Source organism: Ruoffia halotolerans (assembly GCF_014049385.1).
In the GTDB taxonomy this organism is placed as follows: domain Bacteria; phylum Bacillota; class Bacilli; order Lactobacillales; family Aerococcaceae; genus Ruoffia; species Ruoffia halotolerans.
The window spans coordinates 57,672-115,342 of the sequence record NZ_JACAOA010000004.1 but is presented as its reverse complement, the minus strand read 5'-3'; the positions used below and the strand labels follow the sequence as shown (position 1 = coordinate 115,342).

Below are 57,671 nucleotides of genomic sequence, written 5' to 3'. Positions count from 1 at the left end.
TCAACCAGCCGTTGAGCGACTCTCTCAAACAGAGAAAGAAGCGATAAAACAGCAATTATTAGAAGAAGAGCGTAATAAACAACGCTACTTCAAACAAAATATTAGTAAAGAGAAAACTGAAAAAATCGTTGCTCAGCGATTAAATAACTATATTCAAACTTTAATCACTGAAGATAAAGATATTTCAAAAAGTGTCTCTCTTTCAGATATTTATTCTCAATGGGTTTCAACCCCAATCGGCTTTATTTCGAGTATTATGTTAGCTTTACCGATGTATCTATTAATGACAATTTACCGTTTTCCAATTATTAGATATATTGCTGAAAGACTATTCTTAATGGTCTTTGTTATCTTTGGGGTGACTTGGATTGTCTTTACTTTACTTTATTTTTCACCCTCAGATCCAGCCCAAAATATATTAGGTATTCAAGCAACACCAGAGCAAATTGATAATTTCAATGCGCTTCATGGCTTAGATGATTCTTATTGGGTTCAGCTCCTGAGAACAATTAAAGGGGTTGTAACCTTTGATTTAGGCTTCACATATGTAGGGAATGATATGGTTATTGACGCTTTAATACGCCGTTTCCCTATTACACTGCAAGTGACATTCTTCTCTCTAGCTATTTCATTAGTTATTGCGATTCCAGCTGGTATTTATTCGGCGGTGAAAGTGAATTCTTTATTTGACCAATTCTTTATGTTCATTGCTTTAATTGGTCTATCTATTCCAACATTTTGGTTAGGTTTAATCTTTATCTTAAACTTTTCAATTCGTAACCGTTGGTTGCCTGCAACCTTTAATCCGGACAATCCGTGGTCACTGCTGATGCCTGCGATTGTCCTAGGAACAAGCTTAGCTGCTTCTGTTGCACGAATGACCCGGGCTTCGACTTTAGAAGTGATTCATGAAGATTACCTTCTAACAGCCAGATCAAAAGGAATGTCGAATTGGCGCATCATTTGGCGTCACATTATTCCTAATGCGCTGATTCCAGTTATTACAGTGATTGGTCTGCAATTTGGTGGGATGTTAGGTGGATCAGCAGTCACCGAACAAGTTTTTAATATTAATGGGGTTGGTAGTTATATTGTAGAGAAACAATTTGTGCCGGATATTCCAGCTGTTTTAGGCGGGGTTATCTATATCGCGATTATTGTCTCTTTAGTCAATTTAGTCGTTGACCTACTGTATGCACTTATTGATCCACGAATTCGAACAACGTTAAAAAATTAAACTTAGATAGAAAGGAGTTTGGCTTTGGTTCAATCATATTCACCGGTAGCAAAACGCTATTTACGTTTTGCTTCGACACTTTCGATCGTCTTCTCATTAGCGGTCATTTTATTTACATATTTAAGACAAGGAACAGATTGGAGTTTAGTGACTATCGGCTTCGCCCTTATTCACCTGATACTCAGCTTCATAAACTTCTTTATAGCCAGACACATTCAAAACAATGGAAAAGTTCATCCTGTGCACCGCGTATGGGGTTTTGTCCTTATGTTATCCGTCTTATTAGGGAATCCATTTAACTTTATAACGGGGATGTTCTTAATATTACGTAAACTCATGTCGTATCAAATTTATTTTATTTTTGCGGTCCTCGTTGACTTAACGATTATTGCGACAACGAGCTTAAACTTTTTCAAACCTACTATGAGCCCGACGTTTACTATCGGTTTATTTCTATTGGGCGTCAGTTTACTCTTTCATTGGGGACTTGCGCTATTTAGTCCTCATTTGAAAAATGTATCTAAGACTCAGTTATATATTATTATCGTCTTACTTGTAGTCACTTCATTCAGTGGAAATTTATTAAGTTTGATTGCTGCTTGGTTAATCTGGCGAGAACATCATAATCAAGTAGATGTACGTCGCCGCAGTGTCTTTTCAAACATTTCTCGTCATGAAGTCGCAATCTTTGGGCTTTATATTATTACCTTTATATTTGCGATGGCTATTACAAGTTACTTAACCTTTGAATATAGTTACGCCGTTGAAAATAATTATACGGCGATTTTACAAGCACCAAGTATGACGTACCCTTTAGGAACTGATAATTTCGGGCGCGATGTCTTTTCACGCATGGTCTTTGGCGGTCGGATTTCTTTACTAGTTGGGGTCCTAGCTACTTTAGCGCCTCTACTTATTGGTGGTTTCCTGGGTGCTATCTCAGGTTATTACTCACACCGTGTTGACCAAACAATTATGCGTTCCTTGGATGTATTGTACGCGATTCCCGGTATTTTATTGGCAATTACGATTGTGACGGCTTTTGGGACCTCAACTCAAAACTTAATTCTCGCTTTGAGTATTGGTGGCATTCCTGGTTACGCCAGAACAATGCGGGCCAACGTACTTCAAGTGAAGCAATTAGAATATGTTGAAGCTGCCCACGCTGTTGGGGTGAGTGATGTAAAAATCATTTTAAAACATGTTATTCCTAATGCGAGTGCCCCTATGATTATTCGATCATCGCTTACAGTCGCGACGGCAGTTATTTCAACAAGTAGTTTAAGTTATTTAGGTTTAGGGGTTGAAAGTCATATTCCTGAGTGGGGTAACATCTTACGTATCGGAAGTGACTATCTAGAAACACAACCTTACTTAGCTATCTATCCAGGTTTGGCTATTATTGCCTTAGTTTTATCATTTAACTTCTTAGGAGACGGCTTACGTGATGCTTTAGATCCTAAGATGACTCAATGACACGTAAGCATTTTATGAAGAAAGTTGGTGAGCTGTATCGATGAACACAGATGAAGATTGTTGTAAGTGCCGTAAACATTCAAAGCAAAATAAAAGGAGATTTTTCATGAATAAAATTTTAAACAAATTATTTTTAACAGCCTTAGTATTAGTTGGGGTAGTCGCTCCAGTCGCAACTACTGTACAAACTGCCAGTGCTCAAGAAGCTATTCCCATTACTATCTTAGCTCAATCAGCATCTGAACAAGATGTTAATATTGTCCGTGACCAATTAACTCGTGCTGGCTTCCAAGTTGAGACAAGTTTACAACCGGATTATGCAAGTTTTAATGCTCAAAAAGAAGCAGGAAATTATGACTTAGCTATCTCAAGTTGGACAACCGTTACAGGGAACCCTGATTATGCTGTTCGCTCGTTATTTAAATCCGATGGGGATAACAGCATTATGAGTAACCCGGAAGTGGATGAACTAATTGAACAAGCAGCAACGGAAACACCGGAAGAATATGTGAATACGTATACTGAATTCGAAAATCAATTAGTGACTGAAAATGCGTATATCGTGCCATTATATACATCGTTAAAAGCACAAGCCTTTAATCAAGAAGTATTAAACCCAGATTCAATTCGTTTGTCTAAATCAAGAGCCTTTGCTTGGGAACCCGTTTCTTATGTTGATGACAGTCAACATGCTGAACGTCCACTACTTTTAACACAAACCTCATCACAATTGACTTCATTAGACCCAATTAAAGGGAACGACGGAAGTATCAACCAATTGAATACGAATATGTATGTACGTTTAATCAACCTAACGGATGATGACCAAATTACTTCAGAGAATTCATTAAGTTATAATCATGCGATTGCAGACGGAAACTCAGAGTATTACTTCATCTTACGTGATGATATTAACTTTGCTAAAATCGAAGACGGTGCAGCAATTGATACAGGTGATTTAGTATCGGCTGAAGATGTTATTTACTCACTCAACCGTGCAAAAGACCCTAATTCAGTTCCTGATCACCGTACGTATAGTTTACATGAGCATATTGACGAAGTTTCAATTGTGGAAGATGTAACTGAATTAGAAGAAGCGACACTTTCTGGGAGTGACTCATCTGTGAAAGAAGCTTTAGAAGAAGGATTAGAAACACCTATCACAGCTGTTGTTGCTTCTGAAGATGAGGTCGATAATGCAAATGGTAATTATCAAGTCGTTAAATTAACAACAACACAACCATTTCCACAAGTATTAAATTACTTAGGTCACCAATCAGCAGGTATCGTGTCAGAACAACAAGTTGAAGCAATAAATACTTATGATATCGAGTCTTATGATGTAAACTCAGACATTGCTTATGGAGACCAACGTGCTGTCACTGAAGGTGGCTCTTATGATAACCACCTATGGGCAAGTGGTCCTTACATCATGGTAGATAAAAATGATTACCAAGCAAATTTTGTTAAAAACCCAGCATACCGTCCTGATACAGATGCAGATGCAAACATTGAGCAAGTCACAGTCCGCTTTATCGCTGATTCAAGTAGTGCCTTATCTGCCTTACGCTCGAACGAAGTTGATCTGTACTATGGTTTAGGTGAAGTTGATTACCCAATTGTTGAGAACGAGCCAAGTTTAGCACTCCAATCAATTCCAAGTAATGCGGTAACTTACATGTTATTCAACGTCAATACACCCGGTCGCCCAGTATCAGACAGTCCTGACTTAAGAAAATCAGTTCTTTATGCTATCAACCAAGAAGAAATTAATGCTGCTTACCAAGGATTAAAATTACCAGCTTACTCAACATTATCGCCACTTGTTGAAACTGGGAATACTTTAGTCGCTGACCAAGCAAAAGTAGAAGAGTTTAGAAACAATTACTTAAATTCAGCTACTGAATAAAATGTTTAAGCCCTCAACTACCGTGTAAATAAGGTGGTGAGGGCTTTTTCTGTGGAATAATTTCGTAGTTATCTCGGAATCGATTTAGAACCGAATGCGGGTTTACAGTTTTTCTCAAGCTTTTCATTAAAACTTTATATAGCCATTTAACATTTACAGCAAATTGCGGTATGATAATTAACATTGAAAGATTTATTACGGTATATTTAAATATCGTATCCAAATCCAACTTAGAGAGCATTTCTATAGTTTCAGAAAGGAACGAATGTATTTGAATATACAGCAATTAAAGTATTTAGACTATATTGAAAAAACCGGATCGATTAACCGCGCAGCTGAGTTGTTATTTGTATCCCCTTCGACCATATCAGTCTCTCTTAAAGAACTCGAGGTTGAAGTCGGTCAACAATTATTTACCCGTTCAAGTAGCGGAATGACCACAACACATGAAGGGCATGAATTTATAACTCAAGCTCGACAAGTCTTAAGCCAACTTGATGTCATGCGCGATTTGTTTGTTAATAATGAGTCGGAACGTCAATTCTTTTCTGTCTCAAGTCAGCATTATGACTTCGCTTCAGAAGCTTTCAGTAAATTCATTAATAAACATCCAGGTGAACGCTTTGTCTACCGCTTCTTTGAAGTAGATACCTATTCAGTCATTAAAAATGTTTCGCAAAATGTTAGTGAAATTGGCTTCGTATACTTAAGTGAATTTAACCGCCGAATGTTAACTCGCTTATTCGAACAAGAAAATCTACAATTCCATGTGATGTGGGAATTCCAGCCTCATGTCTTTATTCGAAAAGACCATCCTTTAACTGAATTTGAAAGTATAAAATATAAGGACTTAATGGATTATCCTGCAATCACATTCGAACAAACAGAGCATCAAAACGACTTCTTAACTGAACATCCCTTAGAAGTTCAAGCAAATGATCAAAAGGTTGTTGTAAGTGACCGGATGAGTGCAATTAATATCATTACGGGGTCAAATGCTTATTTAACAGGCTCGGGCATTATGACAAACCGCATTACTGATGATTATGTTACGTCAATTCCTTTAGAAAGCTCAGAAAGTCACCATATTTGCTGGATTGCTCCGAAAAATCAGGAATTATCAACGAATGCGCAAAATTATTTGAAGATAGCTGATCAAATACTATGTGAACGGGTTAAAAACTTGGAAAGTGTTCATTCACCAGATAATTATACAATTTAATCGGTTAAACTAACCATTCACACAAATTAACCACCTCCATTAAACGGTTTAAACACGTCTAGTGAAGGTGGTTATTTCTATTTAATCAGTTTCATCGACGGTTCCAAAAGTATCTAATGGCCAAAATCTGAATAATATTTCAGCATTAATTGATTCTTCAGAAATCGGTCCAAACTCTGTACTATCGAATGAATGATTTCGGTTATCTCCCATAACAAAGTATTCCCCTTCAGGAATTGTTAATGGAGCAAAATCAATGGTGTTCGTATTATTCTGAAGAGTTTCTTCCGATAAGTAAGTTTCTGATAATGGTTCGTCGTTAATATAAATCACATCATCTTGAGATGAAATTGTATCACCAGGTAAGCCAATTACACGTTTAATGTATTGCTTTCCTTCCTCAGTCGGCGAGTCAAGTATCACGATATCAAATCGATCCACATTGAAGATATTCGCACCGAATAATCGATCGCCGTGTGCTAAAGTATAATTCATCGAAGGTCCATCGACTTCAAAGGGTGTAAACACAAATAATCTTAGTAAAACCATTCCAACGATGAGTAATAAAAATAAGCCATTCTCTTTAAAAAAACGTTTAATACTGTTCATGATAATCTCCTAGCAAATAACATAATAAGAATATTATACATCCCATATAAATACTTAACAACCTTTGGGCCTAAAGCTAAAGATTTCTTAAAAAATATGGAGGCGGCACGCTGAATCATCAGTGTGTCGCCTCCATTTATAATGTTATGATGCTGTTGGTTCGCCCACACGTTTAATTTTTCCTTGTTGGATATAAACAGAAAGGATCGCAATATCTGCTGGGTTTACCCCACTCACACGACTTGCTTGTCCTAAAGTGCTTGGATTGATTAGTTTTAATCGTTCTCTTGCTTCATTTGCTAAGTTCCCAATTGCATCCCAATCAATGTCTTCAGGAATTTGTTTTTCTTCCATAGCACTCATTTTTTCTACTTTTCGAACAGCTTTATTAATATAACCTTCGTATTTAATTTGAATTTCAACTTGTTCACCGACTTGGCGGTTCAATGGTCCTTCTTCGCGAGGAATTAATGTCACTAAGTCAATGTAACGAATTTCTGGTCGTTTTAATAAGTCGCTTGCTAAGATACCATCTTTTAATAAGGCTGATCCAACGCGTTCGAATAAATCAACTAAACCTTCTGTATGTGGTGTTAGGCGGATTTTGCTTAGGCGTTCTAACTCTTGATCAACAAGTGCTTGTTTCGCTTTGAAAGCTTCATAATGGTCTTCAGATACTAAACCAATCTCGTGTCCAATCTCAGTTAAACGCATATCAGCATTATCATGACGTAATAATAACCGATATTCCGCACGTGAGGTAAGTAAACGGTATGGCTCTGTTGTCCCTTTTGTTACTAAGTCATCAATCATCACACCGATATAAGCTTCGTTACGTTTTAAGATGAGTGGGTCCTTCCCTTGGACTTTACGTGCTGCGTTAATGCCAGCCATAATTCCTTGACCTGCTGCTTCTTCATAACCACTTGTTCCGTTCATTTGACCTGCAGTAAATAAACCCGGTAATGATTTTACTTCAAGTGATAAATCTAATTGATGCGGTATAACGACATCATATTCAATCGCATAGCCTGGACGCATCAGTTTCGCATTTTCCATACCTTTTACCGTACGTAACATCTCAACTTGAACTTCCTCTGGCAAGGAAGTTGAAAGGCCTTGAACGTACATTTCTTTCGTGTTTGCGCCTTCTGGTTCAATGAAGATTTGGTGACGTGGTTTGTCACTGAATCGAACGATTTTATCTTCGATAGATGGACAATATCGAGCACCAACACCTTCTACCATTCCACTAAACATTGGGGCACGGTGTAAGTTTGCTTGAATAATTTCGTGTGTTTGAGCATTCGTATGCGTTAACCAGCACGAAACACTTTCTTCTTTAAAGTCTTCATCGGGAGTTAAAAATGAGAAATGATTCGGCATTGTATCACCAGGTTGCTCAACTGTATCTTCAAACGTTACTGAATCAGCGTGAATTCTTGGCGGTGTTCCTGTTTTGAATCTAGCTAATTCAACACCTAATTCCAGTAAGTTCTCAGATAATTTGATCGAAGGTAATGTATTATTTGGACCGGATGAATAATCTAAATCACCAATAATAATTTTACCACGTGAAGATGTTCCAGCTGTTAATACAACAGCGTCAGCTAAATACTTAGCACCTGAGTTTGTAATAACACCTTTTACTTGGCCATCTTCGACATATAATTCTTCAACCATTCCTTGTTTAAGTGTTAGGTTTTCTTCTTCTTCAAGAACTTGACGCATATTTTTTGCATAGGTTTCTTTATCTGCTTGGGCACGTAAAGCTTGTACTGCTGGTCCTTTACTTGTATTTAATAAACGCATTTGAATGTAGTTTCTATCGATATTACGTCCCATTTCGCCACCAAGTGCGTCGATTTCTCGAACAACTACCCCTTTGGCTGGCCCACCAATGGATGGATTACACGGCATAAACGCGATCATTTCTAAGCTTAATGTTAATAAAAGTGTTTTTGATCCCATACGGGCTGCTGCTAAAGCAGCTTCTGATCCAGCATGTCCTGCTCCAACAACAATAACATCATATTGTCCTGCTTCATATATTTGCATAAATAACTCCTTTCTAGTCTTTCTTCTCTTCTTTAAATTCAACGGTATGTTCGGTTAATTCGCCATTTGTATCATAAGTAAATTTTGCTGAGAAATAGGGTGTATGTTTCACTAACCAATCTAAGTAAATGTAATCCCCTTCCCAAGTCGGTTTTGCCATGACTTGGTCATAAGGAACCCATTCCAGTGTTCCTTCATCGCATTCTTCAATCAGTTCACCTTCGAACTCAGTCACGACATAGACAAAACTATACCAATCTTCACCATCATGTTTGAAATCTGGAAACGTAATAAATCCTCTTAAATCCAGTTTAATAGCTGTTAAGCCTGTCTCTTCTTTAATTTCACGGATGGCGCATTCTTCAGGTGTTTCACCTGCTTCAAATTTACCACCGACACTAATCCATTTTCCTTCATGAATGTCATTCGGCTTTTTATTACGATGTAGCAGTAAAATCTCTGATCCGTTATCGAGATAACAAATAGTTGATAGTTTTGTCATGATTTTGTCGTCCTCTCTACCTTTACTTACCTAAACAAAATTGGCTGAATAATTTATTTAATAGTTCGTCTTGGACAGAATCTCCGGTAATCTCACCAAGTAAATCCCATGCACGTGTAAAGTCCATCTGAATTAAATCAACAGGCAACATCATTTCAGTTGACTCAAGGACTTCATCCAGTGAGCTAATTGCTTGACGTAGTAATTGTGTATGTCGTGTGTTCAGTAAGTAGTTCACGTCACCAGACTTAATTTCACCACTGAAGAATCTTTGCTCAATTTGAGCTTCTAACTCAGCAATCCCAGATTCCTCAAGCATCGAGGTTGCGATTAAATCAGCATCTTGAATGTAAGGTTCTAAGTCAGCGTGAGTTAATTGAGGCTCTAAATCTTGTTTATTTAATAAAATAATACGATTTTGATCCTTAGTTAATTCTAGGAGTTCAATGTCTACTTCTTGTAAGGCTTGCGCTTGGTTTAAGATTAGAATCACTAAATCTGCTTCTTCCATAACTTTACGACTACGCTCTACACCAATTCGTTCAACGACTTCATCAGTTTGGCGAATTCCAGCTGTATCGATAAGTCGAAGTGGTACACCACGAACGTTAACGTATTCTTCAATCGTATCACGCGTTGTTCCTTCAATATCAGTTACAATTGCCTTTTCTAAACCAGTTAATCGGTTTAACAAACTTGATTTACCAACGTTTGGACGTCCGATAATCGCAGTATTAATTCCATCACGGAATAAACGGCCATGTTGCGCTTGATGTAAGATTTTTTGTATTTGTTCCTTCACATGTACGGCTGTTTCATTGAGTTGCTTCAATGACATCTCTTCGACATCATCGTATTCTGGATAGTCAATTGTTACTTCCACTTGTGCGAGTGTGTCTAACATTTCCTGACGTAATGAACGTATTTTAGTTGAAAGACTTCCTTGTAATTGGTTCATTGACGCATCCATCGCTTTATCCGTCTTCGCTTGGATTAAATCCATCACTGCTTCTGCCTGTGATAAGTCAATACGACCATTTAAAAATGCACGCTTCGAAAATTCTCCTGGCTCAGCCAATCTCGCACCATTCGCTAAGACTACTTCAAGTACTCTTTGAATGGCCATAATCCCACCATGTGAGTTGATTTCAACACTATCTTCCGTTGTATAAGATCTTGGTGCCTTCAATACACTCACCATCACCTCATCAATGACTTTTCCTGTTTCTGGGTCAATGATATGACCATAGTTAATTGTATGGGAATCTACGTTATTTAAGTTCTTACCTTTGAAGACTTTACTCGCAATCTCAATTGCTTCATCCCCACTCAATCTCACAATGCCAATCGCACTTTCTCCCAGTGCTGTAGCAATAGCTGCAATGGTATCTGTTTTATACATTGAATGACTCCTTTCTAATTTTGCTCACAAAAAAAATGCCTAAACTCCCCCTATATGCATGATTTCTCCATGTTGATATACGGTTCGTAAGCACTTTGACTGCTACTACATTCAATTTCTTTAGCATTATACAAGATTCATTTGAATATTGCAAATGGTTTTGATAGGTTGGGGTGAGGTTTTGGAAGTATTTTTATTTATTCTTCCAGTTAAACATAATAACTGGAGGAATTATTATTTATTCTTCTAGTTAATCATGATAGCTGGAACAATTAGTTTTTATTCTTCCAGTTAATCACAATAGCTGGAACAATTAGTTTTTATTCTTCCAGTTAATCACAATAGCTGGAACAATTAGTTTTTATTCTTCCAGTTAATCACAATAGCTGGAACAATTAGTTTTTATTCTTCCGATTAATCACAACAGCTGGAGGAATATGAAATAATTCCTCCAGTTGGCACTCTTTACTTACTCTTTTTCAGTTTGTGTCTGATTGCTTCATACGGCAAACCGAAGTTATGATAGTAAACACCTCGATGGCTACTGTGAGTTGGCCACTTTCTATAGAGGGATTTCAAAAAAGCATCTTTTTCTTTTACTTGTCCACTAAAGGTTACTATATTTTTTGGTGTAAGTATTTTATCATCGTGATAAAACAACATCCCTAATTCTGCTGTTGTCCGTAATCGTGCCTCGGTTTTATATTCAATGTATCCGCAATCTTGACACTCTATCGTTTTATAATGATTTTTTAATAAGTAACTATAACATATCGCACAATGAATGCCCGTTTTCGCTTCCTTAAAAAGAGTTACTGGTATAATTTTTGGGGGAAATGGATGATTAATCCGATAACGATCGATTGTTTGTTCCAGGTGGAGGTTATCAAAATAATCAGGCAAAGTCTGATATCTCTGAACCATTTCATTTATATGTCTTGATAACCGATATCGCATCACCAATTCAATCCCAGAATCCCTATCATTTTTAACATCACATTCATTGTCCATAAATATCATCGAAGAGTATACTGGCACACCATTTAATTTATTATCAGATAATATATTCTCAATAGCATTTTTTCGATTTTGAGCGAATGAAATCTCATTATTTATTGGCTTTTTGTTTCTATAGCAATTCCCATCCATATATTCAAATACACCACTATAATTTTTACATTCCACTAGCCAAACAAATTTCCCCGTGAAAATGATAATGTCAATCTCATTTGTTCGGCTGTATTGAATCCAATAATTTGGTTTTAATATCCATGACTTGGGGATTTTATTTTTTAATATTTTAAATAACTCTATTTCTGCTCGGTCCCCTTTTTCGGCGATGAAGTAAGATTTTTCATCATTTGGAGACAATAAATTCCGATAATACTTCTCTTTTAAATGGTCAAATAATTTTGGGTTGATTTTATTCATAATACACCTCCATATATATATACAAAAAAAAGAGGCAATTCCATTATTAATTTTTCTTTAAGTAAACCCCAACTCTCATCTGAATATCATTTACCTTCCTATCAGTAGCGTGATAGAATAGGGTTGATTAATGAAGAGGTGAGTTTTATGAATAAGTTTGAATATATATACTTAGATATTGAAAACAAAATAAAAGAAAACATTTATCCAGTGGGGTCTTTACTTCCAGGTGAAACTTCACTCGCAACAGAGTATAATGTTTCTCGTGAGACGATTCGTAAAGCGCAACGGATGTTATCAGATAATGGATTTATCTTTAAAAAACAAGGACACGGGTCCATTGTTTTAGATTATCGACGTTTCGCTTTGCCAATTAGTGGTTTAGTGAGTTATAAAGAATTAAGTGAGGAAAATAATCTCGCCAGTACGACACAAGTTATAAAAAATGATATTATTCCTGTTCCAGACTTTATATTAAATGATGTAAAAATGAGTTCGAAAGAGAAGTTTATTCACTTAATTCGAACACGTTCAATTGCTGGCGAAGTCGTGATTATCGATGAAGATTATATTCGTCAAAGTATCGTGTCTGAAATACCCAACCAAGTAGCAGAAGATTCCATCTATCAATACTTTGAAGGTGATCTTGGTCTAGAAATCGGCTTTGCATCGAAAGAATTTATCGGTGAACCCGCCGATGATTTAGATATTAAATACTTAAAAATTAAACCAGAAGACTACACAATCACAGTGAAGAGCCAAGTATTTCTAAAGGACGCAACGTTTTTTCAATATACGATGTCACGTCACCGAATTGACCGCTTTCGTTTTCAAGAGTTCGCTCCGCGTCATAATCGGTTTATAAATCCGTGATATAATGAATATCGCTTAAAGGAGTTAATGAATGCAAAATAATCAAAATTTGCGGTGGGGTCTAATTATCCTCGTTGTATTAGGCTTTACTTTCGTTTTATACCTTAATTATGACAGTAAAGGAGAGGCGCCTAGTAAAACATCTACTCAAGAAGTGTCGTCTCAAGCCAATCGATCTAGTGAAGAAACGATTGCAAACTCTAGTGAAGCGAGTTCTCAAACGGATGAATCAGAGCAAGAGAGTGAAAGTGACGTGGAAAGGACACTAGATGTAGATACAACCAACCAAAGTAATCGTGTTGCGGTTGTTCCAAGCCAAAGTAGTGAAGAAAGTGAGTCTTCTACTGAAAATAGCTCAGACGAAGAAAGCACGGAGGAAGACGAAGTAAGTATCGAAATATCCGTGAGCAGTTCCGAGAGCGAAAGCCAAGAAGAGGACGAGACAAGTGAATCTGATTCCGAAGCAATCGTCGCATCATCTGAAAGCAGTTCTGAAGATGAAAGCACCGAGGAAGACGAGACGAGTAACGCGGGATCTGAGTCTAGCAGCGCATCATCTGAAAGCAGTTCTCAAGATGAAAGTCAAGAAGACGAATCGACAGAAAGTTCTTCAGAATCTGAGCTTACATTTGACGACATCTATCAAACTTATTTGATGGACGAAAATGGAATTGAACCTTTAGACTTAGACGCCTATAAAAATATGGCTGATGTCATAGACCAAACACTTACTGAGTTTAACGTCAACTCTTCTGAAATTAGTTTAGCTTATTATAACTTCCACAATGAGGAACATTACTATCTGAACGAGAATGAATTATTTACTGCAGCGAGTATAACGAAAGTTCCACTGTCTGCCTTATATATTGATTTAATCAACTCAGGTGAGTATCAATTAGATAGTGAACTTGATTACAGTGAAGCATTATTTGAAGCCGGGGCTGGAAACATTACAAACGGTCCTTTGGAAAGCAGTTATAGGATAGAGGAACTGATTGCAGAAGCAATCACTCATTCAGATAATACTGCAATGAATATACTTAAAGCCGAGTACGATAAAGAATTCGGTAATTTCCGCGAAGATATTTTAACGTTTGCTGGAATTGATGAAAAACCAGAAGACTTCTTAAATAATAATCTAAGTTCAGCTTATATTACTGAGCAAGTATTAATTAAAATTGCTCAAGATGAATCCTACAATGACTTGATTAACTTAATGTTTGAAACAAGTCCGGCCCAATTGTTCACGTCATATGTTAATAATGAGATGATGGCAAATAAATTTGGTCGCTATGAGCAAGCAGTTAACGATAGTGGAATCTATTATGAAAATAATCAGCCTCAGTACGCTTTAGTCGTTCTTTCCGATAATATTAATCAAGCTGATCAATTTCTAGAAGTAATGAACTTACGAGTGAATCAATGGTTTAGAGCACATAATTAATGCAAATAAAAAGTGGGTTTGGAAATTTTCCAAACCCACTTTTTTAATAGAGTAATTCAAGCAAAATAATTGTCGAAGCTAGCAAACCCATAATAGCTCGAATCGTATTCCAGCGAGTCCACTCACTAACAAATTCTTGCCAACTGGTCTCATTCGCCTCATTCTTCAGTCGATTGTTCCAGGGAACATTTTTCACAATGGTTACTAAAAAGCTTCCGATAATATGTAGCAAACTCCCCACCCAAAACAAGATAGAATTCATATTCATCAAAACCATGGCGACCGCTAGTAAAGGGGATCCAAAGAACAACAGGAAAAATAGACTGTTCTGTATTACATCATTGATTCGATTCATTATTCGAATACCAATACGAGCATCCTCTTCTTGCTTTAGCACAGGCATAATAGTATTAGAAAAAGTAAAATACAATCCACTGATAGTTGTGTTAAATAGAATAAACATAATTACGATTATGTTAGACATCATTTGCTCCTATCCACTGTTAAAGTGATTCTGAACCGATTGTTGTTTGACTTTCATCTGTAGTTGCAGATTCATCCATTGACGAAGCGTTCGATGTTGACTCACTTGATTCAACTGACGCATCGACTGTCTCTAAAGGAGTCGTTATTGTACTCACTTGATAGATGCCATGCGTAGGGTATTCAAGCGTATCTGGTAACATACCATTATTATTCACTGTTAAACGTACTTGATCCGTATTAAAGAAATTCCCTAATGTCGTTACAATTGAAGCAATCACTGCTTGTTCTGAAGCTTCATGACTATTCAATACAGCTACTACCCCAGGTGAGAAGTCAATGATGACAACTCCTTCATCTAAAGTGACCGCTTGGACTGTAATCGTATCATCTAAAATGCCCATCTCTTTAAACATACTATCAAAAGCACTTGCGAAATTCCCGTTCGTTTGCCACGAGAATGCTGCTTGCCCAGGCTCAACCATCGCTTCATCCGTTGTCGGCAACTTCACTTCAACATTATTGATAATACGGTTCTCAGGATAGATTGCTTGTGCTTGCCATACTTGCGTCACCGTACCTGCTTCGTCTGCTTCGACGGTCGCTACGACACCTTCATTTTGTGCATAATATTCGACTAAAGTACCTGATTCAAGTGTTGAAGTAACTTCAATCACATTCTCTAACTCCAGATCTCTTATCGTTGCTTGGCTATAGATCGCAGTAATCTCACTTGTTGTCGCCGCATCACGTTGCCAATTTGTACCAACTTGCAGGGGTGCTTGTAGCAAGAGTTCAGATTCCTGAGTCGCTTGGTTAGCCCTCCCTGTTAGATGGTTCACATATGGATTTAATTCTGAACTTTCTTCTAGGCGAGTGATTTGTGAATTTCCCCAACTAAAGATATTCACGATGGGCGCTTGATCTGTTATTCGCGTTTCCACTTGCATCATGTTCAATGTTTGGTCCACGAAGTCAGGGTAGTCAACACGTGACGTCTCCCCATTACTATATTGCTTAATTTGATACATAACGTTTGGTAAGTAATCTTCAATATTTAACTGAACGGCGTCTTCTAAAGCTACCCAATCACTCGTATCGAAGCTTGTTAGGATCTGACTGTTCCTTGCTTCATCAGGTTCTTGGCTTTGAGTGTCCTCACCTTCTGCACTTTCATCTTCTGTTTGGTTGCCTTCTAGACTTTGACGTTTCTCTTCAATAATACTTTGGTTCTCTTCGCTTAAGGTAATCATTGGTTCACTTGCACATCCGACGAGCAAGAAAGCGAGTGAGCTTAAAATAAGTTGTTTTAATTTCATAAGTATTCACATTCGTCTCCTCAAAATATTAATTTCATTATAGCATAGTCTTCTTCGTTGAGTAGAGTGTTGTGAGGAATTTACTAGATAATTTTATAGTAATAAAGCTTATATTCATTTATTAACATATTCGTTTGTAAAAATCTCATACTTAAGCTAGAATTGTTAGGTTATTAAAATTATTAGGAGGCTATCATATGGTTAAAATTGGTATTATTACAGGTAGTACACGTAACTCACGTGTAAATTTACAAGTGGCAGAATGGATTTTAGAATTTGCGAAAGCGCATAATAATAATGCAGAATTCGAATTAGTGGATATTAAAGAGTTTGATCTTCCACGCTTTGACGAGGTTATTCCTCCTATTGCAACAGATGATCGTCCAAATCCTAACGTTAAGAGATGGTCTGATAAAGTGAAAGAATTAGATGGCTTTATCTTTGTTACACCAGAATACAATAAAGCTGTAACGGGTGGCTTAAAAGATGCGATTGATTACTTAGCAAGTGAATTCTTCCACAAAGCAGCTGGAATTGTATCATACGGTGGACAATTAGGAATTAGCGCAAGTGTGATGATGCGTCCAATGTTAGGTAACTTAAAAGTTGCTGTTGTTGGTCCTCAAGTAACATTCAGTATGAACACCGACTTCGAACAAATGAGCACGTTTAAACCTGCTGATTACCATACAGATTCAGTAAATAACATGTTAAACGACGTTGTAAGCTGGTCAAAAGCTTTACAAACAGTACGTAATAAATAATTATATAGAAAAAGCTATCTAACTCTAAGTTGATAGCTTTTTTTGTGCAATAAAAAAACAGAACTCTTTGAAGTTCTGTCGTAGATGGATAACGATATTTGTATAAAATATGAGAGGTTTGGGGGGCTTCTAATATCTGAACAAACTCGTTACCGATATATATATATATATATGTTATAAGGGAATGGTTCCTTAAGGAAAAGTATATGCTGTTTATTCTGAGACACATTGGCTATGTCTCATTACTAATATGATAACACCCTTCATAACTATTTGCAACAGTTTTTATTTATATAATTCCAATAAAATTATGCTTTCATTAAGTTTCTACAAAATAAACTATAACAGTTATAAGAAAAAGTGAAACAGTTTATTATCTGTAGTAATAGAAAAAGAATAAGAGCGAAACACCCTATGACAGTGCTTCGCTCTTATCTCACAGCTTTATTTATCTTTTATTTGATTTGTTTGATCGATTTCTCTAACAATGCGCGCAGGTGAACCCATAACTAATGAATTAGCTGGAATATCACGTGTCACAACACTTCCAGCTCCAATCACACACCCGTCACCAATCTCTACTCCTGGCATAATAGCAACATGGGCTCCAATCCAAACATTATTTCCGACGACAATCGGTGAAGCTTTCTCAAGCCCAATATTACGACTTGGATAATCCAATGGATGAGCAGCTGTATAGAAACCAGTGTTAGGACCGATAAAGACATTATTTCCAATTGTAATACCGCCACCATCCATGAAGTAAACATTACTATTAACAAATACGTCATGCCCAAATTGGGTAAGTGACCCATAATCACAAGTTAATGGACTAGAGATTCCAACGTTGTCTAACTTTTGTTGAAATAATTTTTCTTGAATGTCTTGTCGCTTTTCTTCTTCTAAAGGTGGCGTTTGATTAAATTGAAAACACAAGTCTTGCGCAATTCTACGTTCTTCCACAAGTCCTTCATCATAATTCGCGTCATACCACTCGCCATTTAGCATCTTTTCACGTTCTGTCATAGTTTTCTCCTCAGATTTGTCTATTATTTTATTAAAAATGCCACAGTTTCGTAGGCTTTCAACGTGATTGAATCAGACATTACCTCTAAAGCGCCATTACCAATCAGTTTCTTAGCTGATAAGCCTTTGAATTCATCTGGTAAAGTTACTGTAACTTCGCTTGGATAGAAATGACTGAGGACTAATAACTTCTCATCTTCTAATTCACGCACATAAGCCATTACTTCTGGGTGATTTAATAATAACCCACGGTAAGTCCCATCACTTATCACATCGTATTCACGACGTAGTTTAATTAACTCTTGATAATATGAAAAGATTTGGCCATTCGCTAATTCATTAGTGGCATTCACTTCTTTATAATTCGGTGCGACATTTAACCAAGGATCGCCAGTTGTAAACCCTGCGTGATCACTGTCATCCCATTGAACGGGTGTACGACCATTATCACGTGATTTCGCTTGAATAATTTCAAGAGCTTCCGCTTCTGAGACACCTTTGTCTAAGAGAATTTGGTAATTGTTATGAGTTTCGATATCATTGTATTCTTCAATCGACGTATAATTAGGATTGGTCATTCCAATTTCTTCACCTTGATAAATATATGGTGTTCCTCGTAAGAATTGAATGGTTTGAGCTAACATTGTCGCTGTTTCAAACGGATAGTTCTCAACATCGCCAAAACGACTATTCGCACGCGGTTGGTCATGATTACTTAAGAATAACGCATTCCATCCGTCACCATCTGACATTCCAGTTTGCCATTCATCTAAAATTCGTTTTAATTCCAAGAAATCAAAGTCTGAATTGCTCCATTTTTCTCCATTTTCATAATCCACTTTTAGATGATGGAAATTAAATATCATACTTAACTCTTCTTCAGCTGGATTTGTGTAACGAACACCATTGGGTACGTCTGTCGATGACATTTCCCCGACAGTGACAATGTCTTCACGTGTCCCAAAAGAGGCTTGATTTAATTCTTTTACCCACTGATGAACGATTGGTGTATCGGTATACAATGACTTTTCTTGAGCTGAACCTGGTTCTTCACTATCAACAAAAGGTAATTCTTTCCCAATCACATTGAGTACATCAAATCGGAAGCCTTTGACCCCTTTGTCTAACCAAAAGTTTAAGACTTTCTGCAATTCTTCACGCATATTTGGATTGTACCAATTTAAATCTGCTTGGTGCACGTCATATAAGTGTAAATAATATAAATCAGTATCGCCGAATTTCTCCCAAGCCGGTCCACCAAATTTAGAATCCCAATTGGTTGGCAACGATCCGTCTTCTTTAGCTGGTTCTAAGTAGAAGAAATCTTGATAATATTGATCCCCTGCTAAAGCTTTTTGGAACCACTCATGTTCCGTTGATACATGGTTAAATACCATATCCATCATTAAATCAATCCCACGCTTTTGAAGCTCTTCCATTAACTCATCGAAGTCTTCCATTGTCCCATAATCTGGATTGATTCCCGTATAATCACTCACATCATAACCATTGTCATATTGCGGTGAAGGATAGAATGGACTTGACCAAATCATATCAATACCAAGCTCTTTTAAGTAATCTAATCTTTTTATTATTCCTTGTAAATCGCCATAACCATCACCTGTTGTATCTTGAAATGATTTTGGATAGGTTTGATACATTACACGTTTTGATAATTTCATTCTTAAATTCCTCCTGTAATAAAAGAGCAGCAAGTTAGGATCAACTTGCTGCTTCTATTGTATATAAATTTGTTTATGCTTCCTTCTCTGATTTGCTGTTAAAGAATGGGATATCGAAGTTTAATCCGGCATCCGTTAAGAAACCAACTTTATTAAAGACAAGTGTTAGAACGAATGGCACAACTAAAGCTACTGCCATCGCAATCCAGAACCACATTTGTGAATCAATATGGATAACTAGGAAACCAGGTAATCCACCAACACCAATCGCATTCGATTGAACGTTAAATGTTGTTGAAATAAAGCCGGCAATTCCTGATCCTAACATCGCTGCAATAAATGGATAAATATATTTCAATGTTACCCCAAACATCGCTGGCTCTGTAACACCTAAGAATGATGATACTGCTGATGGAATCGTAATTTGAGACTCATCTGCGTCTTTACGCGTTAACCACCATACACCCATTACCGCTGAACCTTGAGCAATATTAGATAAAGCAATCATTGGCCACAGACCAGTTGTACCAGTATCTGCGATTAATTGTGAATCGATTGCATTTGACATGTGATGTAATCCAGTAATAACTAATGGAGAGTAGAGTGCTCCGAATAAGAAACCAAATAATGATTTTAATGGTCCTGATAATCCAGCCAGAACAATTGTTGAAATTCCGTCACCAATCCACCAACCAATTGGTCCAAGCACCGTATGTGCAAGAATAACTGCTGGTAATAGTGATAGGAACGGAACAAAAATCATTGATACCATTTCTGGAACAACACGACGCCAGAATTTCTCTAAATAACCTAACGCCAATCCAGCTAACATTGCTGGAACTACTTGAGCTTGATATCCAATCATATCTAACTGAATAAAACCAAAGTCCCACTGAGGTACTTCTCCCGATGCTAATGCCTCCGCAGCACCATAAGCATTCAATAATTGGGGTGATACTAAAGTCAGACCAAGGACAATCCCTAAAATCTGAGTTGTTCCCATCTTACGTGTTACGGCCCATGTAATACCTACTGGTAAGAAATGGAAGATTGCTTCTCCTGGTAACCACAGAAAATGATTAATTCCATTCCAGAATACAGAAGACTCAGCAATCGTTTGACCGCCTAACCCTTCCCAAGCTACACCTTCCAAGATATTACGGAAACCTAAGATAAGTCCCCCTACAATAATCGCTGGAATAATTGGTGCGAAGATCTCAGCTAAGAACGTCATTGCCTTTTGCCACCACGATTGATTCGCTTCAGAGGCTTGCTTTACATCCGCTTTTGAAGCTTCTGAAACACCAGAAATCGCCGCAAATTCTTTATAAAATTCAGATACGTTATTACCAATAATGACTTGAAATTGACCTGCTTGCGTAAAACTCCCCTTGACAGATGGTATTGCCTCAATTGCTTGAATATCCGCTTCACTTGGATCCTTTAATGCAAAACGCATTCGTGTAGCACAGTGCGTTGCAGCATTAATATTATCGGATCCACCAATGTGTTCCAATAAGGCTTTAGCATCTTTTTCAAAATTTGCCATGTTCATCCTCCTTTGACTTGTCTATACAAATTTACCTGACCCCTTTATTATATAGTGAAAGCGTTTGACTTGCAACTTATATGTGTCGTATTTTCGAATTTTTTGTAAAGAATCTGTAATAATTGAGATGTAACACGAAAAACTGCAAACACCTAAGGCATTTGCAGAAAATTCTTAGTATTGACGATTTACAAAGTTTGTAGATAGGAATTGATATTGTGAGCTTCCTTTAATGGTATAAATCTTCTCCCCATCTGTCTCTCCACTTAAGATATCGACATGTTCTAATCGAACTTGCTTCTCATCTTCAATCATACTCATGTACAATTGACTATTTTGTAAAGTATAGGCGATTCCTTTGAAGTCCAAAAACTCTCTATTCCAAAGTTCTTCGAAATCCTCCCCATCAAAATCATATTCATACATAGTCATAAGACTAGAAGGATCCTCGACCCTTTCAGTATGTGCCGTATCAATCTTCAAGTAATACAAATGATTTTCCCTAACCATGACCAAGTTCGTTTCACCATAAAATTCTTCATCATCCGTGGACTCAGAATTACTTACGACAATATCATTCACCTCAAGGGTAATGGGATCAATGACTGCCACTTCATAATTGTTATAAGAAGAGAGTTGGCTATGATTAACTGACAAGGAATCTGGATTAACGTGGCTTTTCAGTATGAGATGGAAATGAGGTTGATCTAATTGATAACCTGCATTCGATAGCGCATAATAGTCCGTTAAGTCTTCCTCAATACTCTCTTCATTCACTACCTCAGCGGTCTCTTTATTGATAGTTAATTGAGTCGTATGGGTAGGATTCCGTTCCATACCATCGATTGTCAACAATAGATAATAGTTGGAATCATCTTCAGCATAGCTAATAACTGAATAGTTAGAATCCTTATCTTCTCCTAAGTCATAACTCCCTTCAGTGAAAACCGAAGCGTCCTTATCCACGATCTTATAATCGAAGATTAAGCTATCATCATCTTGATCTCTCAGGTAGGAACTTTGATACCATAATTGAATGGAACTATTCGGATTAACTACCCCATATTCACGCAGATTAGGTCTATTCGTTAATGGAAATGCTGAATACACTTCATCATAGACAGATTGCATTAATGACTGTGAAGAATTGTAATCATTGATGAGGTGAGTGAACTTGCCATCTTGCTCCATGAAAGCAACATAACTAACTTCTTTGTCTTTGTCCTTCAATACAAATTCTAAGTCCGCCCAATTGATATCTTCATCTTGAGACTGGACTTGGATTGGATTGACCTGGGTCTGACTAACCCATATTACTATCACTACAAGGACCATAAGAATAATCCAAGATAGAGTTAAGGCATTTCTTTTCATATTCAACCCTCCTATATACTAATGTAATAATTCATGAGCCAATACATCCATCCACTATGGATGATTAGATAGCCGACTAGGAATACGATAACCATTGTTGTCACTTCTGTAGTAGTCAATGGATTGCGAATCGATAGGAAGAATCCTATCAATAAAGCTAACATGATTACATCATAGACCAAAGTCAGACCTATTGTCTTAAGTAATCCATGACCTTTATAACTAAAGATCAAGATACAGTTATTCATCAAGACTAATAAGAAACAAATCCCAAAGCCATAGTTGAATAGGGCTGTCAAAGGATGAAGCGGAAATAAGATATAACTTATAGTAAATTGTTGAGCTATCTGAAGAAGAACCCCTAATCCTAAGTAATTATCTTGGAACACCATCTGAAGAATCCAATGGGTTACATAGAAAATCCCTAACTGTAACAAGAGTAGGCCCGACATCAGCAGTAATATGGTTGCTACTTTAGCAAAAGCAATCGGTGCTCGGTTCCCAGGTAAGATAAGTAAGCGGTACATATAATTTCCTTGAAAATACCATTCACGTAACCAGATAATAACAGCATATAAGATTAAAGCAAAGGCTGCTCCTCCAATAACCATCGGATATAAACCAGATGAATCAAAAAAATCTGTTAAATAAAGTGCTACAGGATGACCTTCACGAACAATCTGACGGTTTCTTATTATCATATTACCGATATTGAAAGCTTGGACTAAAAGCACACTAATCATGAGTAGGCCATAGAATATACGAGCGCGTCTCAACTCATCAGTTAATAAGTTTAAGAATTTCATTATCTATACACCTCCCGCATCTTATCCACAATACTATGCCCTTCTTCAAAACGGACTGATTCTGGATAGAATTCATTCACCACATGGCCATCTTTTAACATAACGACTTTGTCAATTAACATCTCAATATCATTAATCTCGTGGGTTGATATGAGAACACCTCGCCCTTCAATAATCTTAGAAGTAAAGACACTAGCAATCTCTTCACGCGTAAGAATATCAATACCAGAGAAAGGTTCATCCATAATAACGTAGTCTGTATCTAAGGACAGACCTAATAATAAGTTGACCTTGGCAATATTCCCTTTGGATAAGCGACCAATCTGATCATGGCGGTTCAGATGGAAGAATTCAATCATTTCATCCGCCCGTTTAGGATTGAATGAAGTGTAATAGGTTGCCATAAAATCAAGCGCTTGTTGAATGGTCATATGCTTCAAGACAATAATCTGATCTGGAATATAGGAGATACGGTTGAAGTCTTGGAAGCGAATCGCTTGGCCATCGATTAAGAATTCACCTGAATCATTAGGCAATAACTTCATTAAGAGATTCATTAAGGTAGTCTTTCCTGACCCATTCTCCCCGACCAAGCACGTAATCTCTCGTTTGTTGATAGTAAAGGACACATCCTTCAATACCTCTTTCTTACCGAAAGACCGACTTACTCCTTTAATCTCTATCATCTATACCACTCCTTTCCTCAATATATTCCCCTAAAGAGGCTAATAGTTCATGGGCTTCAATCCCAAGAGGTTGAATCGCATCATAGAACTGGACCATCGCATCATGTAACATGCTTTGTTTCAACTTTTCAATCACTTCTGTATTCATCGTTACAGTACTTGGTACATTTGGCTCTGACACAATAATCTCCTCCTCTTCAAGTTCCTTCAAGGCTCTCTGAACGGTATTAGGGTTAATCTTTAACTCTTGGGCAATCTCTCTACGCGAAGGGAGCTTATCCCCCGCCTTATAGTCTCCCGCCACAATGATTTGCTTATAATGATGCTTCAATTGCTCATATATGGGGGACCGTTTATCAAATTCCATGGTCTAGCCTCCTTCCTAACAGTGTATTATCCACTTAATACAATTCACAAGTGTATTATATTAGTAATACAGTTAGATGTCAACAAAAAATCCTGATAAACCTTTGAGGAGTTTATCAGGATATGGAAAGTCACTCTATTAAACTAACGTCATGGCTAATTCGACTTCATTGGTAATAATTCCTTCAATGCCTAAGTCTAATAAGGCTTGAATATGTTCTCTTTCATTGGCTGTGTAGGCATTAATGCCTACATTAAGGTCTTTACATTCCTTCACTATCTCAGGGTTTAAAAGAGCTGAGACGAACATAGGATGATAATGTTCCACCCCATATTTTTTGCAGTATTGTCCTGGATTCAATATGTTAGCTACTGTTAAGAAACCACATGCTATGTTCGAATCGATTTCTTTAATCGCTTGAATTGAGAAATGATTGAAAGAAGAGAAGATAACACGGTCTTCTAAGCCACGTTCTTTCACTAAGTCTACGGCAATGCCTGCCATCTCATCATAAGCAAAGTAAGATGTCTTCAGTTCAATATTGACCATAATATCGGTTGTCTGGAACCAGTCTAAGAACTCAACTAAAGTGGGTATCTTAATATTTTCTGAACCCTCATCTTCTAAGTCTTCCATCCCATTACGGAATTCATACGTTTTTAGTTCTTCTAAAGTCAGATTCGTGATGAAGCCTAGGGCATTCGATGTACGATCAATTTTTTCATCATGACAGATTACAATTTCTTTATCTTTAGTTAATTGAATATCTAATTCAATCCCTTGAGCACCGTATTCTACAGCTTTAGTAAAAGCGAGCATAGTGTTCTCAGGGAATCTTCCGCTATAACCGCGGTGTGCAATTATTTTACTCATATCTTATAGGACTCCTTCTACTGAACATGCAGTAAGAATTGTTTGTTGGCTCTCTTTATCAAACAATAAAGCTCTCGTTAAATCAAGTGAAATGTGTATCTCAGTCTCAATTGGAACCATACGTGGTGGGTTGAATCTGGCTGCACATTCACGTTTGGCAGATTCTAGGTCGAAATAAACAAAGGTATCTGAACCGATTTGTTCTACATTCTTAGCAAGGACAGTCACGGTATTCTCGTCTTCTGCAGTAGCTTGATAGTGAATATTCTCTGGACGAATACCTAGTAAGACTTCTTGACCTTGAAAATCAACATGAATACGGTCAACTAATTCTTGAGATAGGTGGATTTTTTTGTCTGTGGTTGTGAAGAAGACATCACTAGCTTCTTTGACTAATCTACCTTCTAACATATTCATCTGTGGGCTTCCGATGAATTCTGCCACAAAGACATTGGCAGGGTTAAAGTAAAGGTTAGCTGGTGTATCGAATTGTTCAACGTTCCCAACACTCATCACCGCAATACGCGTTCCCATTGTCATTGCTTCAGTCTGGTCATGAGTTACATAGACAAAAGTTGTTTGTAGCTTACGGTGTAAGCTAACTATCTCAGAACGCATGGTGACACGTAATTTTGCATCTAAGTTAGATAATGGCTCATCTAATAAGAATATTTTAGGATTACGAACCATGGCACGACCTAGCGCCACACGTTGACGTTGACCCCCTGATAAAGCTCCTGGCTTCTTATCCAATAATTCAGATAATTGTAATACACTTGCGACTTCATCAACACGCTTATATCGTTCTTGCTTATTCACACCCGCCATACGCAAGGCAAAGGCAATGTTATCACGTACGGTCATATGAGGATATAAGGCATAGGATTGGAATACCATCGCGATATCTCGCTCTTTAGGAGGAATATTATTGACTAATGTATCACCAATATACATCTCACCTTCAGAGATTCCTTCTAGACCCGCAATCATTCGAAGAGTCGTAGACTTTCCACATCCTGAAGGACCTACTAAGACGATGAATTCCTTATCTTCTATGTCTAGATCAATATTTTTCACTGCTTTATAGCCATCTTCATAGATTTTAGCTACTTTTTTTAATTGTAATTTTGCCATTATTAACTTTCTCCTTAAAAATGATTATCCTTTAACAGCTCCAGAAGTTAATCCCTTAACCATATTACGTTGTCCGACAATGAATATGGCTAAACTTGGAATCATACAGATAACAACTCCGGCAACCATCAATACCATTGATTGTGAGTCGACACTGTTCAACATAGAGATACCAATCTGTACCGTTCTGTTGGCATCATTATTCGTTACTAAGAGTGGCCACATATACATATTCCATCCAGATAAGAAGGATTGTACGGCCATCGCACCAATGGTTGGTTTAATTAACGGAAGAACCATAGTGAAAGCAAAGCGAACATCACTACAGCCATCAATCTTAGCTGACTCATAGACTTCATACGGGAAATTCTCTAAAGCTTGTACACATAAGAAAATATTAAAAGCAGAGACTACAAAAGGAATAATTAATACGATTAACGAATCTGTAATTCCCCAGCTAGAAACCATTAAAAATTGCGAGATAATCACCGCTTCACCAGGAATCATCATCGTTGATAAGATGAGACCATAGACAATGCCTTTTCCTTTGAATTTCAAAAATCTAAAGGCAAAAGCGGCTAAGACAGACGTCGTAATCTGTAATAAGGTAATGGATACTGCTACGATTAAAGAATTAGTAATATAACGACCAATCGGTGCAATATCAAACACATCCACAAAGTTAGTCAATGTCGGATTCTGCGGGAATAGGATACTACTAGGATCATATAATTCCCCGGCTGGCTTAATAGCCATTAAGAAAGCATAGATTAATGGGAACATGGTGAATAACCACGCGATAATATTTAATCCCACTAAAGCAATACGTCCTATGCGTTGACGACGAATATATTTCTTCTCAATAGAATTTGATGTAGCTTGCATTAGTTATTAGCCCCCTTTCTGAATCGGAACATGATAATGGTGAGTACCATAACGATAACGAATAAAACAACCGACTCTGCTGAGGCAAAGCCATAACGATAGTTCATGAAGGCATTACGATAGATATCGTAAACAATTACGTTAGTTGATTGACCCGGTCCACCTTTAGTTAAGATATTAATCTGTCCGAAACCTTGGAAAGCATTGATAACATTCGTCACAATGACAAAGAATAAAGTTGGCTTAAGAGAAGGTAAAGTGATAAATAAAAATTTTTGTAAGCCATTAGCTCCATCAATAGATCCACTCTCATATAATGACTCATCGATACTTGCAAGTCCTGATGAAAAATATAAGAAATTCATCCCACTATTTAACCAACCTGTTAGGATACCTACTGCTAATAAGGCTGTATCGGGTGTTGCTAGATAATTAGTAAAAGTACCTAAGACACGGTTCACAATCCCTACCGTCGGATTCAACATGACTTGGAAAATCATGGCCATCCCTGCAGATGCAATCGCCATTGGCATCGCATAACTTGTACTAAAGAATTTGATACCTGGGAAAGTCTTCTGACAAAGTAGAGCTGTTAAGAATCCAATGGATACACCCACAACTACCACGATCAGTACGAAGTGTAATGTTACAAGAACACTATTCCAGAAACTACTTGATGTTAATAATTCTTGATAGTTACCTAATTCTAAGAACTGAGCATTCTCACCCATATTGTTAGTTAAGAACGAACTTCTATAGATAGTTTGTATAAAAGGCCAGAACATAAATAAACATAAAATAACGATTGCAGGTAATAAATAACCATACCCTTTTATGCGATCAACCAAGGACCTTTCTTCTTTAATAATTTTCACTTGCTCCATATTAATCCCCTATACTTTTTAAATAAAAGAAAGGCTGGGCATACCAAATTGGTATATCCCCAGCCTCTTGATAGTTCAACAATTATTGGTTAGCAGCGTTATAGTTTTCTAAAGCTGCATTCACTTGGTCAGCCATTGATTGCACTGCACTAGCTGGATCTGCTGCACCATTTAATACATTTTCTAATTCAGTTTCATAGATTTGACGTGCTTCTTGGTTCACACCAGATAATGCACCTTGTGATTCAGGAGTTGACTCATGTAATTGGTCAATCGCTGTTTGGAATTGTGGGAACTCAGCTAAGTTATCTAAGAATACTTGCTCTTCGTGAGTTGCTGTTGTGATTGGGAAGTATCCTGTATCACGGTTCCATTTCGCTTGTGATTCTGGTGAAATTAAGAATTCAATGAATTCCCAAGTTGCTTGTTTCTTAGCGTCGTCACCAGATTCGATCATCCATAATGAAGCTCCACCGATTGAAACGCCACCTTGGTCTTCTTCGTCAACACCTGGGAAGTAAGCAGTACCTACTTCAAAACGTCCGTCAACTTCTGTTAAGATTTGACGTAAACTTGCAGTAGAACCAATTGTAATTGCTGATTGTCCAGCTACGAATTCAGGTTGTCCACCTGTACGTCCTACGTTAGGGATTGCTCCAGCTTCCATACCTTCTACCCATTTAGAGATAGTTTTTTCCATTGCTCCGTTTTCAACGAATACAGTTTCAGTTGGCGCGCCTTCACGTCCATTACCGTTGTCATAGATATCTTCTTCTTGTTTAGAGAACCATTGTTCTAAATACCAACCGTAGATTCGTAGAGAGATTGGCATTGCTGCTCCAGCTTCTTGTAATTGTGGTGAAATTTCAATGATTTCTGCTAAAGAACTAGGTGCTTCTTCAATACCTGCTGCTTCAAAAATGTCAGCGTTATAGTACATAATTGGAGTTGAAGAGTTGAATGGCATAGAATTTAATTGATCATCAATTGTATAGTATGCAGCTAAGTTTGGTTCGATTTGAGAGATGTCGTAACCACTTGAATCGATGAATTCTTGAACTGGAACAGTTAATCCAGAATCAATCATGAATGTTGTTCCTAATTCGAATACTTGTACAATATCTGCCTCTACTTCAGAACCTGAAGCAGATGAGCGTAATTTTGTTAACGTCTCATCATAAGTTCCTTGATATTGTGCATTAACAGTCACTCCATCTTGAGATTCGTTAAATTCGTCTACTAAAGCTTGTAAAGCTTCACCAGCATTACCACCCATTCCATGCCAGAAAACTAATTCTACAGGCTCCTGAGCATAAACACCTGTTGCAGTTAATCCTAAGTTACCCACAAATAATATGGCTAAAATAATAAATGCAAAAACTTTTTTAATTGTATTCAAGATACAATTCCTCCTTATAATTAATTTTAGAAACGCAATAAACCTGCATTCATTTCCGACTCTTATCATACAAAGTGGATATTAATTTAACGTAAATACTCTGTAAAGATTGGTCTTTCTTTGTAAAATTTATGTAAATTTAATGTTAAGGCATCTTATTGTATCGAACTTTATAATAACTATTCCTTCATATCCAACTTGCTCTAATTTTGGTATAATCGATTCAACAGTAAAAATGGAGGCTTTTAAGATGAATCTATTATTTTCAATTTCTGATAATTTTACGGAACCACTCCTTACTACCTTATTTTCCATTAGAAATAATACAAAAGAAGAAGCGTATGTTGTCTATGTACTTCAAAAAGAAGAATTAAAAGATAACAAGTTAATTCATAAATTTTGCCAGCAACTACAAATGGAATATAAGCCAATTATTATCGGTAAGAATATATTCCAAAACGCTCCCGCTAGTGAAAGATGGCCCGAATCAATCTATTATAGATTGCTAGCCCATGAATTTCTTCCTTCAGATCTTGATAAGATTCTATATTTAGATGCTGATGTTTTGTGTATTAATGATTTATCCTTGTTATACAATCAAAATATTAATGATTATCTCTATGCAGCGTCTAGCCATACTCGTTTAGAAGTAACGGATACTATAAACCGTCTACGCTTAGGTAATCGTGAATTGAAAAGCTATTTTAATTCCGGTGTTCTACTGATGAATTTAACTTTGATTCGACAAGAAGTGAAAAGTGAAACCATCTATAATTTCATAAAGGAAAATCATGAGTTCTTGCTTATGCCCGATCAAGATGTACTAAATGGTCTATATGGAGACCAAATCTTACCTCTACCTGATGAATTATATAATTTTGATTCAAGATTACCTTTTCTTTATGAAATAATGAGTCAAAAAGAGATTTCCTATGATTGGATTATGGATAATACCGTTATCTTACACTTTTGTGGTAAAAATAAACCTTGGAATGAAAGTGAACGAAGTAAATTCTCTGTACTTTACAAGCATTACTACTCTCAAATGAAGCGTGTAACTAATAAAATCACCTCCAAATAAAAAAGCTAGGACCGAAGTCCTAGCTTTTTTGTGTGAATTCACTTATTTATATTCTACTACTAAATAACGATTTGGTTCTTTACCTTCTGAATGTGTTTTAATTCGATCAATTCTTGCTAAATGCGCGTGAATTTGCTTACGTTCATATGCTGGTAAAGGATCTAAGATTACGGTTTGTTTCGTCTCTAACACTTCATCTGCCGTTCGTTGAGCAATTTGTCTCAGGACACTTGCGCGACGATCACGGTAATCACCCACGTTCAATAGAATAGATGTGCGGCGACGGTATAAGCTTTGGAAGTAAGTTTGCGATAAAATCTGAAGGGAATTGATGATTTTACCATGCTTACCAATAACTAAGCCTGATTTATCTGTTTCAATATTAAACATCACTTGTGAACGTGATATTTCAAACTCAACATCAGCTTGCGCACCGTAGGATTGAATCACTTCTTGAATGTAGACTGCCACTTTCTGACTTGCTTCTTCAATTGTGAATGTCTCTTGTTGGTCGTCTTCATCTGATTTTGATTCAGTTACTGCTTCAGCTTTTACTTCTTTTTTAGGTTCTAAAGAAGGTTTTGGTTGAGTTTTTTTCACTTCTTTTTTAACTGGTTCTCCAGTCGCAGTTTCTTCAACCGCTTTTGCTTCAACCACTTCTGATTTTGGAGCAACTTTTTCTTTAGGTTGTTCTTTCACTTCAGTGATTTTAATTTCTTCGTCAACTTCAACAACCATCGGTTCGGCTTCAACGGGAGTCTCTGTTGTATCTGATTTTACTTTTTGCTCTTCTTCCAATTGTTCAGTAATTTCTGATAATGATAACTCATTTTTCGCTGTTACTTCAACAATGGCATCTTGCTTACCAAAACCAAATAATCCTTTTTTACCTTCACTAATAACATGAATTTCTGCTTCAGAACGTGAGATGTTCAGTTCGGCTAATCCTTTTTCGATTGCTTTATCAACCGTCTCAGCTCTAACAGTTGTACTGTGTTCTAACATCGTATCTTCCTTTCGAGACTTCTATTTCTTTTTACTAGTGGCACGTCTTAATTGACGTTTTAATTCTCGTTGTTTTTCTTTTTCAGCTTCTGCTTTTGCTTCACGCTCAGCAATAATCTTGTATGGATTATTAAAGATAAATGTTTGAGCTAGTGTAAAGGCATTTGAAATTACCCAGTATATAGCAATCGCACTTGGTAGTGTGAAACCAATTAATAAGATCATTAATGGTGAAACAAATGTCATACTTTTCGTCATAGTATTTTGCACTGGATTACTCTTCATTGAGAAGTAAGTTGTTGCAAATGTTAATAGAGCAGCAATGACAGGTAAGACGAAGTATGGGTCAGGTTGACCTAAGTTCATCCATAAGAAGTTACCTTGACGTAATTCTTCTGTTCTTAAGATTGCTTGATAAAGTGCCATCATTACTGGTAGTTGAATTAACATTGGTAAACATCCAGCAAATTGATTTACACCGCGGTCTTGCATTAAAGCTTGTTGCTCTTCTTGCATTGCTTCTATTGAAGCACGGTCTTTGTTAGGATATTTCGCTTTAATTGCATCTAATTCCGGTTGCAGCTCTTGTGTTTTGCGCTGTGTTTTAATTTGCATTTGGAATAATGGTAGTAATAATGCACGAATAATTATCGTAAAGACTGCAATACCCAAAGGATAGCTACCACCAAATAAATTAGATAACCATAGAATCAGTTGAGATAAATTATAAATAATATAACGATCCCATAAACCAGTACTTTCAGCATTGACTGCCTCTCGTGTGGAACCACACGCTGTCAGAAAAACTACAAAACCTACTAATACTAAGACTTTGAGCCATTTATTATATTTTTTCATTGACGCCTCCTACTTTTTATTTATTATTGGATTCTTTTTATCAAGAATCCCCGCTATATTCATAACGTGAATAATCGAGCTTTTTACTTCGTGAAAAGTCTTTGTTTGAATATCTTTTCGTGCGATCAAAAGAAAATCGATATCTGATTGTATCGCAGGCTCTAATTCTAACAAAGCTTGTCGAATGTAGCGCTTAACTTGATTTCTTTCAACCGCATTCCCAATCTTCTTACCAACCGATAATCCGACACGAAAATGTGCTTGTTCAGGTTTCGGATAAACATAAAGCACTAACTGCCGATTGGCTACTGATTCCCCTTCACGAAATGCCCGTTGAAACTCATATTCTTTTTTTACACGATATTCTTTTCTCACAAACTTCCCTCATTCATCTAAATTCTTGACATTCACTGTCTTTCATTATAGCGAATTTTCTACTAAAAGAAAAACGGTTTCTGTCGTTTCATCTATATTAATACAAAAAAACAAGCATTCATCTAATCCAACGATCTTTTCGCGAAATTAGATGAATGCTTGCAATAAATATCATTATTATTATGCTGATATTTTCTTACGTCCTTTTAGACGACGTCTTTTTAAAACATTACGGCCGTTTTTAGTACTCATTCTCTTACGGAATCCATGTACTCTACTACGTTTACGTTTCTTTGGTTGATAAGTTCTTTTTGTCATGGTATACACCTCCTAAATGCAATATGTGTACAATACTCAAATATTTTATAGAAGTAAGGGAAGATTGTCAAGTTCTTAATTAATTATTTTTTCAAATAAATTCTATCTACTTTTATTTTACAATATACATTTTAACATAAACACTGAAACTTATAAACAAACTTATCCACAGCTAATTATACCTTGTGCATAAATTAAAATTTATATTTTTTATCCACAAGTTTTTCTTTGAGTTATGAACATATCAACAAGGTGTTTATTGTGTGTATAATTTCACTCAGATTTAGTGCATAACTTTTTAGAATGTGATAAGATAGGCAAGTATTGAGTATAACTTATCCACAACTGGGTGTTGATAACTCTACTTCAAGCTACTTATGCACAGTTCTTTTTGACCTGTTGATAACTCAAATGTGCATGAGTGCATAACTTGTTTTTGTTTTTATAGCTTGTGGAAAACTCATAATATGCTAAAATTATTTTACTTATAATTATATGATGAAATTTGTTTTCGGTAATTGAGAGGAATTGAATCTAATGGAAGAAAAAGAAAAATTTTGGAGGGATTGCCAGCACTATATAAGTGAACGCCTGTCCGATCAATCATTCGATAATTGGGTTGCACCAGTCTATCCAACTCGAATTGGAGATCAGACTATCACTTTAGCTGTACCAAATGCTCTAACCAAAAACTATTGGGAAAGACATCTATCTGGTTACGTCATTCAGTTTAGTCTTGAAGTGTATGGTTTAGAATATACACCGACTTTTGTAATCGTACCTGAAGATCAACGTGAATCGAATCAAGCTAAGAAAGCCGTACCTGAGGTCGAAGACACAGGTGAATTCTCAGAATCACAGTTAAACCCAAATTACGTGTTTGAGACATTTGTTATCGGTGAAGGTAATAAGATGGCTAATGGAGCGGCTTTAGCGGTCGTTGATTCGCCAGGTAAAACCTACAATCCTCTATTAATATACGGAGGCGTTGGTTTAGGTAAAACACACTTAATGCAAGCTATTGGTAATGAGATTAAACGTAAACAACCCTCAGCAAGAATAAAATACTCTACCAGTGAATCTTTCATGAATGACTTTATTACAGCGATTCGTGATGGGTCCCAAGCAGAGTTTAGAAGTATGTACCGTGAAATTGATGTTCTATTAATAGATGACATTCAGTTTTTATCTAAGAAAGATAAAACTCAAGAAGAGTTTTTCCATACATTTAATGAGCTTTATAATAATAATAAGCAAATTGTTCTAACGAGTGATCGTCTACCGAACAACATTACAAATTTGGAAGAACGTTTAATAAGTCGCTTTAAATGGGGTTTATCCACGGACATTACTCCACCGGATTTGGAGACACGGATTGCGATTCTTCGTAAAAAAGCGTCTAGTGAGCAACTAGATGTGAGCCCTGATACATTAACGTATATCGCCAATAACGTCGACACCAACATTCGTGAATTAGAAGGTGCTTTAGTGCGAGTGATTGCTTATGCAGCCATTCAAGGAAAAGAAATTGATACCGAACTTGCTGCCTCTGCCTTACATAATATCATTAATAAAGGCGAAGCGAAGCCTCTAACACCTGATGAAGTTATTGATTACGTCAGTCGCTATTATCAAATCACCCCTGAAGACATTCGTGGTAAAAAACGAACTAAAAATATTGTCTTCCCGCGCCAAGTAGCGATGTATCTAACACGTGAATTAACGGAAATGTCTTTCCCTAAAATCGGAGAATACTTTGGGAATAAAAATCATACAACCGTCATTCATGCCTATGAGAAAATCACAGATGAGATTGAAACAGACATTCAATTGAAGAATGAAATCAATCAATTGAAACAAAGACTTCAAAGATAAATTATTAACATGTGTATAAGTTGTGACTGAACTCTGGACTTATGCACATGTTGACGAACAAGCATTTTGGCTTACATTCATGCATCAATAATGATTATGCACAGAATTAACAGCCCCTACTACTACTATTACTTATTTATTAATATATAATATATATATAAGGAGTGACGATATGAAATTTACTATTGGAAGAGCAGCATTTACTGCACAATTAATTGACGTATCTCGAGCAATTCCCTCGAAAGCAACAATCCCTATTTTAACTGGTATAAAAATTACAGCGACAAAAGAAGGTATTACTTTAATTGGTTCTGACGCTGAGATATCTATTGAAAGTTTCTTATCAGTACAAGATGATTCTTTAGGTTTAGAAATTGAAGAAACTGGTAGTATCGTTGTAACAGCTAGAATTTTTAATGATATTGTACGAAAACTACCTACAACTAAAGTGACGATCGAAACAAATGAGCAATTCATATTAACAGCTACTTCAGGAGAAGCGATTTTCTCATTGAACGGTACAGATGGACAATCATACCCTCGCTTACCTGAGATTGAATCCGATCGTAAGATCAACTTACCAACGGTATTATTTAAAGAATTAATTAGTCAAACAATCTTCTCAGCATCAAATCAAGAAAGCCGTCCTGTCTTAACAGGGGTTCACTTAATGATGAACGAAGGTCACATTACAGGTGTTGCTACAGATAGTCACCGACTAAGTCGTCGCCAAATCCCTGTTGAATTTACAACGGATCAAGCTAACTTTGAAGCAATCACAATACCTAAGAAAACATTGAATGAATTAGAACGGATTGTTCAAGATGATCAAATGATTGAAATGATTGTGACAGAACAACAAGTTATCTTCTTAATTGATAACTTAACAATTTATTCTCGTTTACTTGAAGGGAATTATCCTGATACAGATCGTTTATTACCTACGTCACATACGACTGAAATTGTCTTAAACGCAGATCAATTCCTACATGCGATTGACCGTGCAAGTCTAATGTCACATCAGGGTAAAAATAATGTCGTTCAATTAGACATTACGGATGACAACATTGATTTATCTGTTCAAGGAAGCAGTTTAGGTTCCGCGAATGAATCAATCAGTGCCAAGTCAATCACAGGTGAACCAATTAAAATTTCATTTAACCCTGATTATATGAAAGATGCTTTACGCTCATTTAGTGGTGTCGACATTAATATTGGCTTTACTTCAAGTGTCCGTCCTTTATTAATTTCGGCTCTTGAGAAAAGTGAAACACCTAACAATGAATTACTGCAATTATTAACACCAATTCGTACGCACTAATATTGAAATGAGCTCCTGTCTTATCTAACCCAAGCGGTTAGTAAGATTAGGAGTTTCTTTTATATTAAGTTGTCTGAAACGAGCAACTAAGTTATAATGAACTGTTGCGAAAATAAGTAGTCTCCCTTAGAAAAGTTATCCCCATGTGCATAACTTTTCTAAGCGTGAAGAATTATTTTAAAATTAGTTGCCAAATCGGTCATTTTCCATAAATACAAAAAATAGCCGGTTTTGGGTAAATGTTAAAAAATAAGCTTTTCTACCTAATAATGTATTTAAATGCTAAAATGACGTAAAAATAGCTATTAAATTTGATGTTTAGCCGATTTAAAGGTATAATATAAGAGAATAAATATGCTGATTGGGTGATAAAAAATGGATGAACGTGTCATAGAAATTACGACGGAGTATGTAACTTTAGGTCAAGTTTTAAAAATTACTGATATTATCCAAAGTGGTGGAATGGCAAAATGGTATTTAAGTGAATATTTTGTCTATGTAAATGATGAAGAGGAACAACGCCGTGGACGTAAATTACGCGAAGGCGATGTCATCGAATTCCCTCACGAGGAAGTAAAAGTATTCATTAAAAATAGAGATTAATGAAAGTAAAGCAACTACAACTAAAAAATTATCGTAATTATGAATTGCTTGACTTAACATTTAATGACGGCTTAACGATTTTAACTGGTGAAAATGCCCAAGGAAAAACCAATCTCCTTGAGGCGATTTTTTTGTTATCCATGGCAAAAAGTCATCGGACCAACCATGATAATGAGTTAATTCGTTGGGGTGAATCTTACGCTCAAGTTGAAGCGACAATTGAAACCAAAAATTATGACTTTCCTTTGTCACTGTCTTTTGGCCCTAAAGGTAAAATTGCTAAGGTAAACTATATTGAACAAGCAAAGCTAAGTCATTTTATTGGAAAATTAAATGTCGTCTTATTCGCACCGGAGGATCTTCAGTTAATCAAAGGTTCTCCTAGTTTGAGACGCAAATTTTTAGATTCTGAGTTGGGTCAATCCCATCCAGTTTATCTACAAGCACTTCTTGATTACAATCGCATTTTAAAGCAGCGCAATCGCTATTTAAAAGAGAATGGCTACAAAAAACAATTTGATCAAGTTTATTTTGATGTGATTACGGACCAACTTATCGAAAAAGCGGTTGAAATCATTACTTATCGAATTGAATTTGTAGAAGCTCTTGATGAACTTGCTCGCCCTATTCATAAGTCACTTTCAAATCAACGTGATATTTTGAGTTTGGAATATAAGAGCAGTACATCGAAGTTAGATTATGAGCAATTAGATACACTTGACCAACAATTCCATCGTTTATATGAGAATTCTCTAGAAAGAGAAAAAGAACGGGGCGTTACCGCTTATGGGCCGCATCGTGATGATTTGTATTTTGCATTGAATGAAAAAGATGCACAAAACTTCGCATCGCAAGGACAGCAAAGAACAATTGTCCTATCTTTGAAGTTAGCTGAGATTGAATGGCTAAATAATCGGATTGGAGAATATCCAATTTTACTATTGGATGATGTCTTATCTGAATTAGATGATAATCGACAACATATATTAATGAGCCAGATTGAAGGGAAAGTTCAAACATTCCTGACTACAGCTACAATTAAAGGGTTAAACCTGACACAATTAGAACATGCACAAATCTTGTATGTTGAAGATGGGCAGATTACCGAAGAAGGAGAGTAGAACATGCCAGATAATATTAATGAACAAAACTATGACGCGAATCAGATTCAAGTCCTTGAAGGTCTTGAAGCGGTTCGAAAGCGTCCGGGTATGTACATAGGAACGACAAGTATTGATGGTTTACACCACTTAGTGTGGGAAATCGTTGATAATTCAATTGACGAGGCACTTGCAGGTTATAGTGATCATATCGAAGTCGTTATCGAAGCGGATAATTCAATTACAGTTACCGATAATGGTCGTGGAATTCCAGTAGATACTCAAGAAAAAACGGGTCGTCCCGCTGTTGAGACCGTCTTTACGATGCTTCACTCAGGAGGTAAATTCGGTGGTGGCGGTTATAAAGTTTCCGGAGGACTTCACGGCGTAGGTGCAGCAGTCGTAAACGCGCTGTCTACTCACTTATATGTTGAAGTTTCACGTAATGGTAAAGTATACCGTGAAGAATTTGAACGCGGGAATATCGCCAAAGAATTGGAAATCGTCGGGGCATCTGAACATACAGGAACAAAAGTAAACTTTAAAGCCGATCCTACGATTTTTACTGATACAACGGACTTTAAATACAATATCTTAAAAGAACGTATTCGTGAATTAGCTTTCTTAAATAAAGGTTTACGTATTAGTCTAGAAGATAAACGTGAAGAGCGTGAAGAATCAGATAGTTTCTTCTACGAAGGTGGTATTCAAAGTTTTGTTGAATATATCAATGAAGATAAGCAAGTTTTACATGAGAAACCAATTTACTTAGAAGGTGAATCTGACGGGATTCAAGTTGAGATTGCTTTACAATATACAACCGATTACGCAACTAAAATTCTATCTTTTGCTAATAATATTCATACCCACGAAGGTGGAACACATGAATCTGGGTTAAAAGCTGGATTAACGCGTGTCATCAATGATTATGCACGTTCAAATAACTTACTAAAAGACTCAGATGCTAATTTATCTGGAGATGATACTCGAGAAGGTTTAACTATTGTATTGTCTGTTAAACATCCGGACCCACAATTTGAGGGACAAACAAAGACGAAACTTGGTAACTCTGAAGTTCGTACAATTACAGACCGTCTTTTCTCGTCTAATTACGAATCTTTCTTATTAGAAAATCCAAAAGTAGCTAAAATCATTATCGAAAAAGGTATTTTAGCTTCACGCGCAAGAAACGCTGCAAAACGTGCCCGTGAAATGACACGTAAGAAATCTGGCTTAGAAATTGCTAACTTACCAGGTAAGTTAGCTGACTGTTCAAGTCGTGATCCAGAAAAAAGTGAATTATTTATCGTGGAGGGTGACTCTGCCGGTGGATCAGCGAAACAAGGGCGTTCAAGAATGTATCAAGCAATTTTACCCATTCGTGGTAAAATTCTTAACGTTGAAAAAGCGTCAATGGATCGTATCTTAAACAATGAAGAAATCCGTTCATTATTTACGGCAATGGGAACAGGTTTCGGTGCTGAATTTGATGTATCAAAAGCACGTTATCATAAATTAATTCTGATGACCGATGCGGATGTCGATGGTGCACATATTCGTACGCTACTATTAACTTTAATTTTCCGTTATATGCGTCCTTTATTAGAAGCGGGCTATATTTATATCGCTCAACCACCTCTATACCAAATTAAACAAGGTAAAAAAGAACTGTACTTAGATACGGACGAACAATTACGTAAATGGCAAGCAGAAAATTCAGATGCGCGTTACTCTCTACAACGCTATAAAGGTCTTGGAGAGATGGACTACGAGCAACTGTGGGATACAACAATGAATCCAGAAAATCGTCGCTTACTACGTGTAACGATTGACGATGCTGAGATTGCAAATGATGTTATGGAAATGCTTATGGGGGACGAAGTTCCACCACGTCGTGAATTTATTGAAGAAAATGCCGTTTATGTACAAAACTTAGATACTTAATAGCTATTAGATATCTATGTCTCATAAACAGAAAGGAATAAATATATGAGTGAAATTTTCGGAGATAATCACCGCGAATTTGAATCAATTAATCTTCCAGATGAAATGCGAACGTCATTTCTTGACTATGCAATGAGTGTTATTGTCTCACGTGCACTTCCAGATGTACGTGATGGATTAAAACCCGTTCAGCGCCGTATTTTATATGGGATGAATGAATTAGGGGTTACCCCTGATAAACCACATAAGAAATCTGCACGTATTGTTGGGGATGTTATGGGGAAATATCACCCCCATGGGGACTCAGCAATCTATGAAGCGATGGTACGTATGGCACAACCATTTAGTTACCGTCAATTACTCGTGGATGGACACGGGAACTTTGGTTCAGTCGATGGTGACGGAGCAGCGGCAATGCGTTATACGGAAGCACGTATGTCGAAAATTGCCTTAGAAATGCTTCGTGATATTAATAAAGATACTATTGATTTTCAAGAAAACTATTCTCAAGAAGAAAAAGAACCCGTAGTATTACCTGCTCGTTTCCCTAACCTGTTGGTAAACGGTGCGGCTGGTATTGCTGTTGGGATGGCAACAAATATTCCGCCACATAATTTAGGTGAAGTCATTGATGGTGTGATTGCGCTAATGCACAATCCAGAAATTACTGTCGAAGAAATTATGGAACACATTCCAGGTCCAGATTTCCCAACGGGTGGTATTGTTATGGGGAAATCAGGTATTCGTAAAGCCTACAAAACAGGTAAAGGGAAAATCATTATCCGTTCAAAAGTAGATATTGAACCCATTGGTAATGATCGTGAACGTATTATTGTTTCAGAATTACCCTATGGAGTAAATAAAGCGAATTTAGTTAAACGTATTGCTGAATTAGCGCGTGAAAAACGAATTGAAGGTATTACTTATGCTAACGACGAGTCTGCGCGTGAAGGGACACGTGTGGTTATTGAAGTAAGACGTGATGTTTCTGCCAGTGTTGTCTTGAATAACCTTTACAAATACACTCCAATGCAAGTGTCATTTGGTTTTAATATGCTTGCGATTGACGGTGGCGTACCTAAAGTCCTAGGTATTAAAGATATTCTTGATAAGTATTTAGATCATCAAATTGAAGTGATTCGTCGTAGAACTGAATTCGAGAAACGTAAAGCAGAAAATCGTGACCATATCTTACAAGGATTATTGATTGCTTTAGATCATATTGATGAAATTATTACGATTATCCGTTCGTCTCGTGATGGTGAGACAGCTAAAACACAATTAATCGAAAATTACGGACTTACAGATGTCCAAGCACAAGCAATACTCGATATGCGTTTAGTTCGTTTAACTGGCTTAGAACGTGAAAAAATTGAGAAAGAACACAATGATTTACTCGCATTGATTGAACGCTTAACTGAGATTTTAAGTAACCAAGAGCGTATGTTTGAAATTATTGAAGATGAATTAACAGATTTAAAAACACGTTTTGGCGATGAACGTCGAACGGAATTACAAATTGGGGAATTAATGAACATCGATGACGAAGATTTAATCGATGAAGAAGATGTATTAATCACTTTAACTGCTAACGGATATGTGAAGCGAATGACTCAAGATGAATTCCAAGTTCAAAACCGTGGTGGACGTGGTGTTAAAGGTATGGGCTTAGGAGATAACGATGAAATTCAAACACTTGTCTCAGCTTCAACCCATGATACCCTATTATTCTTTACGAACCTCGGACGCGTATTCAGCCTTAAAGGGTACGATATTCCAGAATACGGACGTCAGGCAAAAGGTTTACCAATCGTAAACTTAATTAGTCTTGGTACTGGAGAAGTAGTGAAACAAATTATTTCAGTGAATAAATCAACCGAAGAATCTGGTCAATCTGATAGTTACTTATTCTTTGTAACGCGAAGTGGTACAGCAAAACGTACTGAATCATCAGATTATTATAATATTCGTCAAAATGGATTAATCGCAATTAACTTAAAAGAAGGCGATGAATTAGTCAATGTTATGGAAACAACGGGTGAACACAACATTATTATCGGAACACATAACGGAAACGCGATGACTTTCAATGAAAGTGATGTTCGTGTGATGGGGCGTACTGCCACAGGTGTCCGTGGTATTAAATTACGTGATGACGATTATGTTGTTGGATCTGACGTATTGAGTGATGAGCACGAAGTCTTAGTTGTAACTGAAAATGGTTATGGTAAACGAACACCTGCTTCGGAATATACACCTAAAAATCGTGGAGGTCTTGGAGTGAAAACGTCCAATATCTCTGAGAAGAGTGGTAAATTAGCAGGTATCGTGACTGTTAAAGGTGATGAAGACTTGATGATTATTACTGATCAAGGTGTTGTAATAAGATCAAACGTTGGTGGGATTTCCCAAACATCTCGTGCTACCCTTGGTGTTCGTATGATTCGATTAGATGACGATGCTATTGTTAGTTCGATCGCTACGATTCCAGCAGCTGAAGAAGTTGTTACAGAGGAAGAGGTCATTGAACACATTGATGACGTCAAAGTTGACCGTGAGTCAGTAACTTCCGAAGATGTTGAACTGAATGAAGAATTATCAGAAAGAATTTCAGAAGCAGTAGAAGATACTGAAGAAGAGTTTGAAGAAGATAACGAATAAAAAATGAACAAAGAAGCGACAAGCTTTCATCATTTGATGAGCTTATCGCTTTTTTTATTTGTTAAATTATCTTAGTTTGTTGACGGTTTAAGATGTCGAACACGAACGACGCCTTCGATATTTTCTAGTGCAACCTTATCATTTGCTTCGATGTCATCGTCTAAATCAATCATTGTACAAGCCCAGCCATTGCGAGGTTTGTTCGTTAATCGGTTAATATTCAGATTGTGTTGAGAAAGTACATGAGTAATCTGACCAATCATGTTCGGAATATTACGGTGTAACACCGTTATACGGCAAACTGTTTGGATTGGACCAAAATTAATCGTTGGGAAATTCACTGAATGATGAATATTTCCATTTTTTAAGTAGTCCATCACTTGATTAACGACCATATTTGCTGCATTCGCTTCACTCTCAGGCGTTGATGCACCGAGATGGGGGATATTAATCGTATTTTTCATAGTTAATGTTTTTTCATCTGGGAAATCAACGACATATTTACCTATACTTCCATTATTAATTGCGTCTTCCAAAGCATTTAAATCCACTAAACCACCACGGGCACAGTTAATAATGATTTGACCTTTTTTGGCTTCAGCTAATAATTCGGCATTTAAATAATTTTTTGTACTGTCATTGTATGGAATATGTAATGTGATGTAATCACAGTTTTGCATAATATAATCAATATCATATTGAGTTTTTGTTGAGGGATTCAAGCCAAGAGCGTGTTGAACCGATAAGTATGGGTCATAACCGTAGACATCCATCCCTAAACCTAAACACATATTAGCAACAAGCACACCAATGGCACCTAAACCAATAACGCCAATTTTTTTACCGGCTAATTCGGGTCCAACGAATTGCTTTTTACCTGCTTCAACTTTTGGTCCAATATCAGACTCTCCTACGAGCGTTTGAGTCCATTCTAAGGCCGATTCAATGTTTCTTGAAGACATAATCAAAGCAGACAGAACTAACTCTTTCACACCGTTTGCGTTGGCGCCTGGTGCATTTGCAACAACAATCCCCTTCTCAGTCAATTCATTGATTGGGATATTGTTAACACCTGAACCTGCTCGACCTACAAATTTTAAATTCTCTGGTAAATCCATTTGATGCATATCAGCACTTCTTACAATGATGGCATCCACTTCAGAATCACTATGATTTAAAGTAAATTCGTGTGTTAGCTTACTTAATGCATAGGCATCAATATTATTTAATGTTTTAATTTTAAATCTTTTTTCAGTATGGCTCATTTTATACCTCGCTTATTTTCATTTTCAAAGTCCTTCATAAACTCAATGAGTGCATCGATACCTTCCATCGGCATGGCGTTATAAATACTCGCACGCATGCCACCGACTGATCGGTGTCCCTTCAAGTTATATAGACCTTTTTCTTTGGCTTCTTTAGCGAAAGTTTTATCTAAATCTTCTGAAAGAGTTCTAAAAGTCACATTCATTATTGAACGGTTCTCTTTACGAGCTGTACCTTGATATAAATCACTTTGATCAATGTAATCATAGAGTTTCGCTGCTTTTTCTTTATTGATAGCTTCAATGGCCTTTATACCACCTTGCTCTTCTAACCATGCAAAGACTTGAACAGCAACATATATAGCGAAAGTAGGTGGTGTGTTATACATTGAGTCTTTATCAATTTGTGTCGCATAATCGAGCATTGTAGGCGTGATATCTTGAGCCTTACCTACTAAGTCTTTACGCACAATGACAACAGTTAGACCCGCAGGTCCCATATTTTTCTGAGCACCAGCATAGATTAAGCCAAATTTTGAGACTTCATATTCTTCTGATAGAATATTCGAAGACATATCAGCGACTAAAGGAATATTGTCAAATTGAGGGAGCTGCTCAGGTTTAAAACGCGTACCATAGATTGTATTGTTCAAACACAAATGGACATAATCAGCATCTGGACGGACATTAATAGCGTCATTATTTGGAATAAAGGTAAAATCATCCTCTTCAGAACTTGCTGCGATTTGAATATCACCGTAGCGAAGTGCTTCTTTATAAGCTTTTTTAGAGAAACTTCCTGTTAAGATATAGTCAGCTTTACCTGATGGATTTAATAAATTTAATGGTACACTTGAAAACTGAGTTGATGCCCCACCTTGTAAAAATAAAATTTCGTAAGTATCTGGAATATTCATTAAGTTGCGTAATGATTGCTTAGCATTCGCATGAATTTCCATGTAGGATGGAGATCGGTGACTCATTTCCATAACGGATAGGCCTTGCCCTTGGTAATTTGTTAGGTTTTTACTAACATCTTCTAATACTGAAACCGGCAGTGTAGATGGTCCTGCAGAGAAATTATAAATGCGATTCATCTCATACGCTCCTTTTTAATTTATGATATGAGCATTATATCACAAATCAAATAAAAACTAAGGGATTTTATTAAAATAAGATGAAAATAATGTAAAACATCTCATAAAAAACTTTCAAATAAAGCTTGTAATCAAATAATGATAATTGTATAATTCATAAATGTGAGTATTTAACTATACTCTCCTTGCTCTAATAAATTTTTAGGGCCATCAGACCAAAAGGAGGTGCAAGCCAAATGAGCCAAACAACAAAATACGAAATTTTATATATTATCCGTCCTGACTTAAACGAAGACGAGAAAAATGAATTAGTAGAACGTTTCGATGGTATCTTAACAGCAAACGGAACTACAATTGTTGAGTCGAAAGACTGGGCAAAACGTCGCTTAGCATATGAGATTAATGATTATAAAGAAGGAATTTATCATTTAATCATAGCTGAAGCTTCAGATGCTGCAGGAATCAACGAATTCGACCGTTTAGCTGCAATCAATCGCGGAATCTTACGTTTTATGATTACTAAAGTAGAAGCTTAATTTGTTTCACGTGAAACACTTTGAAGGAGGATGTAATTGTGAACACAGTTCAATTAGTGGGACGTTTGACACGAGAAGTTGACTTGAAGTTTACTTCTTCGGGTATTGCAGTAGGTACTTTTACCATAGCCGTTAATCGCAATTTTACTAATCAACAAGGTGAGCGTGAAGCTGATTTTATTAGTTGCGTAATCTGGCGTAAATCAGCAGAAAACTTTGCTAACTTTACTCGTAAAGGATCTCAAGTTGGAATCGAAGGACGTATTCAAACACGTAATTATGAAAACCAACAAGGTCAACGTGTCTATGTTACTGAAGTAGTGGTAGAACAGTTCCATTTATTGGAACCACGTTCAGTTACAGAACAAAGACCTGCGGATACTAGCAACAATAATAGCAGTAGTAGTTATGGTGGCGGACAAAGTTATAACAGTAACAACACTCAAAAACAACAAAACAACTACAACAATAACCAATCATCGTATCAAAACAATAATTCAAATAACAATAGTGGAGGTTTCGGTAACTCACCATTTAATATGGAAGATGGCACGCCAGTTGACATCTCTGAAGATGACTTACCATTCTAATCTTTCAACATTCGTTTAAAATATAAAGGAGGATAACACCTATGGGACAACGTCGTGGTGGAAGACGCAGAAAAAAAGTATGTTTTTTCTGTGCAAATCATATTGATCACCCTGATTATAAAGACGTGGATTTAGTTAGCCGTTTCGTATCTGAAAAAGGTAAAATTTTACCTCGTCGAGTTACAGGTACTTGTGCTAAACATCAACGTACTTTAACTTCAACAGTTAAACGTACTCGTATTATGGCACTAATTCCATTTACAATTAAAGACTAATTTAAGTTAGCTGAGAGTAGGACCTCGTGTTCTACTCTCTTTTTTTGACGCATAACATAGATGTTTCACATGAAACTTTTGACAAGTTTCTAAAAAGTTAGTAAACTTCGGAACAATAGCATTGGAACATGGATTATGTTAAAATACTTAGTATATTATTAATTAGATGAGGTGAAATATGTTTAATAAAGAAAGACTTAAAGTATTCTTTGAACAATTTCATTCATTAGATATTAGTTGGCAAATTTATAGTTTAGTCATTTTATATACAATTATTATGCTCGCTGCATTAATGTTACGCTGGGAAATCGGTGTAATGCTTTTTATACTACTAATTGCAGTTGTCGTATTTTTTGTGTTTAATTATGAAAACTTTATTCGTAACTTAAGTACAATGGCGAGTCGCCTCTCTCAATCAGTACGAGGTGCGCAGGAAGATGCAATGTACCGCTCTCCTATTGGAATCCTATTATATGGTCAAGATTCTAATCATCGCATTAAGTGGGTCAATCCAGCGATGCAACATTTGTTTGGATCACAAGAGTTACTTGGAGAACCACTAGTATCTATAAATAAAGAGTTTGACAAAATGGTAGCAATTGAATCTGATAAACATTGGCATACGGTTCCTTTTATGGACCGGTATTACCGTGTATTACACCAAACAGATGTGAAAGCATTATATATGATTGATGTAACAGATGAAGTGTTGATTCGAGAACAGAAGAAATTCGATCAAGTTGTATTCGGTTATCTTTTCTTGGATGATTATAACGAGATTGTGGAAACACTCGATGATCAACAGGCAACCAATTTTGACTCTATTATATTGAATGATATCAATGAATGGGCTGAATCCTATGGCATTTTTACTAAACGGATCAATGAGGAAAAATTTATTCTACTTCTAAACCAATATGTGCTTGATAAACTTGAGAAAGATAAATTTAAGTTTTTCGATGAGATGCGTGAACGCAATTCCTTAAGAAATATGCCATTATCAATTAGTATTGGCGTATCTTATCCAGATTCACCAAGTTATCGTATAGATGACTTATCAGACCAAGCACAACTTAACTTAGATTTAGCACTTGGACGCGGTGGCGACCAAATTGTTGTTCGATCGCAGTCTGGTAAAGCAAGGTTTTATGGTGGTAAGACAAATCCTACAGAGAAACGTACAAACATAAAATCACGTCTTGTTTTTCAAGCCTTACGCACGTCAATACAACAAGCAGAACAAATACTCATATCTGGCCATAAAACCCCCGATATGGATTCTATGGGCTCTGCAATAGGTATTTATAAGATTGTAAGATCATTTGGGGTTCCGGCTCATATTCTTATTAATGAAGATGAGTTTAACCAAGATATTCGACAGCTATTGGCTTTAGATCAAGCTCGATATTTATGGGATGAAGATATCTTCGTAAATAAAGAAGAAGCTGAGAAATTTACAACAGACGAAACATTAATGATTTTGGTCGATCATCATCGTCCATCATTAAGTGAAGCTGAAGAGATAATCAATGGACATGATGTGGTTATTATTGACCATCACCGCCGTGGAGAAGAATTCCCAGAGCAAACGGTTCTTACATATATTGAACCCTATGCTTCATCAACGTCAGAGTTGATTACTGAATTTTTCATTAATATGCGTAATACGAATGAAGCTTTAAACAAGTTTGAGGCAACAGCATTACTTGCTGGGGTAATTGTAGATACGAATAACTTCTCATCTCGAACGGGTTCTAGAACTTTCGATGTTGCAAGTTATTTAAAATCGCGGGGTGCTGACCGAGTTCAGATCCAACGATTGCTCAAAGAAGATTTATCTAATTTGATAGAGCGAAATAAGCTCATAGAGAATACAAAATTTGTTAAAGAAGGCTTTGCGGTCATCATTGGACCTGATGAAGAAGTCTTTGATAATATAACTGCATCACAAACTGCTGATGTATTATTAGACGTTAAAGGTGTGGAGGCTTCTTTTGTTATCTACCGTAGAAGTGATTCTGTTGTAGGGATTAGTGCACGAAGCTTAGGAAGTATCAACGTACAAACGATCATGGAAAGATTAGGAGGCGGAGGTCATTTATCAAATGCTGCAACGCAAATTGAAGATAAAACGACTGAAGAGGTCTACATTCAATTATCAGAAGAAATAAATAAAGAATAAGGAGGACTTTAAATGAAAGTAATTCTATTAAAAGATGTTAAGAAACAAGGTAAAAAAGGTGATGTGATTGAAGTATCAGATGGTTACGGACGTAATTATCTAATCAAGAACAATTTAGCTAAAGTAGCGGATGGTGCAGCTTTAAATCAGTTAAAATCTAAAAAAGAAGCTGAAGCTAGACTAGCTAAAGAAGAACTAGCTGAATCTAAAGAAACTAAAGAAGCGATTGAAAAAGAAGGAACTGTTGTTACAATTGCTGCTAAAACAGGAGAAGATGGTCGATTATTCGGTACTATCCCTTCTAAACAAATAGCAGAAGAGCTTGAAAAGCAATATAACATCGAAGTTGATCGCCGTAAAATTCAATTAGGTGAAAATCTTAACTCTTTAGGTCGTTACAAAGTTCCAGTGAAACTTCATAGTGAAGTCACAGCAGATATTAAAGTACATATCGTTGAACAATAATTTTATCTGAAACAATTTATTATTTCAAAAGTGTATTCATTGGTATTCAACCCAATGAATACACTTTTTTATTGGGAAATATTATAAACATGTAGATAAAATAAATCAATTAAAGAAAAGTTATCAACATGTTCATACCTATGAAAAAGGCTCAAAATTTGGTATGATTTATATACTTGTATTTAAGAGTGAATCGAGTAGAATAAAGAAATGAAGAAAGAAGGTGAACCGTTGGAAAATAACCCAATGGATAGACAACTACCATATAATATAGAAGCTGAACAATCTGTGCTCGGCGCTTTACTCATCAATCCTATTAAAGTAGGAACGGTTCAATCAATTATTGAGGAAGATGACTTTTATTTACGTAAACATCGTATTATCTTTAATGCGATGGCAAATATCTTCGATTCACCTGATTATGAACTTGATGCCATCACTTTAATTGATCGATTAACAAGCTATGGTGAAATCGAAAATATCGGCGGCCATGATTATATAATTGAGTTAACACAAACTGCACCGACAGCGGTGAACGTGGACCATTATGCAAAAATAGTAAAAGATAAATCAATTTTACGTAGTTTAATCTCAGCTAGTACACAAATAAGCCAGACAGCCTATGAAGAAGGTGATGAGATTGCTAATATCATAGAAAAAAGTGAAAAACTTATCTTATCAATTGGTGAAGGTAAGAATAATGACGGACCCGTCTCTATACGATCGCTAATTTCAGATGCATTTGAGAACATAGTTCGATTATCGGAAGAGAAAAGAGATGTTGTTGGCTTACCAACAGGTTATATAGACTTAGATAAATTAACAAGTGGTTTCCAGCCAGACCAATTAATTATTCTAGCTGCGAGACCATCAGTAGGTAAAACAGCCTTTGCTTTAAATATTGCCCAAAACGTTGCCACTAAATCTAAAATACCTGTCGTAATATTCTCACTAGAGATGGGGGCATTAGACTTAGTAAACCGTATTATTTGTGCGGAAGGTAATATCCATGCATCCAATTTACGTACAGGACAACTAACTGATGATGAATGGAATAGTTTCACGGTGGCTACAAACACACTTAAAGATGCACCTATCTTTATTGATGATACAGCAGGGATTAAAGTATCTGAAATACGTGCTAAAAGTAGACGATTAAAACAAGAAAATCCAGATTTAGGTCTGATTGTGATTGACTATCTTCAATTAATCGAGGGATCAGGTGGAGAAAGTCGTCAGCAAGAAGTATCTGAGATTTCTCGTCAATTGAAGAAATTAGCTAAAGAATTAGGCGTTCCTGTTATTGCGCTGTCTCAATTATCTCGTGGTGTGGAACATCGTCAGAATAAACGACCAATCTTAAGTGATATTCGTGAGTCTGGATCGATTGAGCAAGATGCGGATATCGTTGCCTTCTTATACCGTGAGGATTATCACCAACAAGAAGGTGATGAAGAAACTGTTCAAGATGATGATTTGCCTGATAATACTGTTGAGGTAATCTTAGCTAAGAACCGTGCAGGTGCAAGAGATACGGTTCGTTTATTATTTAAAAAGGAATATAATAAATTCTCAAGTCTTTCATTTGTGCCCGAACCACCCATGATGTAACTTCTAATAATGAACTCTTTCTAATTAAATTTAGAAAGAGTTTTTGTATTAACTCGATTAACTCGGTGATTAATCTGTTTAATCACTGTTTAAATAGGTGTGTAAAGTAGCAAAACCCGAATAAACGTTCCACGTGAAACTTTTTTGTAGGAACATCTGTTCTTTTGGTTATTTCTTTCTCTTTACGCTGGTTTATATTAAACTTATATATATTACAATGAAAGTGGAGGTAACAATATGGAGACGGTCGAAAAGAATCAGCAAGATGTAGTAGGTAAGTTAAAATTGAACGCTTTAATTCTTATATCTTTTTTTATAGTGTTATTTGCTCTACCTGATAGTACGGATGCTACTACAATTGAGTCTCTTGAAAGCATTGACTATACTCAAGCTGACTATATACAAGTAGTTGAAGCTGAACCTGTTGATGAAGCCATATACGAAAATATAGATACTGATACAACGATATACCCTCAAAGTGACTATACGTTGATTGAAGCTGAATTGCCAAGTGATCAAGTATCAATTAATGAAGACACTCTATTTACTGATGAAGCTCTACTTTCATTTGCTCAGACGGATGAAGTTTATAATTTTGTTCATTTTAATGCTTATAAAGATTCATATAGAGATATAGCCACTTATATTTCATATTACATCTATTATTCGGCTGATCCAGAAGATCATTATTTAGTCGCACCGATGAATTTAACTACTGACGTCGTTGATTTATACAATTATAGTGATTTAATCGCGATGCAACGCTTAGATATTAATCATAAGCTTAGACAAATTTATTTTAATGAGTATTCTGAAGATTTAGTTGAACGTTATGAATTAAAACAAATGATTCCGACTTCAGTTTATGCCGATGCTAAAGCTTCAATGTTACGTGCCGAGGAATTATATAGTCAAGTTGATTCGGAAAGTGACGATTATGACTTAGCTACCGAAGTGATTGAGATTGCTAGAGAAGAATTTAGTATCTTTACCAACAAATATAATAATGGGCATTTAGAAGAGCCTGTTTTACATTATTTTATCTCTGATCAAATTGAAGACGAAGCTGTTTTAGAAGAAAATATCGCTTCGATTGAAGAGGTAGTTGAAACACTGCCAAGTGAAATTAAGCGTCGACTTTCGAATATTTATATCTTAGCGGAAAATGAAATGCCACCTTCAGAAACACCAGGCTTTACTTTACATGGTTTAGCTAAAGATGATGGGACTGTATATTTTGTAGGTGATAAACCCATTTACAAAAATCTAATTTATCATGAATTTGGGCACACGTTAGATTTTGCTAGCTATGCATTAATTGATTGGGATGAAGAGTCTGAAGATTCTTGGTCAACTCAAGATGATTGGCAGGCCATTTATGAAAATGAATGGGCAGATGAAGAGTCTTATTACAATTCTACCATTGAATCATTCGCAGAAGGCTTCGGAGTGTACTCCTTGAAGTATTTCTTAGATGAAAATCCTGATTTATCAGCTTATCCAGATAGTTCATTGGAAGATAGACCAGAGACAGTTGCATACTTTGATCAGTTATTCGAAACATTAGACTACTAAACAAATGAGTAAACAAAAAACCCTAAGCACTCTTTAGTCTCACAACTATAGAATGCTAGGGTTTATTAAATTCTATTTATCTATCGATTTGTCTTAGTTTTTATGACGACGTCCAGAGATGAATAAGTAAATACCTCCACCGATTAAAGCTAAAGCAGCTACAATAATAAGCCAAATTGAACTATTTTCACCAGTGTTTGGTAAATTCTCTTCATTCTCTTCTACGGATGAACTAATAGATACATCAACACTTGATGATTCTTCATTGCCATCACTTGAAGGTGTTTGAGAACCACCACCATTGACTACATCTGGATATCTTTCAGTTAAGTAATTAGTTACATCTACATAATTTACATCACCAGATTCATTCGGTTGAACAGCCCATAAAATATCTTCAAATTGCATTTGATCAACTTGATCTTGAGTAATTGTAGTATTTTGAATAATATTATTCTTCGCTTCAACAACTAAAGCATCAAACATGTCTGGATACATTGTTACTAACTCTTGGAAAATGTAGCTAGGTACTTCTGCATCAGCATTCTTAGCTTCATTGTACCATTCAGCGAATGTACGATCACTAAATTCATTCAAGATAGCATCAGTTGCTGGTGTTTGATTAACTACAGCCTCACGAACAGGTGCAATCGTACTTGATAATTGATCATCACTGAAATTCTCATAACCAGCAATCACAATTTCAGCGCGTAAAGCAGTTAATTCTTCTGGAGAAGTACTTTCAGTTGAAAGTCCCAGTCTATCCATCAAACTAGTAATATGTTCATCACTAAATTGATTTAATTGTTCCATCGTTAAATCAGTTTGACCGACTAATTCTTCACGGTAAATATCTAAATCACTTGCTGGTTCAGATTCACTTAAGTCAGATGATTCTCCTTCATCAGAGGATTCCTCATCAGAAGACTCTTCATCAGATGATTCTTCGCTTGAAGAACTTTCATCTGAAGATGTTTCTGCATCATCAACAGTAATACCGTAATTTTCTTGCATTGCTAAAGCTAAGGCTTCCATGTCTTCTGCGTTATTTTCTTGGAAGACTGAAAATTCCTCCCATAGTAATTCAGCATCAGGTACTTCTAATAACTCTTCTTCATTTAAGTTATAATCCGAAACTAAAGCGTCTCTAAAACGATTGGCTTCAGGACCAAAGACTTCTGGATAATCGTATACAGCTGTGTTATAAGCTCCACCAATATCAGTCCCTGCTTGATTTCCTTCACCTACCATACTTACTAAATAAATGTCATCAAGTTGGTCTAATTGTTCTTGAGTTGCAGGTGTTGATTCAATGAATGCTTCACGAATCTTAGTAGCAACAGAACCTACTTGTTCATCGGTAAAGATTTCAGGATTTAATTCAATGATTTGGTCTCGAACAATATCCATTGTTTCTTGTGAATAATCCCCATTTTCAGCCGTTGTTTTAATCGGTGCTAATTCTTCCTCAGTGAATTGGCTGAATTGCTCTTCTGTAATATCAGTAGATTCAAAAATTGCAACTTCAAATTCATCTTCAGGCGCTGGGGTTTCACCATTGCCATTGTCTTCGCCATTTTCTCTTTCAGTACGACGTTCGATGTATGCATCACGTGCTTGTATAATTTGTGGCACTATCGATTCAACAGCAGCTTGTTTGTCATCGTTATTTTCTAATAATGCATTCGTATACCAACCTAAGATATCACTAGGTAAAGCCGTGTTCAAATCTGAATAGCTATATTCTGAATAAGTAGAAATAACTTCTGCTGCTTCATTATAAGCTTGTAAGTCTTCACCTGTTAAAAGATTTAACTGAGGGTAATCGATAGTTAACTGATTATACATTTCTAACCATACATCCAGTTCAGGGTTTGTTTCTACTTCAGTATTTTTTGTAGTGTAAAGATCAACTAAATATTGATCTTCCACTTCTAATAATTGTTCTAAATTAACAGGTTGAACGCCCGCTAAGTTATTTTTTATTTGAGCGAGTAATTCTTGGTCCACCTCTGTCGTTGTTTCTTCTTGGGCATGAACGGTTTGACTCGTTGGTAGTAAAGCATTGTTTCCAAGAGTAGTCCCTGCTCCGATTGCTAAAGCACATGTAGATACTAATAATAGTTTTTTTAATCTCATTTTGCGCCCTCCTCTATCTATTAATTCCATCATACGGTATAAATATGAATTTTTATCGAAGGAAAAATGTGGAATTTGCCATTTATTTTGTGAATATTGTATTAAATTTAAAGCAAAAAAAGAGCCAGTGGCTATAATACCACCAGCTCTTATAAGGGAGTTATCCCCAAACACTATCTAAAATCATAGTTTGTTCACGGTCAGGACCGACAGATAAAGTTGCGATCTTAACTCCAACTAATTCACTAATACGACGAACATAGTTACGTGCATTTTGTGGTAAGTCTTCAAGTGATTTCGCCCCTGTGATATCTTCTGACCAACCAGGTAATTCTTCATAAATTGGCGTGCAGTCAGCAAGAACTTTTAAACTTGCTGGGTAATATTCAATACGCTCACCCGTAGATGTTTCATAAGCAGTACAAATCTTAATTGTATCTAAACCAGTCAATACGTCGATTGAGTTTAATGATAGATTTGTAATACCTGATACTCGGCGTGAGTGACGCATAACAACAGAATCAAACCAACCCACACGACGTGGACGACCTGTCGTTGTTCCGTATTCTCTACCTACTTCACGAATTTGTTGTCCAACTTCATCAAATAATTCAGTTGGGAATGGTCCGTCTCCGACACGTGATGTATAAGCTTTACATACACCAACAACTGTATCAATCTTAGAAGGACCTACTCCACTACCAATCGTTACCCCACCAGCTACTGGGTTAGATGAAGTAACGAATGGATACGTACCTTGATCGATATCTAACATGACACCTTGAGCACCTTCGAATAATACACGTTTACCTTCATCAAGAGCATCGTTTAAAATCAATGACGTATCAGTAACATACTTAGCGATTTCTTGTCCATATGCATAATACTCTTCGAAAATATCCTCAAAAGATAAAGGCGAATTGTCATAAACGCGCTCGAATAATTTATTCTTTTCAGCTAAGTTTACTTCTAAGCGCTCTTTAAAGATTTCTTTATCTAATAAATCAGCAATGCGGATTCCAACACGGGCAGCTTTATCCATGTAAGCTGGCCCAATTCCTTTAATGGTTGTTCCGATTTTGTTATCCCCTTTTGAATCTTCTTGAAGTTGATCCATTAAGATATGGTAAGGTAAGATAACATGAGCTCGCGAAGAGATACGTAAATTACTAGTATCAACACCTTCATCTGCTAAATAGTTCAACTCTTTAACAATTGACTTTGGATTCACGACAACACCGTTTCCGATAACACTGATTTTACTATTATCAAAAATACCTGAAGGGATTAAATGTAATTTAAATGTTTTACCATCAAATTGAATCGTATGCCCTGCATTGTCTCCACCTTGATAACGTGCAATTACTTCAGCGTTATTACTTAGAAAGTCGGTAATTTTACCTTTCCCCTCGTCTCCCCATTGTGTTCCTACAACTACTACTGATGTCATTGTTAGATCTCCTTTTTATATAATAATATTTCAATCTTGAGCACAATATGTCTCCGCGCGATACATAACATCCCGACTTCTATATTATACCTCATTATCTTCGCAACGTCTTTTGCTAATTCAGTTGGTAAGATGAGATTGAATAAAATTTCGCTTTCAATCATGACATTGATGGCGTATTTATCTCAAAATATAATAATATCATAATGCCTATAACAATAAAACAAGCAAATGTTGTCACTCAATAAATCATTTGTAACTAAAGAAACATCCACCCCAAAATTAGTGGAATGGATGTTAGATTGCTTAAATTATTTTGAGAAAGACCAGTAATTGATACCCTCTGCGAGTAACACTTCTTCGTCAATACCTTGAATACTATACATTTTTTGAGCGTCATCGTTTGGATCATTAACGTAGACTTGACCATTTTCATAGCCACGAATAACGATAATGTGGCCAACCTCTGTAAAGAAGCCTGGTACGACAGACGCAACGATTAATTCACCGTTATTTAAAGCTTCCATTGCGCTATAGAAATCATTTCCATAGTTATAAAAGTTGTAATCATATTCAACCGCAAAGTCATGGAAGATTTGCCAAGATGTCCCGGCATTATCTACCCAATACTTTTCCTCGCTCCATTCAAGAATTTCTTTTGGATTCACTTCTCGATTCTCAAAAGCAGCATGAACCATGGCTAGAGAAAGGATTGCACAACCGTTTTCACCCAGTTGTTGGGTTGTATTACTTCCGTATTTCTCTGTTCGCCAGTTCGCATCTTTTTGCAGATACAATGGGACGTCAATTTGGCTTCCAGTTGTAGCCACAGTTTTTTCTGCCGGAAAATCTGGTAAGAAAAGATAACCAAGTTCTTCCACATCAAGATCATTTGCATGAATTGCTGCAAGAATTTCATCTTGGGCTTGAATTAAGTTTCCATCAAACTCCGTGTGAGTTAATTCGGCAATCGTTTCTTCCATTGTTTTATCTTTAGGTGAGTAGGTACTCAGTGTTTCTGCCAAAGTAGCTGGTGTTTCAATGCTTTCATCGGTTACACTTTCAGTCTGTTGAGAAACAACGGGTTCAGCTTGTAAAGAAATTAACTCTTCTTGAGTAGATTGTTGTTGGTGCTCTGCGATAATTAAATTATTGTTCGCAGTTAATTTATTTAAAAGTATAATTAAACTTAAACAAATGGCAATGAATATAAGAGAGCCAATTGTTGCTATTGGCGTATAGTTACGCGTTTTTGGCATTTCAAAAACTCCTTTACAAAAAAACATTTCTGAATAAAAGAATACGCTAACTGACCCGAGAATACCATAGGAAATGTTGAATATTTGAATAAAGTAATGAAAGTTTAATATTCTGTTCATAATTTCAAAAGCTAAATGCCTGTATAATTACAATTATTAGTATGAGATGCATTCATGTGATATTTCTTTACAAATGGTGTTATAATATGTTTGCGAGAACTTTTTAATCATCGTATAATAATTTTCTAAGAGAGGAGAATGGTGATGGCAAGAAAGGAATTTCGTAAGTCACTAGCAGTTTTTCCAATAGGTACGGTTATGGAGTTGACAGAGTTAACCGCTCGTCAAATTCGTTATTACGAAGAACAGGGACTAATCGAGCCTCAACGTAGCGAAACCAACCGTAGGCTATACTCTTTAAATGATGTCGATCGATTACTGGACATCATTGACCTAATGGATGAAGGCATGACAATTAAAGGTATTAAAAATAGATATCGCTTTAGTGACAGAGTATCTAAAAACTCAGTACCTCTAACTGACCAAGATGTGCGACGTATCTTAAGGGATGAACTAGATTTTCAATCTAGATTCGAATAACCTATTAAAAGAGAGGATTTTTAAGCAATGACAAAATGGACGAAAGATCGTATTATTGCTGATGCGCATGAGAATAACGTACACTTTATACG

The 57,671-nt window shown here is 36.3% G+C and carries 51 protein-coding genes (2 of these 51 cut by a window edge); 23 read left to right on the top strand and 28 right to left on the bottom strand.

Going from position 1 to position 57,671, the window contains the following annotated elements; all coding sequences use genetic code 11:
• The 4 genes from HW423_RS02630 to HW423_RS02615 all read left to right on the top strand — a co-directional run.
• A protein-coding gene (locus tag HW423_RS02630; RefSeq protein WP_218930396.1) for an ABC transporter permease crosses the window boundary here: on the top strand, positions 1–1,237 show its 3' portion. It extends 143 nt beyond the left edge of the window; 1,237 of the gene's 1,380 nt are visible here — the last part of the coding sequence; its start codon lies off the left edge, out of view; it ends in the stop codon at positions 1,235–1,237.
• A 24-nt stretch (positions 1,238–1,261) separates the two neighbouring features.
• On the top strand, positions 1,262–2,713 hold the full coding sequence (locus HW423_RS02625) for an ABC transporter permease (protein ID WP_218930395.1): 1,452 nt from the start codon (positions 1,262–1,264) through the stop codon (positions 2,711–2,713).
• A 106-nt stretch (positions 2,714–2,819) separates the two neighbouring features.
• Positions 2,820–4,622, top strand: a complete 1,803-nt coding sequence (locus tag HW423_RS02620; protein ID WP_218930394.1) for an ABC transporter substrate-binding protein — start codon at positions 2,820–2,822, stop codon at positions 4,620–4,622.
• Positions 4,623–4,893: 271 nt separating this feature from the next.
• Positions 4,894–5,844, top strand: coding sequence for a LysR family transcriptional regulator (locus HW423_RS02615; protein ID WP_218930393.1), 951 nt, complete (start codon positions 4,894–4,896; stop codon positions 5,842–5,844).
• An 81-nt stretch (positions 5,845–5,925) separates the two neighbouring features.
• On the opposite strand, the gene lepB is transcribed toward HW423_RS02615, so the two are convergent.
• From lepB to HW423_RS02590, 5 genes are all read right to left on the bottom strand, one after another.
• Positions 5,926–6,453, bottom strand: a complete 528-nt coding sequence (gene lepB / locus HW423_RS02610; protein WP_235956243.1) for a signal peptidase I — start codon at positions 6,451–6,453, stop codon at positions 5,926–5,928.
• Between the two features lie 144 nt (positions 6,454–6,597).
• The gene (gene mnmG / locus HW423_RS02605) at positions 6,598–8,511 is read right to left on the bottom strand and encodes a tRNA uridine-5-carboxymethylaminomethyl(34) synthesis enzyme MnmG (protein WP_218930392.1); all 1,914 of its coding nucleotides are present in this window, start codon (positions 8,509–8,511) and stop codon (positions 6,598–6,600) included.
• A 13-nt stretch (positions 8,512–8,524) separates the two neighbouring features.
• A complete protein-coding gene (locus tag HW423_RS02600; RefSeq protein ID WP_218930391.1) occupies positions 8,525–9,013 on the bottom strand; it encodes an NUDIX hydrolase in 489 nt (162 codons plus the stop codon).
• Between the two features lie 22 nt (positions 9,014–9,035).
• The gene (gene mnmE, locus HW423_RS02595) at positions 9,036–10,415 is read right to left on the bottom strand and encodes a tRNA uridine-5-carboxymethylaminomethyl(34) synthesis GTPase MnmE (protein ID WP_218930390.1); all 1,380 of its coding nucleotides are present in this window, start codon (positions 10,413–10,415) and stop codon (positions 9,036–9,038) included.
• A gap of 465 nt (positions 10,416–10,880) precedes the next feature.
• A complete protein-coding gene (locus HW423_RS02590; protein ID WP_218930389.1) occupies positions 10,881–11,846 on the bottom strand; it encodes a nuclease-related domain-containing protein in 966 nt (321 codons plus the stop codon).
• Between the two features lie 147 nt (positions 11,847–11,993).
• Between HW423_RS02590 and treR the strand changes: the two genes are divergently transcribed.
• The gene (gene treR, locus HW423_RS02585; RefSeq protein WP_218930388.1) at positions 11,994–12,719 is read left to right on the top strand and encodes a trehalose operon repressor; all 726 of its coding nucleotides are present in this window, start codon (positions 11,994–11,996) and stop codon (positions 12,717–12,719) included.
• A 31-nt stretch (positions 12,720–12,750) separates the two neighbouring features.
• On the top strand, positions 12,751–14,163 hold the full coding sequence (locus HW423_RS02580) for a serine hydrolase (RefSeq protein ID WP_218930387.1): 1,413 nt from the start codon (positions 12,751–12,753) through the stop codon (positions 14,161–14,163).
• 43 nt (positions 14,164–14,206) lie between these two features.
• On the opposite strand, the gene HW423_RS02575 is transcribed toward HW423_RS02580, so the two are convergent.
• Together HW423_RS02575 and HW423_RS02570 are read right to left on the bottom strand one after the other, a co-directional pair.
• The gene (locus HW423_RS02575; RefSeq protein ID WP_218930386.1) at positions 14,207–14,647 is read right to left on the bottom strand and encodes an anthrone oxygenase family protein; all 441 of its coding nucleotides are present in this window, start codon (positions 14,645–14,647) and stop codon (positions 14,207–14,209) included.
• A 19-nt stretch (positions 14,648–14,666) separates the two neighbouring features.
• A complete protein-coding gene (locus tag HW423_RS02570) occupies positions 14,667–15,965 on the bottom strand; it encodes a GerMN domain-containing protein (protein ID WP_218930385.1) in 1,299 nt (432 codons plus the stop codon).
• Between the two features lie 197 nt (positions 15,966–16,162).
• On the opposite strand from HW423_RS02570, the gene HW423_RS02565 reads away from it, so the two are divergent.
• Positions 16,163–16,729, top strand: a complete 567-nt coding sequence (locus HW423_RS02565; protein WP_218930384.1) for an NADPH-dependent FMN reductase — start codon at positions 16,163–16,165, stop codon at positions 16,727–16,729.
• A 444-nt stretch (positions 16,730–17,173) separates the two neighbouring features.
• Here the strand turns inward: HW423_RS02565 and HW423_RS02560 are convergent, their stop codons facing one another.
• The 12 genes from HW423_RS02560 to HW423_RS02505 form a co-directional block, all read right to left on the bottom strand.
• Positions 17,174–17,755, bottom strand: coding sequence for a sugar O-acetyltransferase (locus HW423_RS02560; protein WP_218930383.1), 582 nt, complete (start codon positions 17,753–17,755; stop codon positions 17,174–17,176).
• A gap of 23 nt (positions 17,756–17,778) precedes the next feature.
• On the bottom strand, positions 17,779–19,437 hold the full coding sequence (gene treC / locus HW423_RS02555; protein WP_218930382.1) for an alpha,alpha-phosphotrehalase: 1,659 nt from the start codon (positions 19,435–19,437) through the stop codon (positions 17,779–17,781).
• Positions 19,438–19,510: 73 nt separating this feature from the next.
• The gene (treP, locus tag HW423_RS02550) at positions 19,511–20,986 is read right to left on the bottom strand and encodes a PTS system trehalose-specific EIIBC component (RefSeq protein WP_218930381.1); all 1,476 of its coding nucleotides are present in this window, start codon (positions 20,984–20,986) and stop codon (positions 19,511–19,513) included.
• Positions 20,987–21,160: 174 nt separating this feature from the next.
• On the bottom strand, positions 21,161–22,360 hold the full coding sequence (locus tag HW423_RS02545) for a hypothetical protein (RefSeq protein ID WP_218930380.1): 1,200 nt from the start codon (positions 22,358–22,360) through the stop codon (positions 21,161–21,163).
• Positions 22,361–22,371: 11 nt separating this feature from the next.
• A complete protein-coding gene (locus HW423_RS02540; RefSeq protein ID WP_218930379.1) occupies positions 22,372–23,166 on the bottom strand; it encodes a hypothetical protein in 795 nt (264 codons plus the stop codon).
• Positions 23,166–23,852 (bottom strand): ABC transporter ATP-binding protein, encoded by a 687-nt coding sequence (locus HW423_RS02535; RefSeq protein WP_218930378.1) that lies wholly within the window; start codon positions 23,850–23,852, stop codon positions 23,166–23,168. Before HW423_RS02535 ends, HW423_RS02540 begins: the two co-directional genes overlap by 1 nt.
• Positions 23,839–24,219 carry a GntR family transcriptional regulator gene (locus HW423_RS02530; RefSeq protein ID WP_218930377.1) on the bottom strand — a complete coding sequence of 127 codons (381 nt, stop codon included), beginning with the start codon at positions 24,217–24,219 and terminating at the stop codon, positions 23,839–23,841. The genes HW423_RS02535 and HW423_RS02530 overlap by 14 nt, the downstream gene beginning before the upstream one ends.
• Positions 24,220–24,357: 138 nt before the next feature.
• Positions 24,358–25,092, bottom strand: a complete 735-nt coding sequence (locus HW423_RS02525) for a glycerophosphodiester phosphodiesterase (protein WP_218930376.1) — start codon at positions 25,090–25,092, stop codon at positions 24,358–24,360.
• A gap of 3 nt (positions 25,093–25,095) precedes the next feature.
• A complete protein-coding gene (locus HW423_RS02520; protein ID WP_218930375.1) occupies positions 25,096–26,226 on the bottom strand; it encodes an ABC transporter ATP-binding protein in 1,131 nt (376 codons plus the stop codon).
• 24 nt (positions 26,227–26,250) lie between these two features.
• Positions 26,251–27,111, bottom strand: coding sequence for a carbohydrate ABC transporter permease (locus tag HW423_RS02515; protein ID WP_218930374.1), 861 nt, complete (start codon positions 27,109–27,111; stop codon positions 26,251–26,253).
• Positions 27,111–27,995, bottom strand: a complete 885-nt coding sequence (locus tag HW423_RS02510; RefSeq protein ID WP_218930373.1) for a carbohydrate ABC transporter permease — start codon at positions 27,993–27,995, stop codon at positions 27,111–27,113. Before HW423_RS02510 ends, HW423_RS02515 begins: the two co-directional genes overlap by 1 nt.
• Before the next feature lie 82 nt (positions 27,996–28,077).
• Positions 28,078–29,394, bottom strand: a complete 1,317-nt coding sequence (locus tag HW423_RS02505) for an ABC transporter substrate-binding protein (protein WP_235956242.1) — start codon at positions 29,392–29,394, stop codon at positions 28,078–28,080.
• 250 nt (positions 29,395–29,644) lie between these two features.
• On the opposite strand from HW423_RS02505, the gene HW423_RS02500 reads away from it, so the two are divergent.
• Entirely contained in the window at positions 29,645–30,475 is an 831-nt protein-coding gene (locus HW423_RS02500; RefSeq protein ID WP_218930371.1) for a glycosyltransferase family 8 protein, read from the top strand.
• A 42-nt stretch (positions 30,476–30,517) separates the two neighbouring features.
• Here the strand turns inward: HW423_RS02500 and jag are convergent, their stop codons facing one another.
• The 4 genes from jag to rpmH form a co-directional block, all read right to left on the bottom strand.
• On the bottom strand, positions 30,518–31,480 hold the full coding sequence (jag, locus tag HW423_RS02495; protein WP_218930370.1) for an RNA-binding cell elongation regulator Jag/EloR: 963 nt from the start codon (positions 31,478–31,480) through the stop codon (positions 30,518–30,520).
• Between the two features lie 21 nt (positions 31,481–31,501).
• Positions 31,502–32,338: a YidC/Oxa1 family membrane protein insertase gene (locus HW423_RS02490; protein WP_218930369.1), complete on the bottom strand. Its 837-nt coding sequence runs from the start codon at positions 32,336–32,338 to the stop codon at positions 31,502–31,504.
• 9 nt (positions 32,339–32,347) lie between these two features.
• Complete coding sequence (gene rnpA / locus HW423_RS02485) at positions 32,348–32,713, bottom strand: ribonuclease P protein component (RefSeq protein ID WP_218930368.1); 366 nt, start codon at positions 32,711–32,713, stop codon at positions 32,348–32,350.
• Between the two features lie 180 nt (positions 32,714–32,893).
• Entirely contained in the window at positions 32,894–33,031 is a 138-nt protein-coding gene (gene rpmH / locus HW423_RS02480; RefSeq protein ID WP_138403767.1) for a 50S ribosomal protein L34, read from the bottom strand.
• A gap of 537 nt (positions 33,032–33,568) precedes the next feature.
• Between rpmH and dnaA the strand changes: the two genes are divergently transcribed.
• The 6 genes from dnaA (at position 33,569) to gyrA (ending at position 42,535) form a co-directional block, all read left to right on the top strand.
• Positions 33,569–34,906 (top strand): chromosomal replication initiator protein DnaA, encoded by a 1,338-nt coding sequence (gene dnaA / locus HW423_RS02475; RefSeq protein ID WP_218930367.1) that lies wholly within the window; start codon positions 33,569–33,571, stop codon positions 34,904–34,906.
• A gap of 172 nt (positions 34,907–35,078) precedes the next feature.
• Positions 35,079–36,227 carry a DNA polymerase III subunit beta gene (gene dnaN / locus HW423_RS02470; RefSeq protein ID WP_218930366.1) on the top strand — a complete coding sequence of 383 codons (1,149 nt, stop codon included), beginning with the start codon at positions 35,079–35,081 and terminating at the stop codon, positions 36,225–36,227.
• Positions 36,228–36,602: 375 nt separating this feature from the next.
• Positions 36,603–36,830 carry a S4 domain-containing protein YaaA gene (gene yaaA, locus HW423_RS02465; RefSeq protein ID WP_138403764.1) on the top strand — a complete coding sequence of 76 codons (228 nt, stop codon included), beginning with the start codon at positions 36,603–36,605 and terminating at the stop codon, positions 36,828–36,830.
• Positions 36,830–37,951, top strand: a complete 1,122-nt coding sequence (gene recF, locus HW423_RS02460; protein ID WP_218930365.1) for a DNA replication/repair protein RecF — start codon at positions 36,830–36,832, stop codon at positions 37,949–37,951. Before yaaA ends, recF begins: the two co-directional genes overlap by 1 nt.
• Before the next feature lie 3 nt (positions 37,952–37,954).
• Entirely contained in the window at positions 37,955–39,874 is a 1,920-nt protein-coding gene (gene gyrB, locus HW423_RS02455; protein ID WP_218930364.1) for a DNA topoisomerase (ATP-hydrolyzing) subunit B, read from the top strand.
• A 45-nt stretch (positions 39,875–39,919) separates the two neighbouring features.
• The gene (gene gyrA, locus HW423_RS02450) at positions 39,920–42,535 is read left to right on the top strand and encodes a DNA gyrase subunit A (RefSeq protein ID WP_218930363.1); all 2,616 of its coding nucleotides are present in this window, start codon (positions 39,920–39,922) and stop codon (positions 42,533–42,535) included.
• A gap of 71 nt (positions 42,536–42,606) precedes the next feature.
• On the opposite strand, the gene HW423_RS02445 is transcribed toward gyrA, so the two are convergent.
• Both HW423_RS02445 and serC read right to left on the bottom strand, forming a co-directional pair.
• A complete protein-coding gene (locus HW423_RS02445) occupies positions 42,607–43,800 on the bottom strand; it encodes a 3-phosphoglycerate dehydrogenase family protein (protein ID WP_218930362.1) in 1,194 nt (397 codons plus the stop codon).
• Positions 43,797–44,897, bottom strand: a complete 1,101-nt coding sequence (gene serC / locus HW423_RS02440; RefSeq protein WP_218930361.1) for a 3-phosphoserine/phosphohydroxythreonine transaminase — start codon at positions 44,895–44,897, stop codon at positions 43,797–43,799. The genes HW423_RS02445 and serC overlap by 4 nt, the downstream gene beginning before the upstream one ends.
• Positions 44,898–45,133: 236 nt before the next feature.
• On the opposite strand from serC, the gene rpsF reads away from it, so the two are divergent.
• The 7 genes from rpsF (at position 45,134) to HW423_RS02405 (ending at position 52,131) form a co-directional block, all read left to right on the top strand.
• Positions 45,134–45,433 carry a 30S ribosomal protein S6 gene (gene rpsF, locus HW423_RS02435; RefSeq protein WP_218930360.1) on the top strand — a complete coding sequence of 100 codons (300 nt, stop codon included), beginning with the start codon at positions 45,134–45,136 and terminating at the stop codon, positions 45,431–45,433.
• A gap of 35 nt (positions 45,434–45,468) precedes the next feature.
• Entirely contained in the window at positions 45,469–46,023 is a 555-nt protein-coding gene (gene ssb, locus HW423_RS02430) for a single-stranded DNA-binding protein (protein WP_218930403.1), read from the top strand.
• Positions 46,024–46,064: 41 nt separating this feature from the next.
• Entirely contained in the window at positions 46,065–46,298 is a 234-nt protein-coding gene (gene rpsR, locus HW423_RS02425) for a 30S ribosomal protein S18 (RefSeq protein ID WP_138403756.1), read from the top strand.
• Between the two features lie 178 nt (positions 46,299–46,476).
• On the top strand, positions 46,477–48,480 hold the full coding sequence (locus HW423_RS02420; protein WP_218930359.1) for a DHH family phosphoesterase: 2,004 nt from the start codon (positions 46,477–46,479) through the stop codon (positions 48,478–48,480).
• 12 nt (positions 48,481–48,492) lie between these two features.
• Positions 48,493–48,945 (top strand): 50S ribosomal protein L9, encoded by a 453-nt coding sequence (gene rplI / locus HW423_RS02415; RefSeq protein ID WP_218930358.1) that lies wholly within the window; start codon positions 48,493–48,495, stop codon positions 48,943–48,945.
• Between the two features lie 210 nt (positions 48,946–49,155).
• The gene (gene dnaB, locus HW423_RS02410; RefSeq protein ID WP_218930357.1) at positions 49,156–50,556 is read left to right on the top strand and encodes a replicative DNA helicase; all 1,401 of its coding nucleotides are present in this window, start codon (positions 49,156–49,158) and stop codon (positions 50,554–50,556) included.
• Between the two features lie 237 nt (positions 50,557–50,793).
• Entirely contained in the window at positions 50,794–52,131 is a 1,338-nt protein-coding gene (locus tag HW423_RS02405; RefSeq protein ID WP_218930356.1) for a hypothetical protein, read from the top strand.
• 93 nt (positions 52,132–52,224) lie between these two features.
• Here HW423_RS02405 and HW423_RS02400 read toward each other — a convergent pair whose 3' ends face one another.
• The 3 genes from HW423_RS02400 to HW423_RS02390 form a co-directional block, all read right to left on the bottom strand.
• Positions 52,225–54,270 (bottom strand): LPXTG cell wall anchor domain-containing protein, encoded by a 2,046-nt coding sequence (locus tag HW423_RS02400; protein ID WP_218930355.1) that lies wholly within the window; start codon positions 54,268–54,270, stop codon positions 52,225–52,227.
• Between the two features lie 160 nt (positions 54,271–54,430).
• A complete protein-coding gene (locus tag HW423_RS02395) occupies positions 54,431–55,720 on the bottom strand; it encodes an adenylosuccinate synthase (protein ID WP_218930354.1) in 1,290 nt (429 codons plus the stop codon).
• A 311-nt stretch (positions 55,721–56,031) separates the two neighbouring features.
• The gene (locus tag HW423_RS02390) at positions 56,032–56,979 is read right to left on the bottom strand and encodes a C39 family peptidase (protein ID WP_218930353.1); all 948 of its coding nucleotides are present in this window, start codon (positions 56,977–56,979) and stop codon (positions 56,032–56,034) included.
• 264 nt (positions 56,980–57,243) lie between these two features.
• Here HW423_RS02390 and HW423_RS02385 point away from each other — a divergent pair, with 264 nt between their 5' ends.
• The gene (locus HW423_RS02385) at positions 57,244–57,579 is read left to right on the top strand and encodes a MerR family transcriptional regulator (protein ID WP_138403749.1); all 336 of its coding nucleotides are present in this window, start codon (positions 57,244–57,246) and stop codon (positions 57,577–57,579) included.
• 27 nt (positions 57,580–57,606) lie between these two features.
• Positions 57,607–57,671: the 5' end (the start) of a type I glutamate--ammonia ligase gene (gene glnA, locus HW423_RS02380; protein ID WP_218930352.1), read on the top strand. Its footprint extends 1,279 nt past the window's final position; only the first 65 of its 1,344 coding nucleotides appear in the window; the start codon lies at positions 57,607–57,609; the stop codon falls past the right edge of the window.

Excerpts from the sequence above, each read along its gene's own strand:
- HW423_RS02620 (WP_218930394.1), top strand. The coding sequence starts at position 2,820 with ATGAATAAAATTTTAAACAAATTATTTTTAACAGCCTTAGTATTAGTT.
- lepB (WP_235956243.1), bottom strand. The coding sequence starts at position 6,453 with ATGAACAGTATTAAACGTTTTTTTAAAGAGAATGGCTTATTTTTATTA.
- mnmG (WP_218930392.1), bottom strand. The coding sequence starts at position 8,511 with ATGCAAATATATGAAGCAGGACAATATGATGTTATTGTTGTTGGAGCA.
- HW423_RS02600 (WP_218930391.1), bottom strand. The coding sequence starts at position 9,013 with ATGACAAAACTATCAACTATTTGTTATCTCGATAACGGATCAGAGATT.
- mnmE (WP_218930390.1), bottom strand. The coding sequence starts at position 10,415 with ATGTATAAAACAGATACCATTGCAGCTATTGCTACAGCACTGGGAGAA.
- HW423_RS02590 (WP_218930389.1), bottom strand. The coding sequence starts at position 11,846 with ATGAATAAAATCAACCCAAAATTATTTGACCATTTAAAAGAGAAGTAT.
- treR (WP_218930388.1), top strand. The coding sequence starts at position 11,994 with ATGAATAAGTTTGAATATATATACTTAGATATTGAAAACAAAATAAAA.
- HW423_RS02580 (WP_218930387.1), top strand. The coding sequence starts at position 12,751 with ATGCAAAATAATCAAAATTTGCGGTGGGGTCTAATTATCCTCGTTGTA.
- HW423_RS02575 (WP_218930386.1), bottom strand. The coding sequence starts at position 14,647 with ATGTCTAACATAATCGTAATTATGTTTATTCTATTTAACACAACTATC.
- HW423_RS02570 (WP_218930385.1), bottom strand. The coding sequence starts at position 15,965 with ATGAAATTAAAACAACTTATTTTAAGCTCACTCGCTTTCTTGCTCGTC.
- HW423_RS02565 (WP_218930384.1), top strand. The coding sequence starts at position 16,163 with ATGGTTAAAATTGGTATTATTACAGGTAGTACACGTAACTCACGTGTA.
- HW423_RS02560 (WP_218930383.1), bottom strand. The coding sequence starts at position 17,755 with ATGACAGAACGTGAAAAGATGCTAAATGGCGAGTGGTATGACGCGAAT.
- treC (WP_218930382.1), bottom strand. The coding sequence starts at position 19,437 with ATGAAATTATCAAAACGTGTAATGTATCAAACCTATCCAAAATCATTT.
- treP (WP_218930381.1), bottom strand. The coding sequence starts at position 20,986 with ATGGCAAATTTTGAAAAAGATGCTAAAGCCTTATTGGAACACATTGGT.
- HW423_RS02545 (WP_218930380.1), bottom strand. The coding sequence starts at position 22,360 with ATGAAAAGAAATGCCTTAACTCTATCTTGGATTATTCTTATGGTCCTT.
- HW423_RS02540 (WP_218930379.1), bottom strand. The coding sequence starts at position 23,166 with ATGAAATTCTTAAACTTATTAACTGATGAGTTGAGACGCGCTCGTATA.
- HW423_RS02535 (WP_218930378.1), bottom strand. The coding sequence starts at position 23,852 with ATGATAGAGATTAAAGGAGTAAGTCGGTCTTTCGGTAAGAAAGAGGTA.
- HW423_RS02530 (WP_218930377.1), bottom strand. The coding sequence starts at position 24,219 with ATGGAATTTGATAAACGGTCCCCCATATATGAGCAATTGAAGCATCAT.
- HW423_RS02525 (WP_218930376.1), bottom strand. The coding sequence starts at position 25,092 with ATGAGTAAAATAATTGCACACCGCGGTTATAGCGGAAGATTCCCTGAG.
- HW423_RS02520 (WP_218930375.1), bottom strand. The coding sequence starts at position 26,226 with ATGGCAAAATTACAATTAAAAAAAGTAGCTAAAATCTATGAAGATGGC.
- HW423_RS02515 (WP_218930374.1), bottom strand. The coding sequence starts at position 27,111 with ATGCAAGCTACATCAAATTCTATTGAGAAGAAATATATTCGTCGTCAA.
- HW423_RS02510 (WP_218930373.1), bottom strand. The coding sequence starts at position 27,995 with ATGGAGCAAGTGAAAATTATTAAAGAAGAAAGGTCCTTGGTTGATCGC.
- HW423_RS02500 (WP_218930371.1), top strand. The coding sequence starts at position 29,645 with ATGAATCTATTATTTTCAATTTCTGATAATTTTACGGAACCACTCCTT.
- jag (WP_218930370.1), bottom strand. The coding sequence starts at position 31,480 with ATGTTAGAACACAGTACAACTGTTAGAGCTGAGACGGTTGATAAAGCA.
- HW423_RS02490 (WP_218930369.1), bottom strand. The coding sequence starts at position 32,338 with ATGAAAAAATATAATAAATGGCTCAAAGTCTTAGTATTAGTAGGTTTT.
- rpmH (WP_138403767.1), bottom strand. The coding sequence starts at position 33,031 with ATGACAAAAAGAACTTATCAACCAAAGAAACGTAAACGTAGTAGAGTA.
- dnaA (WP_218930367.1), top strand. The coding sequence starts at position 33,569 with ATGGAAGAAAAAGAAAAATTTTGGAGGGATTGCCAGCACTATATAAGT.
- dnaN (WP_218930366.1), top strand. The coding sequence starts at position 35,079 with ATGAAATTTACTATTGGAAGAGCAGCATTTACTGCACAATTAATTGAC.
- yaaA (WP_138403764.1), top strand. The coding sequence starts at position 36,603 with ATGGATGAACGTGTCATAGAAATTACGACGGAGTATGTAACTTTAGGT.
- recF (WP_218930365.1), top strand. The coding sequence starts at position 36,830 with ATGAAAGTAAAGCAACTACAACTAAAAAATTATCGTAATTATGAATTG.
- gyrB (WP_218930364.1), top strand. The coding sequence starts at position 37,955 with ATGCCAGATAATATTAATGAACAAAACTATGACGCGAATCAGATTCAA.
- gyrA (WP_218930363.1), top strand. The coding sequence starts at position 39,920 with ATGAGTGAAATTTTCGGAGATAATCACCGCGAATTTGAATCAATTAAT.
- HW423_RS02445 (WP_218930362.1), bottom strand. The coding sequence starts at position 43,800 with ATGAGCCATACTGAAAAAAGATTTAAAATTAAAACATTAAATAATATT.
- serC (WP_218930361.1), bottom strand. The coding sequence starts at position 44,897 with ATGAATCGCATTTATAATTTCTCTGCAGGACCATCTACACTGCCGGTT.
- rpsF (WP_218930360.1), top strand. The coding sequence starts at position 45,134 with ATGAGCCAAACAACAAAATACGAAATTTTATATATTATCCGTCCTGAC.
- rpsR (WP_138403756.1), top strand. The coding sequence starts at position 46,065 with ATGGGACAACGTCGTGGTGGAAGACGCAGAAAAAAAGTATGTTTTTTC.
- HW423_RS02420 (WP_218930359.1), top strand. The coding sequence starts at position 46,477 with ATGTTTAATAAAGAAAGACTTAAAGTATTCTTTGAACAATTTCATTCA.
- rplI (WP_218930358.1), top strand. The coding sequence starts at position 48,493 with ATGAAAGTAATTCTATTAAAAGATGTTAAGAAACAAGGTAAAAAAGGT.
- dnaB (WP_218930357.1), top strand. The coding sequence starts at position 49,156 with ATGAAGAAAGAAGGTGAACCGTTGGAAAATAACCCAATGGATAGACAA.
- HW423_RS02405 (WP_218930356.1), top strand. The coding sequence starts at position 50,794 with ATGGAGACGGTCGAAAAGAATCAGCAAGATGTAGTAGGTAAGTTAAAA.
- HW423_RS02400 (WP_218930355.1), bottom strand. The coding sequence starts at position 54,270 with ATGAGATTAAAAAAACTATTATTAGTATCTACATGTGCTTTAGCAATC.
- HW423_RS02395 (WP_218930354.1), bottom strand. The coding sequence starts at position 55,720 with ATGACATCAGTAGTAGTTGTAGGAACACAATGGGGAGACGAGGGGAAA.
- HW423_RS02390 (WP_218930353.1), bottom strand. The coding sequence starts at position 56,979 with ATGCCAAAAACGCGTAACTATACGCCAATAGCAACAATTGGCTCTCTT.
- HW423_RS02385 (WP_138403749.1), top strand. The coding sequence starts at position 57,244 with ATGGCAAGAAAGGAATTTCGTAAGTCACTAGCAGTTTTTCCAATAGGT.